Here is a 57,292-nt window from a genome sequence, read left to right on the forward strand (position 1 = left end):
TCACCGGCCCGGCACGGCCCCGACCCGGAACGTTGCACCGCGCACCGCCCGGCGTCACCGGTTCCGACCATCCTGTCGCCTACGCGGGGTGAACGGATTGGGCACCCGGAGTGAACGTCCGGCGAGGCGTAGGGCAAGATCCGTCCATGCGGAGTCTTGATCCACGTCACACCTGGGCCACCGGACTCGCCCGGACGATCGCCGAGGAACTCCGGGACGGCGTCGCCAGTGGAGCCGTCACCTGGGGCGAGGCCGACGAGCTGCTGAACCGGCTCCGCACGGTCATCGACCAGGCCCTCGACGTCACCCCGGCACCGCTGTAGCCCTCCGGTAGCCGCGGTCGACGTAGACCAGCGGCGAGCCGGACCGGCGCAGCCCGAGCACCTCCACGACCGCGGCCGCGACGAGCACCGACGCCCCGACCCCGGTGACCGACAGGACCCGGCAGCGCAGGGCGGTGCCCACGTCGGGCAGCCACGGCTCCCCCGTCGGGAGCGTCGTCCACCGGACCCCGCCGGCGAAGCGGTCACCGCCGGGGACGGCGAAGTGCGCGGCGAGCGCGGTGGCGGTGTCGTCGAGCAGGTGGACGACGAGCGTCGCGGACCCGTGCAGCGCGCGGGCCGGCCGCGAGGCCCGGTCCAGCGAGAACGACACCGCGGGCGGGTCGACCCCGACGGAGGCGACCGAGCTCGCGGTCATGCCGACCGGTCCGTCGGGACCGGCGGCGGTGAGGACGGCGACCCCGGCCGGATGCCCGCGGAAGGCCGCCCGCAGGCCCGCGGCGGGCCCGGGCCCGCCGCCCGGGTCCGGACCTCGGCGGAGCGGGGCGAACGGTGGTGCGTCGGCGGACATGCGTCCACCGTCGACCCTGAACCCGGCTTCAGGTCAAGGGTGACTCAGTTCTCGTCGCGCCCGGTGAGCGCGTGCTCCAGCTCGTCGGCCAGGTGCACGACCTGCCGGAAGGGGAACTCGAAGCCGTCGAGCGCGGCGGGTCCGAGCGGGACGGAGTGCCGGAACACCACGACCCCCTCCTCCGCGGCCAGCCCGCCGACGACCGACGGCCCGGCCAGCTCCAGCGCGCGGGCGAGGTCGACCTCGCCGAGGCGGGCGACCGGGGACTCGATCTGCACCCACTCCTGGTCCGGGTCGGCGACGGCGGCGGCCGCGTCGGTCACCTCGACCCCGGGCCGTCCGGCGCCCTCCGCGACCCGTTTCACGACCACGAGCTGGTCCCGCTCCGCGGTCGTCGGCAGCCGGAAGCGCAGCTCGTCGGCGCTCTGCCGGACGATCTCGTACCGGACCACGACGTAGGCCTTCAGGTCCTCCCAGGTCGCCACGCCCGTCTCCCCCCAGATCGCCGACACGCGGCACCGACCCTAGCGTGATCCGGACCGGGGCCGGCGCGCGCCGCCCGCGCGACGTGCACACCCGGGGCGGCCCGGGGGCGACGCCGGCTCAGCCCTCCAGGCCGGTGGTGATCAGCTGGTCCACCGGGGCGCGGTCGTCGGTCAGCACCGGCGCCCCGGCGGCGGACGCGGCGGTCCGGGCCGGGTCGAGCACCGCGCCCGGCTCGCCGGAGCGGGCGACCGCGGCGTCCAGCGCGGCCGGGTCGAGCGCCCGGTCCGACGCGACGACCACGACGTTCCCGCCGCCACCGGGCGTGAACTCGTCGGGCCGCGCGACGAGCATCGTCGTGGCGAACTGCGTGCGGACGGTCGCGGTCGCCGCGCGCACCAGGTCCAGCGGGTCCCGGTCGATCACGTTGAGGACGTAGAGCCCGCCCGGGCGCAGCACCCGCGTCACCTCGGCGAGGAACTCCGCGGTCGACAGGTGCCAGGGCACGGAGCGGGCACCGAACGCGTCGCCGACGACGAGGTCGGCGGAGTCGTCGGGCAGCGCGGCGAGGTTCACCCGGGCGTCGCCGGTGCGCACCGTGGTGCCGGGGACGTCACCGGCACCCAGCGAGCGCACGCCCAGGTCGATCACCCCGCGGTCCAGCTCCAGGACCGTGGACGCGCTGCCCGGGCGGGTCGCGGCGAGCCACCGCGGCATGGTGAGCGCGCCCCCGCCGACGTGCACGGCGTCGAGCGGCCGGCCGGGCGGGAACGCGGTGTCGACGGCGGCGGCGAAGCGCTTGGTGTACGCGAACTCCAGGTGCGCCGGGTCGCCGAGGCGGACGTAGGAGTGGCGCAGGTCGTCGAGCACCAGGTAGCGCCCGGCCGGGTCGCGCGGGTCGGGCTGCACCGAGGCGCAGTAGTAGGTGGTGTCGGCGTCGCATCGGCCGGGGACCGCGACGAGCGCGACCCCGAGCAGCATCGCCGCCGCGCCCCCGCGCGCGACGTCGGTGCGCCGCCGTCGCGGGGCGAGGACGAGCCCCAGAACCAGGCAGGCGGCCGCGGTGACGAGCAGGATCGCGCTCACCGGCAGCAGCGCGACCAGCACGAACCCGGTGAGGAACGTCCCGGCGAGCGAGCCGAGCGTGCCCGCCGCGGACAGCCCGCCGACGACCTCGCCGGAGGTGTCGAGCCCGGTCAGGCGCGCCTTCGTCACGGCCGGGGTGACCGCGGCGAGCGCGGTCACCGAGACCAGGGTGGACGCCGCGACGAGCAGCACGGCGGCGTACGGGCCCGCGCCGAGCAGCGGCCCCAGCAGCCGGACGACCGGGCGCACGGCCAGCGTCCCGAGCCCGCCGACCACCAGCATCAGGGCGGCGACGGCGACGGGGTCGCGCTCGTCGGCCCACCGGCCGCCGAGCGCGGCACCGGCCGCGATCCCGGCCAGCGCCACCCCGATCACCGCGGTGGTCGACTCCAGGGTGAGCCCGGTGTACGGCGCGACGAGCCGCGTCGCGAGGGTCTCGACGACGAGGATCGCCGCCCCGGAGACGACGACCGCGGTCCGGGCGAGGGCGAGGCGCACCCGGCCATGCTCTCAGGGCAGCCGGAGCACCAGCTTGCCGGTGTTCTCCCCGCGGAACAGCTTGAGCAGGACCTCGCCGAAGTCGGTCACGGGGCCGTCGACGACGTCCTCGCGCGCGGTGATCCGGCCCTGTGCCAGCCACCCCGACAGGGCCTGCGCGGCCTCGCCGGCACGGTGGGCGTAGTCGGGGAAGACGAAGCCCTCCATCTTCGAGCGCGTCGTCAGCAGCGAGAGGTAGTTCGCCGGGGCGTGGATGCCCTCGGTGGCGTTGTACTGGCTGATCGCGCCGCACAGCACGACGCGGGCGTGGGTGGCCAGGCGGGCCAGCGCGGCGTCGAGGATCTCGCCGCCGACGTTGTCGAAGTAGACGTCGATGCCGTCCGGGGTCAGCTCGCGCAGCCGCGCGGCGACGTCGGAGTTGCGGTAGTCGATCGCGGCGTCGAAGCCGAGCTCCTCGGTCAGCCAGGCGCACTTCTCCGGACCGCCGGCGATGCCGATGACCTTCCCGGCGCCCTTGATCTTCGCGAGCTGCCCGACGATGGAGCCGACGGCCCCGGCGGCGCCGGACACCACGACGGTGTCGCCCTCGGCCAGCTCGCCGACCTCGAGCAGCCCGAAGTACGCGGTGGCACCGGGCATCCCGAGCACGGCGAGGTAGCGCTCCGGCGGGACCGCGTCGGACGGCTGCACCTTCTGCAGCCCGCGGGCGTCGACCTCGGCGTGGGTCTGGACGCCCAGCAGCCCGGTGACGACGTCGCCGACCGCGAGGTCGGGGCTGTTCGACGCGACGACCTCGCCCAGCCCGAGTGCCCGCATGACGGCACCGACCTCGACCGGCGGCACGTAGGACTTGCCGGCGTTCATCCAGCCGCGCATCGCGGGGTCGAGCGAGAGGTGGCTGACCTTCACCACGACGCGGCCCTCGCCGGGCTCGCCGACGGGCTCGGTGGTGTGCTCCCAGACCTCGGGCCCCGGGGTTCCGGTGGGCCGCGCGGCGAGGCGGACCTGCTGGTTCGTGTTACTCATGGGTACCGGTCTACTCCCGTCACGCGCGCGACGCCTCATCACGGTCGTCACGCGCGTGACGGGAATGTCGTTCGGTCACCGAACGGAACTACCTCAGGCCCAGGTGGCGCGCGATCAGCATCTTCTGCACCTCGGAGGTGCCCTCGCCGATCTCGAGGATCTTGGCGTCGCGGTAGAACCGCCCGACCGGGTACTCGTTCATGAAGCCGTAGCCGCCGAAGACCTGGGTGGCGTCGCGCGCGTTGTCCATCGCGGCGTTCGACGCGACGAGCTTGGCGATCGCCGCCTCCTTCTTGAACGGCTTCCCCGCCACCAGCAGCCGGGCCGCGTGCTGCCAGGCCAGGCGGGCGGTGTGCGCGCGGGCCTCCATCTCGGCGATCGTGAACTGGATCGCCTGGTAGGAGCCGATGGTCCGCCCGAACGCCTCGCGCTCGCCCGCGTAGCGGACCGACTCGTCGACGCAGCCCTGCGCCAGCCCGACCGACAGCGCGGCGATGGCGACCCGGCCCTCGTCCAGGATGGACAGGAACTGGGCGTACCCGCGGCCCCGCTCGCCGAGCAGGTGGCTCTGCGGGACGCGGACGTCGTCGAAGAACAGCTCACGGGTGTCGGAGCAGTTCCAGCCGACCTTGGAGTACTTCCCGCCGACGGTGAACCCCGGCGTCCCGGCCGGGACGAGGATCGCGGAGATCTCCTTGCCGCCGTCGGGCTTCTCCCCGGTGACGGCGGTGACGGTGACGACCGAGGTGATGTCGGTGCCGGAGTTGGTGATGAAGCACTTCGACCCGTTGATCACCCACTCGCCGTTCTCCAGGCGCGCGGTGGTGCGGGTGCCGCCGGCGTCGGAGCCGCCGCCGGGCTCGGTGAGGCCGAACGCGCCCAGCGCGCGGCCCGCGGCGAGGTCGGGCAGCCAGCGGGCCTTCTGCTCGTCGGTGCCGAACCGGTGGATCGGCATGGCCCCCAGCCCGACGCCCGCCTCCACCGTGATGGCGACCGACGAGTCGACCCGGGCCAGCTCCTCCAGGGCCAGGCAGAGGGCGTAGTAGTCGCCGCCCTGGCCGCCGTACTCCTCGGGCAGGGGCAGGCCGAACAGGCCCATCTCGCCCATCTTCGCCGTGATGTCGTAGGGGAACTCCTCGCGGATGTAGAGGTCCCCGATCACCGGCGCGACCTCGGTGCGCGCGAACTCCTCGACCGCGGCGCGCAGCGCCTCGTACTCCTCGGCGCTGGTGGTGTCCTGTGCGACGGTCATGCCTGCTCCTCCGAAACGGGCTCGACCACGAGCAGCGCCGCGTCCTTCGCGACGGTCGCCCCGGCCCGGGCCCTCAGCTCGCGCACCGTCCCGTCGGTGGGCGCGGTGAGCACGTGTTCCATCTTCATCGCCTCGACGACGACCAGCTTCTGACCGGCGACGACGGTGTCGCCCTCGGCGACCTCGACGACGGTCACCGTCCCCGGCATCGGGGACACGACGGGCCCGCCCGCGCCGTCCGCGGCGGCGCGCGCGGCGTCGAGGGGCTCCTGCTCGCGGATGCCCCAGGCCCGGCCGTCGCGCCCGATCCAGACCGGTCCGCCGGTGGCCCCGGCGACGGCGTAGCGGCGGGTGCGCCCGTCCTGGGTGTGCTCCAGGACCCCCGGTGCGACGGCGACCGTGCGGCAGCGCGCGGGCGTGCCGTCGGGCGTCACGGAGGCGGGCACCGGAGCCGGCACGGTGCCCGCGCCGGACGTGGTGGGCAGCGCCAGGTCGAACCCGGCGGCGCGGCCCCGCGCCCGGACCTCGACGGCGCCGTCGGCGCCCCCGGTGAGCAGCCGGCTCACGGTCCAGGCGTGCTCGCCGACCCGCCAGCCGCCGGGCACGTCGAACGGGTCCACCACGGGACCGGCCGGTTCGCGGCGCAGCAGCCCGAGCCCGGCCACGGCACCGAGGACGTCCCCGGGCACGTCGTGGTCCACCAGCGCGGCGCCGCGCCGCGCGATCAGCCCGGTGTCGAGGTCGCCGGCGCGGACGTCGTCGTCGGCGAGCAGGGCGCGCAGGAACCCGACGTTGGTGTCGAGCCCCAGCAGCACGGTGTCGCGCAGCGCCGCGTCGAGCCGGCGCAGCGCCTCGCCGCGGGTCGCGCCGTAGGCGATCACCTTGGCGAGCATCGGGTCGTAGTCGGACCCGACGACGGTGCCGGTCTCGATCCCGGCGTCGACCCGCACGCCGGGCGGCGGGGTCCAGTCGAGCACCGTCCCGCCCGAGGGCAGGAACGTCAGCGCGTCCCCGGACACCGTGGTCGTCTCGGCGTAGACCCGGGCCTCGACCGCGTGCCCGGTGAGCACGACGTCGTCCTGGGTGACCGGCAGCGGCTCACCGGCGGCGACGCGCAGCTGCAGCTCGACCAGGTCCAGGCCGGTGACCTCCTCGGTGACCGGGTGCTCGACCTGCAGCCGGGTGTTCATCTCCAGGAAGAAGAACTCGTCGGGCCGGTCGGAGCTCACGATGAACTCGACGGTGCCCGCGCCGGTGTAGCCGACCGACCGCGCGGCCTCGCAGGCGGCGCGGCCCATCTGGTCGCGCTGCGCGGGGGTGAGCAGGGCGGACGGCGCCTCCTCGATGATCTTCTGGTGGCGGCGCTGCAGCGAGCACTCGCGCTCGCCGAGGTGCACGACGGTGCCGTGCGCGTCGGCCATCACCTGGATCTCGATGTGCCGCGGGGTCGTGACGAGGCGCTCGACGAGCAGGGTGTCGTCGCCGAAGGAGTTGCGGGCCTCGCGGCGCGCGCCGGCGATCGCGTCGGCGAGCTCGCCGGGGGCGTGCACCTCGCGCATGCCCTTGCCCCCGCCGCCCGCGCTGGGCTTGAGCAGCACGGGGTAGCCGATGTCGGCGACGACGGCGGCGAGGTCGTCGTCGGTCAGCCCGGCGCCGTCGGAGCCGGGCACGACGGGCACGCCCGCCTTGGCGACGGTCTGCTTGGCCCGGATCTTGTCGCCCATCGCGTCGATCGCCGAGGACGGCGGCCCGACGAAGGCGATCCCGGCCTGCTCGCAGGCCGCGGCGAAGGCGGTGTTCTCGGACAGGAAGCCGTAACCGGGGTGGATCGCCTGCGCGCCGGTGGCCCGGGCGGCGGCGATGACGGCGTCGATCGAGAGGTAGGACTCGGTCGCGGCGGCCGGTCCGATGCGGACGGCCTCGTCGGCGGCACGGACGTGCGGGGCGCCGGAGTCGGCGTCGGAGTACACGGCGACGCTGCGGATCCCCATGCTGCGCAGGGTGCGCATGACGCGGACGGCGATCTCGCCGCGGTTGGCGACCAGGACGGTGTCGAACACGGTGCTCACATCCGGAAGACGCCGAAGGCCGGGTCGGCCAGGGGCGCGTTGGCGGCGACGGACAGGGACAGCCCGAGGACGGTGCGGGTGTCGGCGGGGTCGATGACACCGTCGTCCCAGAGCCGGGCGGTGGAGTAGTAGGGGTGGCCCTGCGACTCGTACTGGGCGCGGATCGCGTCCGGGTCGGCGTCGCCCACGGTGCCCAGCACCGTCGCGGCCTGCTCGCCGCCCATCACGGAGATGCGGGCGTTGGGCCACATGAACAGGAACCGGGGCGAGTACGCCCGTCCGCACATGGCGTAGTTCCCGGCGCCGAACGAGCCGCCGATGACGACGGTCAGCTTCGGCACCCGGGTCGAGGCGACGGCGGTGACCATCTTCGCGCCGTTGCGGGCGATGCCGCCGGCCTCGTACTCGCGCCCGACCATGAACCCGGAGATGTTCTGCAGGAACACCAGCGGGATGCCGCGCTGGTCGCACAGCTCGACGAAGTGCGCGCCCTTCAGCGCGGACTCGGAGAACAGGATCCCGTTGTTGGCGACGATCCCGACCGGGTGGCCGTGGATGCGCGCGAACCCGGTGACCAGCGTGGTGCCGTACTCGGACTTGAACTCGGCGAACCGGGACCCGTCGACGATCCGCGCGATGACCTCGCGGACGTCGTAGGGGACCTTCGAGTCGACCGGCACCGCCGCGTAGAGCCCGGACGGGTCGACCTCGGGCTCCTCGGTCGGCGTGACGTCCCAGCCGCGGGGTGCGCGCGGGCCGAGCGTCGCGACGACGGCACGGACCCGCGCCAGGGCGTCGGCGTCGTCGGCGGCCAGGTGGTCGGTGACGCCGGAGACCTTCGCGTGCAGGTCCCCGCCGCCCAGCTCCTCGGCGGTGACGACCTCGCCGGTCGCGGCCTTCACCAGCGGCGGGCCGCCCAGGAAGATCGTGCCCTGGTTGCGGACGATCACGGCCTCGTCGCTCATGGCGGGCACGTACGCACCGCCCGCCGTGCACGAGCCGAGGACGGCGGCGATCTGCGGGATGCCCTGGCCGGACATCTGCGCCTGGTTGTAGAAGATCCGCCCGAAGTGCTCGCGGTCGGGGAACACGCTGTCCTGCTCGGGCAGGTAGGCGCCGCCGGAGTCGACGAGGTACACGCACGGCAGCCGGTTGTGCAGCGCCACCTCCTGCGCGCGCAGGTGCTTCTTGACCGTCATCGGGTAGTAGGTGCCGCCCTTGACCGTGGCGTCGTTGGCGACGACCACGACCTCGCGCCCGGCGACCCGGCCGACCCCGGTGATCATCCCGGCGCCGGGGGCCTGGTCGTCGTACATGCCGTGGGCCGCCATCGGCGACAGCTCCAGGAACGGCGACGACGGGTCGACCAGTGCGTCCACCCGGTCGCGGGGCAGCATCTTGCCGCGCTCGACGTGCCGGGCGCGCGACCGCTCCGGCCCCCCGAGCCGGGTCCGGCCCAGCTGCGCGGCCAGATCCGCGACGAGTGCGCGGTGCGCCTCGGCGTTCTCCGCGGCGCGCGGGTCGGCCGGGTCGACCGCGGTGCCGAGCCGCGGAGCCTCCCGAGCCACCTCGTGGACCGTCACCTGTGACCACCTCCTGTTAATGACCGTTAACAGGTTAGCGGTTGTTAACACGCCGCGTCCAGAGGCGGCACTCCGCCGACTAGGCTGGGGCCGTGCGCCTGCTACTGGTCGAGGACGAGAAGCCGCTCGCCGAGCTGGTCCGCCGCGGCCTGGCCGGGGAGGGACACGAGGTCGAGATCGCGCACGACGGCCCGGCCGGGCTGCAGCTCGCGCTGACCGGCCGGCACGACGTGCTGATCCTCGACATCATGCTGCCGGGTCTGTCCGGGTACCGGATCCTGCAGCACCTGCGCGAGCGCGGGGTGTGGACACCGGTGCTGATGCTGACGGCCAAGGACGGCGAGTACGACGAGGCCGACGCGTTCGACCTCGGCGCCGACGACTACCTGACCAAGCCGTTCTCCTTCGTCGTGCTGCAGGCACGGCTGCGCGCGCTGCTGCGCCGGGCCGGCGAGGCCGCGCCGACGGTGCTGCGGGTCGGTGACCTGAGCCTGGACCCGGGCACCCACCGGGTGCACCGCGGCGAGGTCGAGATCTCACTGACCCCGCGCGAGTTCGGCGTGCTCGAGCACCTGATGCAGAACACCGGGCAGGTCGTGACCAAGACCGACATCCTGCGCTCGGTCTGGGACGCCCACTACGACGGCGAGGTCAACGTCGTCGAGGTCTACGTCGGCTACCTGCGCCGCAAGATCGACGCGCCGTTCGGGACGCACAGCATCGAGACGCTGCGCGGCGTGGGCTACCGGATGTCCGAGCCCGCGCCCGCGCCGCCGCGCTGAGGCGGCTCAGCGACGGCGGTCGAACGGGCGCCGCGGCGACGGCGTGCGCGCGGGCCGGTCCTCACCGGCGCCCCGTGCGGCGACGGCGGTGCCCGCCCGCCCCGGCACGCCGGCGGTACCGCGCGGCGGGGTGACCGGCAGCGGCCGGGTGGCGTTCTCGTCGTACGGGCTGCCGACGGTGTTCGGCCGGATCGGCAGCGGGCCGGTCGGCGGGTCGAGCCTGCTGTGGGCGGGCGGTGCGGACACGTCGTCCTCCGGGTCGGGCGTGGCCGGCGGGGTCGCGACCGGCGCGCCGTCCGGTGCCCGACCGTCACTGCCGTGGGTGACACCCGGCTCACCGGGCGTGCGCATCATGCCATCCGCGCCGGGCCCGCCGCCCGCCGACGCGCCCGCCCGGGGCGCCGACACGGGGGCCGGGTGCGGGGTCCGGTACGGCGACGGCCGCCGGGGCGGCTCGGCCGGCCCGGCCCCCATCACCGGACGTGCGGGCTCGGGGCGCCCCGTGCCGGTCCGGCCGGCTCCGTCCGCGCCGGCACCGTCCGGCCGAGCACCGTCCGAACCCGCGCCGTCCGTACGCGCACCGTCCGACCGGGCGCGGTCCGCGTCGGCACCGGCGGCCCCGGCACCGGCGGTCCCGGCGCCCTCCGTGCGCGCCGCGCCGGCGGGGGCGGCCGCCCCGGCCGGGACGGCGGCGACCCGCGGGATCGGGCCGGACGGGCGGTCGTCGCACAGCTCGGCGGCGGCCTCCTCCGGGGTCCCGCCGGGGGCGGCGACCGCGTCGTCGGACTGCTCGTCCCGCTCGGGCAGCGGCGCCGCGGCCGCCGGGATCGTGACCCGGAACCGGGCCCCGCCCAGCTCGGGCGACGAGGTCGCCTCCACGGTGCCGCCGTGCGCCGCGACCAGCTCGGAGACGATCGACAGGCCGAGTCCGGAGCCGCCGTCGCCGCGCGAGCGGGCCTCGTCGAGACGCACGAACCGCTCGAAGACCCGTGCGCGGTCGGCCTCGGGGACGCCGTTGCCGTCGTCGTCGACGTCGACGACCGCCAGCCCGCCGTCGGCCCGGACCGACACCGCGACCGTCGAGGACGCGTGCCGGCGCGCGTTGTCGACCAGGTTGCGCAGCACCCGGACGAGCTGGCCGCGGTCACCGACCACCCGCACCGGCTGGGTCACGACCCGCACCGTGACCGCGTCGCCCGCGGCGGGGCGGACCCGCTCGGCGTCGGCGATCTCGTCGAGGTCGACCTCCTCGCGGCGCGGGGCCACGCCGCGCTCGTCGGCGCGGGCGAGGAAGAGCAGGTTCTCGACCAGCCCGGTGAGCCGGGAGGCCTCGCCGCGCAGGACGTCGACCGTCCCGCGGTCCGCGGAACCCTCCGGCATCCCCTGGCCGAGCAGCTCCAGACCGGTCGAGACGGTCGCCAGCGGGCTGCGCAGCTCGTGGCTGGCGTCGGCGACGAACCGGCGCTGGGTGGTCTGCGCGGACTCGATCCGGCCGAGCATCTGGTTCATCGTGCGGGCGAGCCGGCCGACCTCGTCCCGGGCGACGGGCTCGTCCACCCGCTGCGAGAGGTCCTTGTCCCCCATCCCGGCCACCTTGGTGCGCATGGTCTCGACCGGACGCAGGGCCCGGCCCGCGAAGAGGTAGGTGAACCCACCGGCGACGAGCACGAGCAGGGGGACGCCGAACACGACGAGCAGGGTGACGAGCCTGACCGCGCTGTGCAGCTGGTCGGTCGGCTGCGCGGTGTAGATCGTGATCGGCCGGTCGAAGACCCGCTCGCCCAGCCCGACGACCATCATGTTCTCGGTCTCGATCTCCCCGGCCCCCGGCCCGCCCGGGTCGCGGAACGTGACCGGCACGTCCATCACCGCGAACGACTCGTGCGGCGCCGCGAGCCGGGGCACGAGCTGCGCCTGACCGTCGAGCGGCTCGGAGGACGCGAACACCTCGATGTTGCGCCCGGCACCGTTCGAGCCGACGACGGAGTCGGGCGCGCCCGTGTTGTCGCTCCAGGCGGTGACCACCTGGACGAGGTCCGTCCGCCGGGCGGTGGTCACCACGGCGTTCTCCTTGGCCGGGTCGCCCCGGCGGTACTCCGCGAAGTTGGCCTCGATCCGCTCCGCGACCTGCTGCGCGTTGGCCAGCAGCGCTTCCTCGGTGTTCCGCTTGAGCTCGTGCTCGAGGATCATCACCAGGGCGATCCCGGCGACGACGAGGACCATCGCGACCGCCGTCGCGGCCGCGAGCGCGGACGCCGCGCGCACGCCCAGGCGCTCGCGCATCCGGCGGAATGTCCTCGTCACGCCCACGAGGGTATCGCCGCCGACCTGTGCGGATCCTGAGACGACCGCGCCGAGGCGGTGTTAACAATCGTTAACCACCGGCGGTAGGATCACCCGATGGCCGCCGCACACCCCTCCCCGCCGGGCGGCGCCGCCCGGACCGAGGCCCCGTCGCGCCGCGACCAGATTCTCACCGAGGCGGCCCGGCTGTTCGCCCGGCACGGCTTCCACGGGGTCAGCATCGCCGACCTCGGGGCCGCGGTCGGGGTCTCCGGGCCCGCGCTGTACCGGCACTTCCCGGGCAAGGAGGCACTGCTCGCGGAGCTGCTCATCGACATCTCCGAGCGGCTGCTCGACGGCGGCCGCGAGCGCGTCGGGCACGGGGACCCGCGGGCCGCGCTCGCCGCACTGGTGGACTTCCACGTCGCGTTCGCCACCCGCGAGCCGGAGCTCATCGTCGTGCAGGAGCGCGACCTCGCGAACCTCCCGGACGAGGCCCGCCGGACCGTGCGTCGGCTGCAGCGGACCTACGTCGAGCTGTGGGTGGACACGCTGCGCCGGGTGCACCCCGGCGTTGCACCCGCCGAGGCCCGCACGGTCGCGCACGGGGTCTTCGGCCTGCTCAACTCGACCCCGTACGCGCCGCGCGCGGACCAGGCGGCCGCCCGCGGGGCGGACGCCCGGGTCGCGGTCCTGCGCCGGATGGCGCTGGCCGCGCTGGACGCCGCCCCGGCCTGAGTCAGGCCGCGACCCGCTCGGGCTCGCGCGCCGCGACGGACGGCGCCGCGGCCCGGCCGGCCCGGCGGTCCTCCCGGCGCGCGACGACGAGCAGCCGCAGCCCGTTCAGGCACACCAGCACCGTCGACAGCTCGTGCCCGGCGACACCGACGACCAGCGGCAGCGTCCCCACCAGGTCCCAGGCGACCAGCACGACGATCACCGCGGAGGCGAACGCCAGGTTCGCCCGGGCGATCCGGCGCGCCCGGCGGGCCAGGGCGACCAGCGGGGCGAGCTGGCCCAGCGGGTCGCGGGTCAGCACGCCGTCGGCCGCCTCCAGCGACAGCGCGCCCGCGCCCTCCGAGACGACCAGCCCGACGTCGGCCGAGGCCAGCAGCGGTGCGTCGTTGATGCCGTCGCCGGCGGCGAGCACGCGCCGCCCGCGGGCCTGCTCGGCGCGCACGACCTCCACCTTGTCCGCGGGCAGCAGCCCGGCCCGGACCCGGCCGAGCCCGAGCCGGTCGGCGAGCACCCGGGCCGGGCGCTCGGCGTCGCCGGTGAGCACCTCCGGCTCGCCGCCGACGACCCCGCGCACGCCGGCGAGGGCGTCCGCGGCCCCGGGGCGCGGCTCGTCGGCGAGCCCGACCACCCCGGCCACCACCCCGTCGACCAGCACGACGACGGCCGTGCGGCCCGCGTCCTGCAGCTCCGCCACGCCGGGCACCGGTCCGGCACCGGCGAGCTCCGGGCGCCCGACGGTGACCTCGTGCCCGCCGACGACGGCCCGCACCCCCTCGCCCGGGATCGCCGCGAACCCCTGCGCGGCGGGCAGGTCGAGACCGCGCTCCAGCGCGTGCGCCCGCACGGCACGGCCGAGCACGTGCTCGCTGCCCGCCTCGGCCGCACCGGCCAGGGCCAGCAGCCCGTCGGCGTCGCGGCCGCCGAGCGGGGTCACCGACACCACCTGCGGGCGGCCGGTCGTCAGGGTCCCGGTCTTGTCGAGCACGACGGTGTCGACCTCGGCCAGCGCCTCCAGCACGGTGACGTCCTTGACCAGCGTCCCCCGCCGTCCCGCGACGGCCACCGCCGCGAGCAGCGGCGGCATGGTCGCCAGCACGATCGCGCACGGCGAGGCGACGATCATGAAGACGATCGCGCGCAGCAGGGTCTCCTCGAACGGGGCGCCGAGCAGCAGCGGCACCGCGAGCAGCAGCACCGTCGCCGCGACGACCAGGACCGAGTACCGCTGCTCGACGCGCTCGATGAACAGCTGGCGGTGCGCCTTGGTCTCCGCGGCCCGCTCGACCTGCGCCGCGACCCCCGCGACGACGGTGTCGGCGGCGTCGCGCGAGATCCGGACCCGCAGCACGCCGGTGCCGTTGACGGTGCCGGCCAGCACGGCGTCGCCGGGGCCGGTGCGGACCGGGACGGGCTCGCCGGTCAGCGCCGAGGTGTCGACCTCCGAGACGCCGTCGGCCACCGTGCCGTCGCCGGGGACGCGCTCGCCCGGCCGCACGACGACGGTCCGCCCGGCCACCAGACCGGCCGCCGGGACGGTGCGCTCGGTGCCGTCGTCCTCGACGACGGTGGCGGTCTCCGGCGCCAGGTCGAGCAGCGCGTCGATGCTGGCCCGGGTGCGGGCGGTCATCACCGACTCCAGCGCGCCCGACGTCGCGAAGATGACGATGAGCAGCCCGCCGTCGAACCACTGCCCGATCGCCGCGGCGGCGACGGCCGCCACGACCATCAGCAGGTCGACGTCGAGCTTGCGCTCCCCGAGCGCCCGCAGACCCTCGACCAGTGGCTCCCACCCGCCGAGCACGTAGCAGGCCACGTACAGCCCGACGACGACCGCCGGCGGCGCGCCGAGCAGGTCGGCACCCAGCGCGGCCAGGAACGCGAGCAGGGAGGCCCCGGCCCAGCGGACCTCGGGGAGGGACAGAGCGGATCGCATGCGCAGCACAGTACCTGCGCATACACGAAGGTGCGAAGTCAGCCATCCACGTACTGAGACGCTGGACCATCCGCGCAGTCGCGCAGGTATCGTGGTGGCGTGCACGAGTCCATTCCCGGCTTCGCGATGCCGCCCGAGGACGAGGTCCGCCGGGTGGCGGACGCGATGCGCATGCTGTCCGACCCGACCCGGGTGAAGATCCTCTGGGCGCTGCTGCAGGGCGAGTCGTCGGTCGCCTGCCTGGCCGAGCTCGTCGGCGCGGCCCCCACCGCGGTGAGCCAGCACCTGTCCAAGCTGAGGCTGTCCGGACTGGTCGAGAACCGTCGTGAGGGGACCTTCGTCTACTACACGGTCGAGGACCCTGCGGTGCGCGACGTGCTGCAGCGCATGCTCGGACGGAGCCCCGCGACGGCCGGATAGCCCCCCGCGGGACGGGGCGGTCCGGCCGCACCGGCGTGCGGACGGCCCCCGGCGCCGCAGGGCGCTGGTTCCGCTGCGAGCGGAATCCGGCGACCGCCGCCGCCGGGGCCCCTACGGTGCGACCATGAGCACCCCGGAGCCGCTGTGGCGGCACGCGCTGGGCCGCGAGCTGCGACGCCGCCGCCACGCCCGCCGCGAGACGCTGGCCGGCACCGCCGCCCGGGCGGGGGTCTCCCCCCAGTACCTGTCGGAGGTGGAGCGGGGCCGCAAGGAACCGTCCAGCGAGATGATCGCCGCCGTCGCCGGGGCGCTGGGGACCGGTCTCGCCGACCTGACCCGCGCGGTCGCCGACGATCTCGCCGCGCCGGCGCCGGGCCGTGCGCCGGTGGCGCGGGGCGCGGACCGCACGGCGTACGCGCTGGCCGCCTGAGCCCGCTCACCGGGCCTCGCGCGGACGCGGCGGCTGCGGGGCGAGGACGGTGTCGACCAGGCCGTCGTCGCGCGCCCCGGTCGCGGTGAACACCCGGTCGTGGTCGGTGTCGGCCCGCAGCCGCTCGACGCTCTGCCCGGTGTGCTCGGCCAGCACGTTCTCCATGTCGGCCCGGATCCGGACCAGCTCGTCGGCCTGCAGGATCAGGTCCGGGATCGTGCCGCGGCCCTGCGCGGCGGGCTGGTGCAGCACCACGCGGGCGTGCGGGAGCGCGGCGCGCCGCCCGGGCGTCCCGGCCGCGAGCAGCACCGCGCCCACCGAGACGGCCTGCCCGATGCAGGTCGTCGCGACCGGGCACCGGACGTGGCGCAGCGTGTCGTAGATGCCGAGCATCGCGCTCGGGTCCCCGCCGCCGCAGTTGACGTAGAGCTGCACCTCGCGGTCGGGGTCGTCGGCCTCCAGGAACAGCAGCTGCGCGATCAGGGCGTTCGCGACGCCCGCGTCGACCTCGGTGCCCAGGTAGACGACCCGCTCGGTGAGCAGGTGGGAGTAGACGTCGAGGATGCGTTCGCCGCCCGGGGTGCGGGCGATGACGTTGGGGATCGTGTACGAGGCCACCGCGCTCACCGCCCCGCGCCGAAGCCGGCCGGGACCGCGCCGCGCCGGGGCACGACCTGGTCGAAGCGGTCGACGACGGCGTCGACGAAGCCGTAGTCGAGCGCCTCGGCGGCGGAGTACCAGCGGTCGTGCAGCGAGTCGGTGAACACCCGCTCGACCGGCTGGCCGGTGTCGGCGGCGATCAGCCCGAGCACGGTGTCGCGGGTGTGGCGCAGGTCGTCGGCCTGCAGCTCGATGTCGACGGCGGTGCCGGCGATCCCCGCCGAGCCCTGGTGCATCAGGACCCGCGAGTGCGGCAGCGCCCGCCGCTTGCCCGGGGTGCCCGCCGACAGCAGGAACTGGCCGGCGCTGTAGGCGATGCCGAGCACGAGGGTCGAGACGTCGCACGGCACGAGCCGGAACAGGTCGCGCAGCGCCAGCATCGCGGGCACCGAGCCGCCCGGCGAGTGGATCCAGAAGGCGATGTCGCTGTCGGGGTCGCGGGTGGCCAGGGCGACGACCTGGGTCGCGAGCAGGGTGCCGTTGTCGTCGTCGAGCGGCCCGTCGAGCACCACGACGCGCTGGTCGTAGAGGTCACGGCGGGCCCGGTCGTCGAACCGGGGGGTGCGGGGTGAGTCGCTCATGGCCCCACCGTGGCCGCCGGTGCGGCCGGTCCGCGCGCGGTTCTGCTGCGGGCAGCTCCGCGCAGGGCGAACGCGCCCGCCGGGTCGGCGGCCCCGCCGGGTCAGACGGTGCCGCGACCGGTGCGGGAGGGGTCGGACAGATCGGCGAACACGTCGTCGCGGGCCCGCGGGTCGCCCGGCTCGTCGCCGTGGATCAGCCGCCGCAGCGCCTCGCGGGCCGTGGCCTGCGGGTCCGCCCCGGGGCCGGTGCCGGCCGTCGGGCCGGGACCGGCGTCGAGGTAGGGCCGCGGTCGCGACGGCGGCGGCGCGTCGACGGCCGCGGGTGCCGCCGGGGCCGGGCGCGGGGCCGGTGCGTGCGCCCCGGGCGGCGGGGCGACCGGGTCCGGCGACGGCCACGACGGCACCGGTGGCGTCCCCTCGGGGCTCCGGTGCCGCGCCGTCCCCGCCGCCGCGACCGGGTCCACGGGGACCGGGGCCGGGGCCTGCACCGCGACCGGGGCCGGGGCGGCAGCCGGGGACGGGACCCCCGGGTTCCCGGTCGCCGCGACGACGATCCGGTCCCCCGCCGGGGTCGTGCCGGCGTCCACCGGGGCCACGGCACCCGGACTCTCGGGCAGGTGCGCCAGCGCCGCGGCCAGGTCGTCCACCGGCAGCGGGCGGGTACGGGTCACCATCAGCGCGACCCGCCCGGTCAGCGGGACACCGGGCCAGCCCCGGGCGGCCAGCGCCAGCCGCTCGCCGACCCGGTCGCACAGCCCGGCCAGATGGCGCTCCGACGCACCCGGCACGACCAGCGCGAACCGGCGCGCCGACAGGCGCAGCGCGGCCTCGACCGGGCCGAGCGGCTGGGTCATCGCGGCCGCGACCTGGTGGGCGGCGAACCAGGCGGCGCGGTCGTCGTCGTGGACCACCGAGTCGTCGAGGCCGGGCAGGTCGAACAGCGCGAGGCCGACGGGCAGCGTCTCCGGGCCGGCGGGCCCGGCGAAGCGGTCCAGTGCCTCCGCGGTGGGCAGCCCGCTGGCGGGGTCGAGGGCGGCCGCGGTGCGCGCGGCCGCCGCGTGCCGGGCGTCGGCGAGCTGGGCCCGCAGCGCGCGGGTCCCGGCCCGGGCCGAGAGCAGGCGGTCGATCATGTGGTTGAGCGAGGTCGTCGCCCACGCCTCGCCGGTCGTGCCGGCCGAGGCCGCCGGGTCCCCGCCGGTGGCCATCGAGGCGGCCAGCAGCCCGTCGACGGTGCGGCGGACGGCGTCGGGCAGCCGGTCCCCCAGCGCGAACCGGAGCCGGGCGAGCTCGGTGCCGGCCTGGGCGCGGGAGTAGCCCCAGCGCCCGAGGAACACCCGTCCCGCCTCGCCCTGCTCGCGCGGGTCGCGCTCGTGCTGGTCGGTCGCCACCAGGAACGCGCCGGCCTCCGGCCCGACGGCCACCACGCTCCACTCCTGCGCCAGCGGCTCGTCCGGATCGAGGAGGACCGGGTGCACCCCCTCGGGCACGTCGTGCGCCGCGCCCTCGGCGAAGGCGACGACGACGTGCAGGCCCGCCCGGGCCATCCGCGCGTAGACCTCGCGCTCGCGGTCGAAGAACCGCAGCCGCTGGAACAGCGCGACGACGACCGTCGGGTCGGTCCGCGGGCCGGACATCACCGCCCGCTCGATCGAGTGCGACAGGTGCACCAGCAACCGCTTCGACGACGGCTCGGGGCGCGCGCCGGACGCCCGTTCCCAGGCCTCGCGGCGGCCCTCGGACAGCCCGTCGACGTAGGCCTGCTCGGACGCCACCCGGACGGCGTGCGCGAGCGGTCCCTCGGTCATGGTCGGCCTCCCCGGCTCGGCGGTCGGCGCACCGGCCGGTCGCGCGGGCCGGTACGCCGTGTGCCGACCCAACAACCGTCCGTGGCCTGCGGCAACCGGGGGACGGGGTCCTCCGGCGGGACCGCACCCGCCTGCGACCAGCGGCGATGCACCCCCGGCGCGGGCGCGTGCCGGGCCGAGCGGGCCGGGGGGAACGACGAGCGGCGCGCGGCGCCCGCGACACCCCGACCGCGCCACCCGGACGGCCCAGCGGGGTCACCGGGCGTGTCCGTCACCCCGGCTCCCGGCCACCCGTCCGGTCCCGGCGGGCCTCAGCCGTCGAGCGCGGCGACCGCCTGGCGGGCGGCGACCGGGTCGGACGCGCCGCAGGCCGCGACCGCCCGCTCCCGGCACTGGGCCACCGTCAGCGAGGCCAGGTTCGCGCCGACCGCGGCGAGCGCGCCGGACCCCATCGACAGGCTCGCGACGCCGAGCCCGACCAGCACCGGCGCGAGCGCCGGGTCCGCCGCGGCCTCGCCGCACACGCCGACGGGCACACCGGTACGCGCCGAGGCCTCGCCGAGCAGCCCGATCAGCCGCAGCAGCGCCGGCTGCCACGGGTCGTTCAGCGCGGCGACCGGGCCGGACTGGCGGTCCGCGGCGAACAGGTACTGGGCGAGGTCGTTGGTGCCGACCGAGACGAAGTCGACCTCGGCCATGATCTCGTCGGCGGTGAGCACCGCGGCCGGGATCTCGATCATGACGCCGGCCTGCGTGATGCCGTGCGCGCGGCAGCGCTGCACGAACCAGCGGGCCTCCTCGGCGGTGGCGACCATCGGGGCCATGACCTTGAGCTCGACGCCGGTCTCCTTCGCCGCCGCGGCCAGGGCCGCGAGCTGGCGGTCCAGCACGCCGTCGCCGTTGCCGGGCACGCGGGCGATGCGCAGGCCGCGCACGCCCAGCGCCGGGTTGGGCTCGCCGTCCAGGGACAGGAACGGCAGCGGCTTGTCGGCGCCGGCGTCCAGGGTGCGGGCGGTGACCGGCCGGCCGGCGAACGCCGCGAGGACCGCGGTGTAGACCTCGCGCTGGGCGTTCTCGGTCGGCTCCTCGGCCGCGGAGAGGAACGCGAGCTCCGTGCGGAACAGGCCGACGCCCTCGGCGCGGGCGTCCGCGGCCTTCGTCGCGCCCGGGCCGTCGCCGACGTTGGCCAGCACCGGGACGACCCGCCCGTCGGCGGTGCGGCCGACGCCGTCCCACTCGGCGGTCACCGACGCGGCCGCGGCGAAGGCGGTGGCCTCGTCGAGCGTGTCGACCTCGCGGACCTCGCCGGTGCCACCGTCGACGGTGAGCGCGGCACCCTCGGCCAGCGTCGTCGCGCCGGCGCAGCCGACGACCGCGGGGATGCCCAGCGAGCGGGCCAGGATCGCGGTGTGGCTGGTCGGGCCGCCCTGCTCGGTGACCAGCGCCAGCGCGACGCCCGGCTGCAGGCCCGCGGTGTCGGCCGGGGCCAGGTCGGTCGCGACGAGCACGGCCGGCGCGTCGAGGTCGGCGACGCCCGGCGCGGGCAGGCCGAGCAGCTCGGCGACGATGCGGTCGCGCACGTCGTGGATGTCGCGGGCGCGCTCGGCCATGTAGCCGCCCATCGAGGACAGCATCTCGGCGAAGGAGTTCGCGGCCTCCCACACCGCGCGCGCCGCGGGGCGGCCCTGCCCGGTGACGAGGTTCTCCGCGTTCTCCAGCAGCGCCGGGTCGCCGACCATCGACACGGTCGCCTCCAGCACCTCCTTCGCGTCGCCGGAGACGGTCGCGGCGCGCGCGGTCAGGCGCTGCGAGACCAGCTCGACGGCCGGCGCGATGCGGGCGGCCTCCGCGGCGGCGTCGGCCGGGGCCGGACCGGCGGCCGGCTCACCCGGCGGCTCGGCGACGCGGACGACGCGACCGCCCGCGCGGCCGGGGCTCGCGGGGATTCCGTTCAACGTGCTGGGCATGTGTGGCTCCCGGGGTTACTTCGACGTGACCCGTTGACAAACACAGTAAAACCCACATACTCAGACACAAGCAAGCATCGAAGCGGGAGCGAACAAAGATGTACGCAGCGGAGCGTCAGCAGTGGCTGCTCGACCGGACCCGGGACCGGGGCCGGGTCGACGTGGCCGCTGTCGCCGAGGAGCTCGATGTCACCCCCGAGACCATCCGACGGGACCTCGGGACCCTGGAGCGCCAGGGTCTGGTCCGCCGGGTGCACGGCGGGGCGATCGCGTCGGACCTGCTGAACTTCGAACCGGGCGTGGGCCAGCGCGACACCCAGTCCGGCGCGGAGAAGGAGCGGATCGCCAAGGCCGCGCTCGCCGAGCTGGGCAACGCGGCGACCGTCCTGCTCGACGCCGGCACCACGACCTCCCGGCTGGCGACCGCGCTCCCCCGCGAGCGCGACGTCACCGTCGTCACCAACTCGCTGCCGATCGCGACCTCGCTGGCCGGGCGCCCGAACGTGGTGCTGCGGCTGCTCGGCGGCCGGGTCCGCGGGACGACCCTGGCCACCGTCGACGACTGGGGGAAGGACGCGCTCGAGGGGCTCACCGTCGACGTCGCCTTCCTCGGGACCAACGGCTTCTCCGTCGCCCGCGGTCTCACCACGCCCGACCCGGACGAGGGCGCGACCAAGCGGGCCATGCTCCGCTGCGCCCGCCGCACCGTCGTCCTGGCCGACGCGAGCAAGTTCGGCTCCGACCAGTTCGTGCGCTTCGGCACGCTGGCCGAGGTCGACACGCTGATCACCGACACCGGCCTCGACGCGGCGGACGCCGCCGCGATCGAGGCCGCCGGACCCAAGGTGGTACGCGCATGACCCCCCGCCCCGTGCCCGCGCGACCCATGTTCGTGACGGTCACGCCCAACCCCAGCCTCGACCGGACCATCCAGCTGCCGCACCTGGTGCGCGGCGAGGTGCACCGCGCCGAGTCGGTCCGGCTCGACCCGGGCGGCAAGGGTGTCAACGTCGCCCGTGCACTGGCCTCGGCCGGGCACCGCGCCGTCGCCCTGATGCCGTCGGGCGCCACCCCGGGCGAGCGGCTGGCCGCCCTGCTGGAGCCGACCGACGTCACGACGGTCACGGTGCCGGTCGCCGAGGCGACCCGGGTGAACATCACCCTGGTCGAGCCGGACGGCGTCACCACCAAGATCAACGAGCAGGGGCCGCGGCTGTCGGCCGACGAGGTCGCCGCGCTGATGGACCGGGCGTGCGCCCTGTCCGCCGGCGCCACCTGGCTGGTCGGCTGCGGGTCGCTGCCGTCCGGCGTCGACCCCGGCTTCTACGCCGAGATGATCCGCCGCAGCCGGCGCGCCGGGCTGCGGATCGCCGTGGACACCTCGGACCTGCCGCTGCACCACGCGGTGGCCGCGGCCCCCGACCTCGTGAAGCCCAACCACGCCGAGCTGGCCGAGCTCGTCGGGCGCCCCCTGGGCAGCCTCGGCGACGTGCTGCCGGCCGCCCGCGAGCTGCGCGCCCGCGGGATCGGCGCGGTCCTGGTCAGCCTGGGCGCCGGTGGCGCCCTGCTGGTCGACCGGTCCGGCGAGTACCACGCACGGACCCCTCCGATCACCGTGCTCAGCACGGTGGGCGCCGGCGACTCCACCCTGGCCGGGTTCCTGGCCGCGGGCGGGGAAGGACCGGACGCCCTGCGCCACGCCGTCGCCTACGGCGCCGCCGCCTGCCGACTGCCCGGCTCCGCCGCGCCGGGCCCGGCCGACATCCGTATCGACGACGTCGAACTGGCACCCACGCCGGACGTCACCCTCGCCCTCACCGGAGATGCCGCATGACTGCCCTGATCACCGCTGATCTGGTCGACCTCGACGTGCCGTCGGCCGACCGCAGGACCGCCGTCGCCGCGCTCGCCGAGCGCCTGGTGAAGGCCGGTCGGGTCACCGATCTCGACGCCTTCCTCGCCGACATCGAGGCCCGCGAGGCGCAGATGCCGACCGGCCTGGAGGGCGGCATCGGCATCCCGCACTGCCGCTCCGCGGCCGTCACCGAGCCGACGCTGGCCTTCGGCCGCGCGCCGGGAGGTGTCGACTTCGGCGCCGAGGACGGGCCCGCCGACCTCATCTTCATGATCGCCGCCCCCGAGGGCGGCAACACCGACCACATGACGGTGCTGGCCGCGCTGGCCCGCCGCCTGGTCCGTGCCTCCTTCAAGAACGAGCTCCGCAACGCCACCGACCCGGCCGCCGTCGCGACCTTCATCCAGCAGGAGGTGGGAGCATGAAGCTCCTCGCCGTCACCGCGTGCCCCACGGGCATCGCCCACACCTACATGGCCGCCGAGGCCCTCGAGGTCGCCGCAGAGGAGGCGGGCCACGAGATCGTCGTCGAGACCCAGGGCTCGGCCGGCTCGACGCCGTTCACCCAGGCCCAGCTCGACGAGGCCGACGCGATCATCCTCGCCGCCGACGTCGAGGTCCGGGACAGGGAGCGCTTCGCGCACCTGCCCACCGTGACCTCGCCGGTCAAGAAGGCCATCGGCGGGGCACCGGGCCTGATCGAGCAGGCCGTCGCCAAGGCAGCCGAGCAGCCGAAGGGCTCCGCCGCCGCGGCCGTCCCGGCGCAGCGCGGCGAGTCCGACATGGCGGTCAAGAACTTCGGCTCCGGCTTCGGGTCGCGGCTGCGCGGCTGGCTGATGACCGGCGTCTCCTACGTCATCCCGTTCGTCGCGGCCGGCGGTCTGCTGATCGCGCTGGGCTTCGCGCTCGGCGGCTACCAGATCACCGAGGCCCCCGACGTCGTCTCCTTCAACGACGACGGCGTCGCCTCGGTCGTGTTCGACCCGGGCGCCCTGCAGTCCTGGGCCGCACTGTTCTTCCAGGTCGGCGGTCTGGCCTTCGGCTTCCTCGTCCCGGTCCTGGCCGGCTTCATCGCCTACGCGATCGCCGACCGCCCGGCCCTGGTGCCCGGTTTCGTCGGCGGCATGATCGCCGTCCAGACCCACGCCGGGTTCCTCGGCGGCCTGGTCGCCGGTCTGCTCGCCGGTGCGGTCATCTACGGCCTCAAGCTGTGGCAGCCGCCGCGCGCCCTGGCCGGGATCATGCCGGTGCTGGTGCTGCCGCTGATCGGCACCGCCGTGGTCGGCGCGATCATGTTCCTGGTCGTCGGCACACCGCTGGCGGCCGCGACCACCGGCCTGACCGACTGGCTCAACGGCCTGTCGGGCACCAACGCGATCCTGCTCGGCGCCCTGCTCGGCCTGATGATGGCCTTCGACATGGGCGGCCCGGTCAACAAGGCCGCGTACGCCTTCGCCGTCGCCGGGCTGTCCACCGGGTCGGAGACCGCGCTGATGATCATGGCCGCGGTGATGGCCGCCGGCATGACCCCGCCGCTGGCGCTGGCGCTGGCCACCGCCGTCCGCAAGAACCTGTTCACCAAGGTCGAGCAGGAGAACGGGCGTGCCGCCTGGCTGCTGGGCGCCTCCTTCATCACCGAGGGCGCGATCCCGTTCGCCGCGGCCGACCCGCTGCGGGTCATCCCGTCGATCATGGCCGGTTCCGCGGTCGCCGGGTCGCTGTCGATGGCCTTCGGCTCCACCCTGCGGGCCCCGCACGGCGGCATCTTCGTGGTCCCGCTGATCGGCAACCCGTTCGCCTACCTGCTCGCGATCGTCGCGGGCACCCTGGTCTCGGCGGTGCTGGTCGTGGCCCTGAAGTCGGCCCGCCGCACGCCGGCCGAGGCCACGCCCGCCCCCGCCACCGCCCCGGCAGCCGCCGCGCCGGTCGCCGGCTGACCCACCCCCCGAGAGGAGCACCGCCATGGCCGAGCGCCGTGTGAAGGTCGGTTCGTCGGTCGGGCTGCACGCCCGCCCCGCCAACCTGTTCGTGACCGCCGCGAAGGAGCAGGGGGTGAAGGTGCGGATCGGGACCGCCGACGGCGAGCGCGGCCCGGTCGACGCCGCCTCGATCCTGTCGGTGATGGGGCTGGGTGTGCGCTCCGGCGAGGAGGTCGTACTGACCTCCTCCGACGACGAGCAGGGCGAGGCCGCCGTCGCCGTCCTGGCCGAGCTGCTGGAGCAGGACCTCGACGCGACCTGACCCCGCGCACGACCCCGACGCCCCGCCGCGCCTCCCGCGCGGCGGGGCGTCCGGCCGTCCGCACCCCGATCCCGCGGCTCAGTCCCGCAGGACGGTCACCCCGCGGGCGGGCAGGGTCCCGGCCGGGCCGGCGAGCACCTCCGCCGCGCCGAGCGGCCCCAGGTCGACGGGGGCGTCGGTGCGGTTGACCAGGAACCGGAACCCGTCGCGACGGACCAGCTCGACCCGCCCGGCCAGCTCACCGGGCAGCTCCGGCGCGACGCCGGCCGCGGCGAGCAGCCGGCGCAGCAGCGGCGCGCGGTCGGCGAGCCTGGTCGGCACGTAGGTCGCCGAGCCGTCCCCGACCGGGCGCCGGGTCAGCGCGGGCAGCCCGGCGAGGTCGGCGGCGCCGGGGTCGGTGCCGCCGCCCGTCCAGCGGGCGAGCACCTCCACCGCCGGGTCCACGACCTGCACGGCCTCGCTCCACAGCTCGCCGGTCGAGCCGTCGTCGAGGGTCACGGTGGCGCCGGGGTCGAGCGGGGCGAACTCCTCGACCCGCACGCCCAGCAGCTCGCGCAGCGCGCCCGGGTAGCCGCCGAGGACGGCGTGCGCGTCGTCGTCGACGGTGCCGGAGAAGTAGGTGGTGACCAGGTGCCCGCCGCCGCCGACCCAGGCGCTGAGCGCGGCCGCCCGCTCCGGGCCGACGACGTGCAGCACCGGCGCGACGACCACCTCGTAGCCGGACAGGTCGGCGTCGGCCGGGACGACGTCGGCGCGCACCCCGCAGTCGAGGAACGCCCGGTACCAGCCCAGCGCCTCGGCCTTGTAGCGCAGCTCGGTGGTGGGGGTGAACGGCTGCTCCGAGGCCCACCACGACGGCCAGTCCCACAGGACCGCGGCCCGGGCCGGCACCCGTCGCGCCCCGGCCACCGGTGCGAGGTCGCGCAGCGTCGCGCCGAGCGCGGTGACGTCGCGGAACAGCGCCGAGTCCGGCCCGGCGTGCGGCACCATCGCCGAGTGGAACTTCTCCGCGCCCGCCGCGGACTGGCGCCACTGGAAGAAGCACAGCGCGTCGGCGCCGTGGGCGAGGTGGGTGAGGGTGTCGCGGGCGAGCTCACCGGGCCGCTTCGCGCGGTTGACCGGCTGCCAGTTCACCGCCGACGTCGAGTGCTCCATGAGCCACCACGGGTGCCCGCCGGCGAGGTTGCCGGTGAGGTTCGCCGAGAAGGACAGCTCGTCGCGGGCCTGCGGCCCGGGGAACACGTAGTGGTCGTTGGCGACGATGTCGACCTCGCCCGCCCAGCTCGCGTAGTCCATCCCGCTCGTCTCGCCCATCACCATGAAGTTGGTGGTGACCGGCACGTCCGGGGTGAGCTCGCGCAGCAGGTCGCGCTCGGCGCGCAGGTGGTCGAGCAGCGCGTCGGAGGAGAACCGGGCGAAGTCGAGCAGCTGGGTGGGGTTCGGGTGGGTGCCCGGCCCGACCCGGGCCGGGGTGCCGATCTCCTCCCAGTCGCCGTAGTGCTGCGACCAGAACGCGGTGCCCCAGGCGTGGTTGAGCCGGTCGAGGTCGCCGTAGCGCCCGCGCAGCCAGACCCGGAACGCGGCGCGCGCGTCGTCGGAGTGGTCGTGGACGTGGTGGCAGCCCAGCTCGTTGGAGACGTGCCAGGCGGCCAGCGCGGGGTGGTCGCCGAAGCGGCGGGCCAGGGTCTCGACCAGGGCGAGCGCGTGCCGCCGGAACACCGGCGAGGTCGGCCGGTAGTGCTGGCGCCCGCCCGGGGAGATCGTCCGCCCGTCGGCGTCGACCGGGAGGATCTCGGGGTGGAGCCGGTGCAGCCACGGCGGGGGCGACGCCGTCGCCGTCGCCAGGTCGGCCGCGATCCCGTTCTCGTGCAGCAGGTCGAGCACGTCGCCCAGCCAGCCGGTGTCCCAGCGGTCCGGCGCGGGCTGCAGCAGGGCCCAGGAGAAGACGCCGACCGTCGCGACGGTGACCCCGGCCTCGCGCATCAGCGCGACGTCCTGCGCCCAGACCGCGCGCGGCCACTGCTCGGGGTTCCAGTCGGCCCCGAACTCCAGGCGGGGACGGGTGGCGCCCGGGGTGGGGCGCAGCCAGCGAGTCATCGGATGCCCTCTCGGCTCGGGATGTCGGCGGTGCCAGTGTGCCCCACGGATGTTCGGAGTAGTGCGGGTGTGTGTGAGTCTGTGCGGACCGTGGGGCGTGTTTCCCCGGGGTAACGGTCGGCCGTCAGCGATGGCACCGGCCCGAGCGGGCGGGCGGGGGACGATGCCGGTCGATCCCGTTCCCGACGACGCGAGCGGCCCGTCCCACAGCCGCGCCACCGCGCGGAGAACCGGAGCGCCGACCGTGACCCCCTCGGAGACCACCGCACTCGCCCCCGACTCGCTGACCGCGCACTCGGGCGTCGTCAGCGAGACCGAGCAGAAGGCGCTGCGGGCCGACATCCGGCGGCTGTCGACGATGCTCGGCGCGACGCTGTCCGACGAGGCGGGCCCCGAGGTCCTGGAGCTGGTGGAGCAGGTCCGGCGGGCGGCCCGCGACTCCGCGCGCGGCGAGGCGGGCCCGGACGTCGTCGCGGCCCTGCTCGACGGCATCGACACCGGCACCGCGGTGCTGCTGGCCCGGGCGTTCTCGCAGTACTTCCAGCTCGCGAACGTGGCCGAGCAGCTGCACCGCTCCCGCGAGCTGCGCGAGCTCCGCCCGGCCGACGCCCGCCCGCTGCGCACCGTCCTGCGCCGGCTGGCGACCGAGGCCGACCCGGACGAGGTCGCCGACGTGCTCGCCCGCGCCGAGCTGCGCCCGGTGTTCACCGCGCACCCGACCGAGTCCACCCGGCAGTCGGTGCTCGGCATCCTGCGCCGGGTCGTCGACGCGCTGGACGCGGGCGCCCCCGACGAGGAGCTCGCCGCGCTGGTCGACCTGCTCTGGCAGACCGACGACATCCGCCCCGGCAAGCCGATGGTGATCGACGAGGCCCGCAACATCGCCTGGTTCGCGGCCCGGCTCGGCGAGCGCACGGTCCCCGACCTGCTCGGCGAGTTCGCCCGGGAGGCCGCCGACGCCGGCCTGACGATCCCCGACGACGCCCGCCCGCTCGTCCTGGGCTCCTGGGTCGGCGGCGACCGCGACGGCAACCCCAACGTCACCCCGTCGGTCACCCGCGAGGTCCTGGAGCTCAACGCCGACCGGGCCATCCGCATCCAGGCCGCGCTGGTCGAGAAGCTGATCTTCGAGCTGTCGGTGTCCACCCGGGTCATGGGCGTCTCGGAGGAGCTGCGCGGCTCGCTGGCCCGCGACCGGCGCGCGCTGCCCGCGGTGCACGACCGGTTCATCCGGCTCAACGCGCACGAGCCGTACCGGCTCAAGCTCAGCTACGTCGCGGCCCGGCTGGAGAACACCCGGGCCCGGATCGCGTCCGGGGCGGCGCACGAGCCGGGCGTCGACTACCTCGGCTCGGCCGGCTACCTGGACGACCTGCTGGTCGTCGACCGGTCGCTGCGCGGCCACCACGGCACCCGCATCGCCGGCGGCACCCTGGCCAGGGCGATCCGCTCGGCCCGCTCGGTGGGCCTGCACCTGGTCGAGCTGGACGTGCGCGAGCACTCCGAGAAGCACCACGCCGCCCTCGGCGCGATCTTCGACGAGCTCGGCGAGCTGGAGAGGCCCTACGCCGAGCTGACCCGCGACGAGCGCCGGGAGCTGCTCTCGCGCGAGCTGCGCGGCAAGCGGCCGCTGTTCCGGCGCCACTACGGCGTCCCGGAGGCCGCCGCACCGGTGCTGGAGCTGTTCGACACCGTGCACGCGCTGCAGCACGAGTTCGGGCCCGAGGTCATCCGGACCTACATCATCTCGATGGCCCGCGACGTCGACGACCTGCTCGCCGTCGCGGTGCTGGCCCGCGAGTCCTACATGGTCGAGCTCGGCGACGAGCCGCGCTCCTCGATCGACCTGGTGCCGCTGTTCGAGACCGTCGAGGAGCTCTCCCGCGCCGGGGAGCTGCTGGAGGGCCTGCTCGCCGACCCCGGGTACCGGCAGCAGGTCCGCAACCGCGGTGACCTGCAGGAGATCATGCTGGGCTACTCCGACTCCAACAAGGGCGCCGGGATCACGGCCTCGCAGTGGCAGATCCACCGGGCCCAGCGCCAGCTGCGCGACGTCGCCGCCGAGCACGGGGTACGGCTGCGGCTGTTCCACGGCCGCGGCGGCTCCGTCGGGCGCGGCGGCGGCCCGGCCGGTGAGGCGATCGCGTCGGCACCGTTCGGGTCGGTCGACGCCACGATGAAGCTCACCGAGCAGGGCGAGGTCATCTCCGACAAGTACTCGCTGCCCAGCCTGGCCCACGACAACCTGGAGATCCTGCTCGCGTCGATGCTGGACGCGTCGCTGCTGCACCAGGCCTCGCGCTGGCCCGCCGACACCCTGGAGCGCTGGGACGAGGTCATGGACTGCGTGTCCGGCGCGGCCACCGAGACCTACCGGGCGCTGGTCGGCGACCCGGGTCTGCCGCTGTTCTTCACCGCGGCGACGCCGGTGGAGGAGCTGGGCCGGCTCAACGTGGGGTCGCGGCCGTCGAAGCGGCCGGGGCAGGGCGAGCCGACCCTGGACGACCTGCGGGCGATCCCGTGGGTGTTCGGCTGGACGCAGACCCGGATGGTCGTCCCCGGCTGGTACGGCCTCGGGTCGGGCCTGCGGGCCGCCCGCGAGGCCGGCTACGCCGACGAGCTCGCCGGGATGCGGGAGTGGGCGTTCTTCCGGAACCTGATCGGCAACGTCGAGATGACCCTGGCCAAGACCGACCTGCGGATCGCGTCGAACTACGTCGCGACGCTCGTCGACCCCGAGCAGCAGGGCCTGTTCGAGCGGATCCGCGCCGAGCACGAGCTGACCCGGCGCGAGCTGCTCGCGGTCACCGGGGAGGACCGGCTGCTCGCCCGGCACCCCGTGCTGCGCGGGACCCTCGAGGTGCGCGACACCTATCTCGAGCCGCTGCACCACCTGCAGGTCGAGCTGCTGGCGCAGCGGCGGGCGGCGGGCGACGAGCCGGATCCGGACCTGGAGCGGGCGCTGCTGCTGACGATCAACGGCATCGCGGCCGGGATGAAGAACACCGGCTGAGGCGGGTACGTTCCGGACATGTCCGACAGACCGAACACCCCGGGCCCGTCCCGGACCACCACCCGGCAGGTGACGGCCTGGCTGCTGGTCGCGGCGCTGGTCGCCGTCCCGCTGAGCTACCTGGTCGGGGTGGCCGGGCTCCGGGTCGTGACCGTGCTCGTCGTGGTGGCGGCGGTCCTCGGCGGGCTCGGGTTCTGGCTGCACCGGCGCACCCGCTGACGCGCCACGGGCGCCGGGCTGCTGGACTGCCGGGGTGCAGTACCGCCACGCGCCCGCCGCGAACCACGCGGCCCTCGACGCGGTGCTCGCCTCGGCGCCGGGCCGCCCGACGCTGCCGGTACGGCTGACCGTCGAGCTGGCCGGGCGCGGCCGGGAGCACCTGGGCCGGACGGGTGCGCTCACGGTCTGGGACCCCTGCTGCGGCGCCGGCGTGACACCGGCGGTGCTCGGCCTGCTGGTCCCCGGGCTGGCCCGCCTGACCGGCACCGACGCCGACCCGGCCCCGCTCGGTCTGGCCCGCCGCAACCTCGGGCTGCTCGACCCCGGCGGGCTCGCCGACCGCGCCGCGGAGCTCGACGCGCTGGCGGCCCGGCACGGCAAGCCCGGCTACGCCGGGGCCGCGGCCGCCGCGCGCACGCTGGTCCCCGCGAGCACCCCGTCCTGGACGGTCGCGGTCGCCGACGCCCGCGACACCGCGGCCGTCCGCACCGCGCTGGGCGACGCCGAGCCGGACCTCGTGCTGGCCGACCTCCCGCACGGCCGCGCGACGACCTGGGCCGACGCCCCGGGAGCGGGCGCCGACCCGGCACCGGAGCACGGGTTCCTCCGCGGCGTCGCCGCGGTGCTGCGGCCCGGCGCCGTCGTCGTCGCGGTCGGGCGGGGCCGGACGGTCGGGCTGCCGCCGGGCGTCCGCCCGCTCGAACGCCTCCGCGCGGGGCACCGGGCCGCCGTCCTGGTCCGGGCCGGGGCGCTGCAGGACCGCTGACCCCGCGACCGGGGAGTCACCGGGACGTCACCGGGTACGGGGGGGCGCCCTCAGGTGGTGGGGAGGCGGGCGTAGGCGTCGAGCAGCTGGTCGCGTGCGGTGACCAGGTACCCGGCGAGCTCGTCGGCGGCGTCGGCGCGACGGCCGTCGGCGAGCAGGGCCGCGATCTCCCCGTTGCGCGCGAGGTAGGGCTCGTGGAACTCCCGGACCCCGGGCATCCGCTGGAACACCAGGCGCATCTCGGCCAGCAGCCGTCCCATCTCCCGGTCCAGCCGCGGGCTGCCCGCCAGCGCGACGACGGCGCGGTGGAAGTGCTGGTTGGCGTCCGCGACCCCGGTCCAGTCGCCGGTCACGGCGGCACGGCGGCCGTACTCGAACGCGTCACGGACCGCGGCCAGCGCCACGGGGTCGGCGGCGCGCGGCCCGTGCCGCACCGCCCCGGGCTCGATCACCAGGCGGGCGGAGTAGACGTCGCGGATGTCGTCGGCGCCCGGGCGGGCGACGAACACGCCCCGGTTCGGGATCCGCACCAGCACCCGCTCCGCGACCAGCTGCGACAGCGCTTCGCGCACCGTGTTGCGCGAGACCTGCAGGGCCTCGCCGAGCGCCTGCTCGGGCAGCCGGGCGCCGACCCGCAGGCGGGCCTCGGCGACCTCGACGCGGATCCGGTCGGCGACCCGCTCCGCCGCCGGGACCACCACGGTGTTGGACGCGGCGAGGGAGGCCAGCGCGTCGCGGACACCGCCGGAGGCGGGGCTGTCGTCGGTCATGACATCTGATCCTAACGAGAATCGTGGAGTCTGGGGATTGCCGGATCGTTGAACAATCCTTCACACTCTCCCGACCAGCGATCGCACTCGAGCCCGAGGAGACGGCGATGAGCGAGCCGACGACCAGCCAGGAGGGGACGAGCCGCGGCGCCGTCACCCGCAGCGCGCTGTTGGGCGCGATGTTCCTGATGGCGACCAGCGCCATCGGGCCCGGGTTCATCACCCAGACCACCCAGTTCACCGCGCAGCTCGGTGCGGCGTTCGCGTTCGCGATCCTGGTGTCGATCCTCGTCGACGTCGCGATCCAGATGAACGTCTGGCGCGTCGTCGGGGTCTCCGGGATGCGTGCCCACACCCTGGCCAACCGGGTCGCGCCGGGCGCGGGCTGGCTGCTGACCGCGCTGGTCGTCGTCGGCGGCCTGGTGTTCAACGTCGGCAACGTCGCGGGCGCGGGCCTCGGGCTCGACGCGATGCTCGGGCTGTCCGCGCCGGTCGGCGGCGCGATCTCCGCGGCGCTGGCGGTCGCGATCTTCCTGATCCGGCGGGCGGGCGCGGCGCTGGACCGCATCGTCGTCGTGCTCGGCGTGCTGATGATCGGGCTCACCGGCTACGTCGCCGTCGTCTCCGGGCCGCCGGTCGGCGAGGCCCTGCGCCAGACCGTGCTGCCCGACCGCGTCGACTGGCTGGTCATCACCACGCTGATCGGCGGCACCGTCGGCGGCTACATCACCTACGCCGGCGCGCACCGCATGCTCGACTCCGGGCTGTCCGGCCCCGAGAACGCCGGACGGGTCGCGCGCAGCTCCGTGCAGGGCATCCTGGTCACCGCCGTCATGCGGGTGCTGCTGTTCCTGGCGATCCTCGGCGTGGTCGCGGGCGGGGTGGACCTGGCCGGGTCGGCGAACCCGACCGCCACCGCGTTCGGCGCCGCCGCCGGCGAGATCGGGGTGCGGCTGTTCGGGCTGATCCTCTGGGCCGCCGCGATCACCTCGGTGATCGGCGCCGCGTACACCTCGGTGTCGTTCCTGACCGCGAAGGACACCGCGCCGCGCACGGTCAACCTGCTGACCGTCGGCTTCATCGTGGTCAGCACCGCGGTGTTCCTGCTCGCCGGCGCCGCCCCGGTCACGCTGCTGATCTTCGCCGGGGCCTTCAACGGGCTGATCCTGCCGATCGGGTTCACCATCCTGCTGTGGGTGGCCTGGCGCCGCCGCGACCTGCTGGGCGGCTACCGCTACCCGCGCTGGCTGCTCGGGATCGGCGTCGCCGGCTGGCTGGTCACGCTGTTCATCGGGTACCAGTTCGTCGCCGAGAACGTGGGGAAGCTGCTGTGAGCGCGACCGTCGACCTCAACGCCGACCTCGGCGAGTCCTACGGCCAGTGGACCCTCGGCGACGACGACGCCATGCTCGGCCTGGTCACCTCGGCCAACGTGGCGTGCGGATTCCACGCGGGCGACCCCTCCACGCTGCGCGCCACGACCACCGGCGCGGCCGCCGCGGGCGTCGTCGTCGGCGCCCAGGTGTCCTACCCCGACCTGCGGGGCTTCGGCCGCCGCTTCCTCGACGTCGAGCCCACCGCGCTGACCGACGACGTCGTCTACCAGATCGGGGCGCTGGAGGCGCTCTGCCGCGTGGCCGGGACCCGGGTGCGCTACGTCAAGCCGCACGGGGCCCTCTACAACGCGACGCGCACCCACACCGCGCAGGCCCGCGCCGTCGTCGAGGCGGTGCGCGCCTACGACCCGTCGCTGCCCGTGCTCGGGCTGCCCGGCTCGGCGCTGCTGGCCGAGGCCGAGCGGGCCGGGCTGCGCGCCGTCGGCGAGTTCTTCGTCGACCGCGGCTACACCCCCGAGGGCGGGCTCGTGCCCCGCCGGGAGCCCGGCGCCCTGCTCGACGACGCCGGCGCCGCCGCCGAGCGGCTCGTCCGCATGATCGGCGACGGCGTCGTGCGGGCGGTGGACGGCACCGACGTCGCGGTGCGGGCCGAGTCCGCCTGCGTGCACGGCGACTCCCCCGGCGCCGTCGCGATGGCGCAGCGGGTCCGCGACGAGCTGGCCCGCGCCGGTGTCGGCGTCGCCCCCTTCGTCGCCGCACCCGCCGGGACGGCGTCGTGACCACCGGGACGGGGACCGACCTGCTGCTCCCGAGCGAGGCCCGCGCACGGTTCCGGGCCGGGCTGTCGACGCCGACCTCGGGCTGGTGCGCGGGCTGGACCCAGGCGAACCTGATCTCCGTCCCGCGGGCGCACGCCTGGGACGTCCTGCTCTTCGCCCAGCGCAACCCGCAGCCGTGCCCGGTGCTGGAGGTCCTGGAGCCCGGTGAGGTGTCCGGCGAGCTCGTGGCCGGCGACATCCGCACCGATCTGCCCGGCTACCGCGTCCACCGCGACGGCGAGCTGGTCGACCGGCCGACCGACGTCACCGCGTACTGGCGCGACGACCTGGTCTCCTTCCTCATCGGCTGCAGCTTCACCTTCGAGAACGCGCTGCTCGCCGCCGGTGTCCCGGTCCGCCACCTGGCCCTGGGCCGGAACGTGCCGATGTACCGCACGACCCGGCGCTGCCGCGACGCCGGCCGGCTGTCCGGCCCGCTCGTGGTGTCGATGCGCCCGGTGCCGGCCGCGCTGGTGGACACCGCGGTCGCGACGACCGCGCGGTACCCGGCGGTGCACGGCGCCCCGGTGCACGTCGGCGACCCGGCCGCGCTGGGCATCGCCGACCTCGACGCCCCGGACCACGGCGACGCCGTCCCGGTCGCCGAGGGCGAGGTGCCGGTGTTCTGGGCGTGCGGGGTGACCCCGCAGGCCGCGGTGCTGGAGTCGCGGCTGCCGTTCGCGATCACGCACGAGCCGGGCCAGATGCTGGTGACCGACGCCCGCGACACCGAGTACCTGGTCTGAGACATGATCGGGGCATGACGAACGACCCGCACGCCTGGCTCGAGGACGTCACCGGTGAGAAGCAGCTGGACTGGGTGTCACAGCGCAACGACCGGACCACCGCGCGGCTGACGGCGGCACCGCTGTTCGCCGAGCTGGAGGCCGGTGTCCGGGAGGTCCTCGACTCACGCGACCGGATCCCGTTCGTCACCGCCCGCGGCGGGCACTACTACAACTTCTGGACCGACGCCGAGCACCCGCGCGGCCTGTGGCGGCGCACGACCCCGGAGTCCTACCGCAGCGCGGACACCGAGTGGGAGGTGCTGCTCGACGTCGACGCGCTCAACGCCGCGGAGGGCGAGAACTGGGTCTGGCACGGCGCCCGGTTCCTGCGCCCCGACCTCGACCGCGCCCTGGTGGACCTGTCCCGCGGCGGCGCCGACGCCGACGTCACCCGCGAGTTCGACCTGCCGACCCGCAGCTTCGTCGAGGGCGGTTTCGCCCGCCCCGAGGCGAAGGGCGGCATGAGCTGGATCGACCGCGACACCGTCTACGTCGCGACCGACCTCGGCGAGGGCACCATGACCACGTCGGGCTACCCGCGCACCGTGCGCCGGCTGCGCCGCGGCGAGCCGCTGGAGTCCGCGGAGCTCGTGTACGCCGGCGAGGAGACCGACCTGTCGGTGTCGGCGTTCCGCGACCACACCCCCGGCTTCGAGCGCGACTTCCTGCGCCGGGCGCTGGCGTTCTACGCCGACGAGCTCCACCTCATCGGCGAGGACGGGTCGTTCACCAGGATCGACGTGCCCGACTCGGCCATGACCGACGTGCACCGCGAGTGGCTGACCGTGGAGCTGCGCGAGGACTGGGGCGAGTTCCGGGCCGGGTCGCTGCTGGGGGCCCGCTTCGACGACGTGCTGGCCGGCACCCCGGACTGGGAGGTCCTGTTCTCCCCCACCGACTCCTCGTCGCTGGCCGGGTACACCTGGACACGCCACCACCTGGTGCTCGACGTGCTGGAACACGTCGTCGACCGGCTCGTCGTGCTCACCCCCGGCCCGGACGGCTGGACGCGCGGCACGTTCCCCGGGGCACCGGAGTTCGGCAGCGTCTCCGTCTCGGCCGTCGACGCCGACGAGAGCGACGACGTCTGGCTGATCGTGACCGACTACCTCACGCCGTCGACGCTGTCGATCGCCACGGTCGGCCCGGACGGCACCGCACCGCAGCCCCTGCGCAGCGCGCCCGCCTTCTTCGACGCCGACCGGCACGTCATCGAGCAGCACTTCGTGACCAGCGACGACGGCACCCGCGTCCCGTACTTCCTGGTCCGGCCGGCCGACCTGGCGTTCGACGGCACCGCCCCCACCCTGCTCTACGGCTACGGCGGCTTCGAGATCCCCATGACGCCGGGCTACTCCGGCGGCATCGGCCGGTCCTGGCTGGAGCGCGGCGGCGTCTACGCGGTGGCGAACCTGCGCGGCGGCGGCGAGTACGGGCCGCGCTGGCACCGGGCCGCGCTGCGCGAGAAGCGGCCCCGCGCCTACGAGGACATGGCCGCCGTCGCCCGCGATCTGGTCGGGCGCGGCATCACCTCGGCCGCGCACCTGGCCGTGCAGGGCGGCAGCAACGGCGGGCTGATGGCCGGGAACATGCTGGTCCGCTACCCGGAGCTGTTCGGCGCGGTGGTCATCCAGGTGCCGCTGCTGGACATGAAGCGGTACTCGCACCTGCTGGCCGGGGCATCGTGGGTCGCCGAGTACGGCGACCCCGACACCGAGGACTGGGAGTTCATCCGGGGCTTCTCGCCGTACCACCTGATCGACGCCGACGCCGGCTACCCGCCGGTGATCGTGCTGACCTCCACCCGCGACGACCGGGTGCACCCCGGCCACGCCCGCAAGTTCACCGCGGCGCTGGAGGAGGCCGGCCACGACGTCACCTACTACGAGAACATCGAGGGCGGGCACGGCGGCGCCGCGGACAACGCGCAGGCCGCGCGCATGTCGGCGCTGGCGTACGCGTTCCTGTGGGAGAGGCTCGGCTAGCCTCGGCGGGCGTGAGCGACGTCGTGATCCGGGTCCGGGGCGAGCACGAGACCGAGGTGCCCGCCGAGCGCGGCACCGCGCACGTCGTGGTGCACGCGCAGGGCCCCGAGCCGGGCCCGGTGCGCGACCGCGTGCAGGCCGCGGCGACGGCGGCGCTGGCCGGGGTGCGCCCGCAGCTCGACCCGGACGCCGGCCCGGTCCGGCGCCTGGTCGTCGACCAGGTCCGCACCTCGGTCCGCCAGCCCGTCCACAAGGGACGCCCGCGGCCGCCGGTGCACCACGCGTCGGTGTCGCTGTCGGTGGAGTTCGACGACGTCGCCCGGCTCGGCTCCTGGCTGTCGGAGCTGGGCGGGATCGACGGCGCCGAGGTCCGCGGCATCACCTGGGACCTCGCCGACGGGCACCGCCGCGAGGTGGAGCGCGCCGCCCGCCAGGACGCGGTGCGCCGGGCCCGCGAGCGCGCCCAGGACTACGCCGACGCCCTCGACCTGGGGCCCGTCGCGGCGCGGTCGGTCGCCGACGTCGGCCTGCTCGGCGGCCGTGCCGCCCCGATGGCGGCCCGCGCGTTCGCCGCCGCACCGGCCGGGGACGCCGAGGGCGACCTGGGCGACCTGCTCGCCCCGGACGACGTCACCGTCCGGGCCGAGGTGGAGGCCGAGTTCGTCGTCGCCCGCTGAGGCTCAGCCCTCGCGGGCGGCGATGTCGCCGTGCTCGGTGCGCAGCTCGCGCTTGAGGATCTTGCCGCTGGGGTTCTTCGGCAGCGACCCGGCGAACACGACGTACTTCGGCCGCTTGTAGCCGGCGAGCTTCTCGCGGGCGTGCGCGTCGACCTGCTCGCGGGTCAGCGTCACGCCGTCCTTCGGGACGACGACCGCGGTCACCGCCTCGATCCAGTGCGGGTGGCTCACCCCGAACACGGCGACCTCGGCGACGCCCTCGAGCAGGTAGAGGGCCTCCTCGACCTCGCGGGACGCGACGTTCTCCCCGCCGGTCTTGATCATGTCCTTCTTGCGGTCGACGACCGACAGGTGCCCCTCGGCCGTCATGACGCCCAGGTCGCCGGAGTGGAACCAGCCGCCCCGGAACGCCTCGGCGGTCTTCTCCTCGTTGCGGTAGTACCCGAGCGTGACGTGCGGACCGCGGTGCACGATCTCGCCGACCTCGCCGGGCGGGACCTGCTCGTCGTTCTCGTCGACGACGCGGGTCTCCATGTTCAGCGACGCGCGCCCGGCCGACCCGGCGTGCGACAGCTGCTGCTCCGGGCGCAGCAGGGTCGCCAGCGGCGAGGTCTCGGTCTGGCCGTAGAAGTTCCACAGCCGCACGTCCGGCAGCCGCCGGGTGAGCTCCTGCAGGATCTCCACCGGCATCGCGGCCGCGCCGTAGTAGCCCTTGCGCAGGCTGGACAGGTCGGTGGTGTCGAAGTCGGGGTGGCGCAGCAGCGCGATCCACACCGTCGGCGGGCAGAACAGCTTGGTGACCTTCTCCCGCGCGATCGTCGCGAGGATCTCGGCGGGGGCGGGCGCGGGCAGGATGATGCTGGTGGCGCCGAGGTAGACGTCGACGGAGAAGAAGCAGTCCAGCTGCGCGCAGTGGTACATCGGCAGCGAGTGGAGCTCGACGTCGTCGTGCTCCATGCCGCCGTCGACGACGCAGGACACGTACTGGGTGATCAGCGAGCGGCTGGGCAGCATGACGCCCTTGGGGCGCGACTCGGTGCCCGAGGTGTACATGAGCCGCAGCGGGTCGTCGTCGGCGACGTGGACGTCGCGCTCGCCGGGGTCGCCGTCGCCGCCGATCCAGGAGTCCAGGTCCACCCAGTCGCCGGTGACGGGCGGCCCCGACAGCCCGATCCGGGCGAGCACCGTCGCCGGCTCGGCCGACTGCGCGAGCGCCTTCTCCCCGGTCGCGAGGAGCGCGTCCTCGACGACGAAGGCCCGCGCCCCGGAATGGTCGAGGATGAACGCGATCTCCTCGGCGTTGAGCATGAAGTTGACCGGCACGAGCACGACGCCGAGGCGCGCGGTCGCGAAGACCAGCACACCGAACTGGTGGCAGTTGTGCGACAGCAGCGCCAGCCGGTCGCCCTTGACCAGGCCCGCCCCGGCGAGCGCGGCCGCGCACCGGTTCACCGCGGCGTCGAACTCGGCGAAGGTCCAGCGCACGTCCCCGTCGACGACGGCGGTCTTGTCCGGGTGGCGGATCGCCGTGCGGTGCAGCAGGTCACCGAGCGCGTGCCGGCGGGCACGACCGATCGCCGCGGTGGTCTGCTCGCTGAACTCCGAAGCGCCGTTGCTCATGCGCGCATCCTGCCCGAGCCCGTCCGGACAGTCACGCGCGTCCGGATCCGGCCGCGAGCCCGGCGAGGGTGCGCAGCTGGCGGCGCATCATCACCAGGTCGCCCCAGGCCGTCGCGGTCGCGAGCAGGCGCCGCAGCCGGGTGTCGGCGGCCATGTCGAGCCGGGCGACGAGCCTGCTGCGCCCGGGCCCGTCCGGCAGCACCCGGTAGGTGCAGGCGTACGGGCCGGTGACGCGGTTGCCGCCGGCCGCGGTGATCTCGACGCCGTCGACCACCCCGGTGATCCGGAAGATGAGCAGGAACCGCTCACCGGGCACGGGCGGGGCGAGCCCGAGCAGCCGGCGCGGGCTGCGCCGTCCGAGGTTGTCGACGAGGTCGTAGCTGTAGGGCGCGACGCGCAGCTGCCCGAGCCACGGCCACACCGCGGGCGCCCCGGCGGCGACGTCGACCGCCCGCACCATCCGGCGGGACGGGGCGGGCACGTGCGCGCCGCACGGGTACGCCGCGGCCACCTCGTCGGGACGGGCGTTCCACACCCAGGGCAGCCGCACGCGGCCATCGTCGGCCACGGGACCGCGGCCCGCCCGCTCAGCCGTCGGAGGCGGCGTGCCCCGCCGTCGCGGCGCCGGTGTCCGACGGCTCCCCGACCGGGACGCACACCCCGGTCGGCTCGTCGCGCCCGCGCAGCGTGACCGGGTCCCCGTGCTCCCAGCGGCGCGCCTCGGGCCCCGCCGCGTCGACGGCGCGGGCGGCCGCCACGACCCGCCCGGGCACCGACTTCGCCAGCTCGGTGAGCCGGGCGGCCTCGTTCACCGGGTCGCCGATCACCGTGTACTCGTAGCGGCGCGGGTCGCCGATGTTGCCGGCGACGGCGTCGCCGGCGGAGACGCCGATGCCCGCCTCGATCTCGGGCATCTCCTCCGCGAGCCGCGCGCCGAGGCAGCGGGCGGCGGCCAGCGCGGCGCCGGGGGCGTCGTCGAGACCGAGCGGGGCGCCGAAGACGGCCAGCGCCGCGTCGCCCTCGAACTTGTTGATCCAGCCCCCGGACTGCTCGACGCACTCGACGACGACCCCGAAGAAGCGGTTCAGCACCGCCACGACCTCCTCCGGCGGGCGGCGGGCGGCCATGGTCGTCGAGCCGACGAGGTCGACGAACAGCACGGCGACCGGCCGGACCTCGCCGCCGAGCCGGATCTCGTCCCCGCGGGCGGACGCGGCCTCGGCGACGTCGCGCCCGACGTGGCGGCCGAACAGGTCACGGATCCGCTCCCGCTCCCGCAGGCCCTCCACCATGCTGTTCGTCCCCGCCTGCAGCTGCCCGAGCTCGGTGTTGTCGTACACGGGCACGCGCACGTCGAGCTCGCCGTCCTGCACCCGGGCCAGCGCGCGGCGCACCGTGAGCACCGGGTCGGCGATGGCGCGCGCCGCGCCGATGGTGGTGAGCAGGCCGGCCCCGATCGCGGTGCCGCCCAGCGCCAGCATGGTCACGCCGAGCTGGGTGGGCGACGCGTCGCCGAACACCAGGGCGACCAGCCCGGCCAGCATCAGCCCGGAGATCGGGACGGCGGTGCCCAGCGCCCAGAACCCGACCGAGCGCAGCATCACGCCGGTCACCAGCCGGCGTCGCCTCGGCGGGCGCCCGGACAGCACGCGCGCCGCCGCGCGCCGCAGCATCCGTTCGACCAGCAGGTAGGACAGCGCCGACGTCGTCACGCCGCCGATCAGCACGGTGGCGGTGACGGAGAAGCCCAGCCGGCCGGAGTAGCGCAGGTTGAGGAAGCAGAACAGGACCGCCGCGAGCACCCACAGCAGCGCGACCATGGACGAGATCCGGGCGGGCGCGCGGAGCACCAGCCGTCGTTCCTCCTCCTCCGGGTGGCGCGAGGAGCGCCCGACCGTCAGCCGCCGACGGCCGAACAGGATCCCGACCGGGACCGCGACCAGCAGGTAGCCGCCCAGCACGGCCAGGTTGACCAGCCGGATCTCGACGGCGTCGAGCAGCCGCTCGCGCGGCAGGACGAACGCCGCGATCACCAGCACGACGGCGGCGCCCCCGATGTTCGCGGCGGCGACGACGAGGGCGAGCAGCGCGCGGACAGGCAGGCCCACGACCGGGCGGCCGCGACGGGCGGGTCGGCGATCGGTCACGACCGCGGATCCTAGGCCGGACGGGTGATCCGCGCGGGTGGAGACCCGATCTCCACCCGGGGTCGGCCCGCGGGTGGATCCGCCGCGGGGGCCGCCGGGGGACCGTCGACGGGTCCGATCCGCCACGTCCGGAGGCCCGCATGAGCACCACGACGACACCGCACGCGCCGCGTCCGACGGCCGCCGCCCCGGCCCGGCGGACCGTGGTGCGCGACATCGTCCTGTCCCTGCTGGTCGACGCGGCGCTGCCGTACCTGGTCTATCTGGTGCTGACCGCCCGCGGCATGTCCGACGTCGCCGCACTCGCCTGGTCGGCGCTCCCGCCGGCGCTGCACGTCGCGGTGCAGGCGGTCCGGCACCGGCGGGTGGAACCGGTCGGGGTCGTCGTCCTGGTCACCGTCGCGGCCGGGCTGGCGACCTCGCTGCTCACCGGGGACGCGCGTCTCGCCGTCGCCCGCGACGCGGTCCAGAGCATCGGGTTCGCGCTGCTGCTGGGCGGGTCGCTGCTGCTCGGGCGACGGCCGCTGGTGTTCCACGTGTGCCGCTTCTTCGGCCGCGCGCAGCGCCCGGACCTCCCGGAGCTGATGGAGCGCCAGTGGGCCGCGAACCCGGTGTTCCGGCGGACCCTGCGCCGGGCGACGGCCGTGGCCGCGCTGGCGATGGTGGCCGAGGCGGCGCTGCGGGTCACGCTCGCCTACACCCTGGCCCCGGTGGTGGCCCTGCCGATCCTGTCGGTGCAGTCGGTCGTGGTGTGGACGGCGCTGTCGGCGCTGCTGGTGGTCGCCGTCAGGCGGGCGGTGCGGGCGGGGGCGTGAGCTCGGGCAGCGCGCGCAGCCGTTCCAGGTCCGCGGCGACGGCGGCGGCGTCGGCCTCGAACGCGGCGTCCGGCGCCCCGGGGGTGCGCCGGACGCCGAACACCACCTCGGCACCGTCGGGGTGCGGCACGACCCGCATCGGGTTGTGGAACCGCCGCCCGTCGGCGGTCAGCACCTCGTGGTCGAGCACGCCCCACGGGTTCTCCGCGGCGAACCGGATCTCGATCTCGCCCAGCGGGCCGCCGGGGACGAGCCAGCAGCCGTCGCGCTCGACGACGCGGTCCCCGACCCCGGCCGCCCACCGGGGCAGGTTCCGCGGGTCGCGGGCGACGGCGTAGACCGTCGCCGGCGGGGCCGCGACCACCACCGACACCCAGCGGGTCCCGCTCACGCCCGCAGCCCCGCCAGCCGCTCGGCGGCGCGTTCCAGCACGTCGTCGCGCTTGCAGAAGGCGAAGCGGACGTAGGGCCGGTACGCCTGCGCCCCCGCCGCGGAGGGGCAGAACACCGACACCGGCACCGCGGCGACCCCGCACAGCTCCGGGAGCCGCCAGGCGAGGTCGACGCCGTCCTCGACGCCGAGCGGGCGCGGGTCGGCGACGACGAAGTAGGTGCCGCGCGGGGTGAGCACGTCGAACCCGGCCGCGCGCAGGCCCTCGCTCAGCAGACCGCGCTTGCGGGTGAGGTCGGCGGTGAGCCCGGCGTAGTAGTCGTCGCCCAGCGCGAGCGCGGAGGCCACGGCGGGCTGCAGCGGCGCGCCGCCGTGGAAGGTGAGGAACTGCTTGACCGCACGCGGCGCGGCGACGAGCTCCGGCGGGCCGTGCACCCAGCCGACCTTCCAGCCCGTCACCGAGAACGTCTTGCCGGCCGAGGAGATGGTGAGGGTGCGGTCGGCGAGGCCGGGCAGGCTCGCCATCGGGACGTGCTCGGCGTCGTCGAACACCATGTGCTCGTAGACCTCGTCGGTGACGACGACCGCGTCGTGCGCGGTCGCGAGCTCCCCGATCCGGGTCAGCTGCGCCCGGGTGAGGACGGCGCCGGTCGGGTTGTGCGGGGTGTTGACCAGCACCACCCTCGTGCGGTCGGAGAACGCGGCGGCCAGCTCGTCGTCGTCGAACCCGAAGGCGGGCGGGTGCAGCGCGACGGTGCGCAGCGTCGCCCCGGCCAGCGCGACGGACGCGGCGTAGGAGTCGTAGGCGGGCTCGAACGCGACGACCTCGTCGCCGGGCCCGCAGAGCCCGAGCAGGGTGGCGGCGATCGCCTCGGTCGCCCCCGTGGTGACGACGACGTCGGCCGGGTCGACCGTCCGTCCGTACCAGCGGCGCTGGTGCTCGGCGACGGCCTCGCGCAGCGCGGGGACACCCGGACCGGGCGGGTACTGGTTCAGGCCGCGCTCGGTGATGTTGGCGGCGGCGTCGGTCAGCAGGGTGGCGGGCCCGTCGGTGTCGGGGAAGCCCTGGCCGAGGTTGATCGCCCCGGTCTCGACCGCCAGGCGGGAGATCTCGGTGAAGATCGTCGAGGTGAACGGGCGCATGCGCTCGACCAGCATGGCCCGACCCTACGGAACGCCCCGGTGTGCGGGGGGCGCAGTTCCTGATCGAGGCGCTGCGCTGCCCCGTGCCGGCCCGCGCGTGCGGTGGGTTCCACCGCCGGCCGGGCGAGCTACCGGTGTGCGAGGGGGATCAGTCGAGCCCGCGGACGATGTGCGTCTCGTCGTCGTGCTCGTCGATCTCGGTGCGGGTGTCGGTGTCCATGACTGCCTCCTGGAAACGGCGGATGACGAATGGTGGACGTAGTAGAGGACGTCCGTCATCGCAAAAACGTTGCTGTACCGGCCTGTGGACCGATCCAGAACCACCCGACCGGGTGAGTGGGACCTCCCCACCCGGTCGGGTCGTCGTGGTGCACGTCCCCGGTCTACCCGCCGATCCGGCCGACGAGGTGGACCTTTTCCACGTCCTTGGCGCTGCGCAGGGCCAGCCCCCACGCGCCGTCGGCGCCGTGCGACGTGACGAGCTCGGCGCGCGCCGGCAGCAGCACGGGCTTGCGGAACACGACGTCGTAGGTGCAGGCGTCGGGCACCCGCCCCTCCAGTGCCGCGGCCGCGTGCGCCGCGGTCCACATGCCGTGCGCGATGGCGCGGGGGAAGCCCATCGCCCGCGCCGTCAGCGGGTGCAGGTGGATCGGGTTGACGTCGCCGGACACCGCCGCGTAGCGCCGCCCGATGTCACCGGGGACCCGCCACAGCGCGCCCGCCGGACCGGTCGGCACCGGGGGCTCGGGGATGTCCGGCCCGGCCGCGCCCTCGGGGGCCCTCGCCCCGCGGGCGAGGTAGGTGCTGCGCCCGGACCACACCGTCTCCCCGCCGGCGGAGACCTCGCCGATCAGGTCGACCTGCGCGCCCTTGGGGTGAGGGGTGAACCGGTCGGCCCACACCCGCACGTCGAGCGTCTCGCTCGGAGCGACCGCCCGGTGCACGGTGATCCGGTTGGCGACGTGCACCAGCCCGGGCAGCGGCAGCGGGAACGACCGGCCGGCCATGAGCACGACCTGCAGCGGGAACGTGAGCATGTGCGGGTAGGTCACCGGCAGCGCGGTGCCGACGCGGAACCCGCAGACGCGGGCGTAGTCGGCCAGGTGCGCCGGGTCGACCGTCACGCCGCGGCGGACCAGCTCGGTCGCGGGCAGCGACCGGCCGGTGCCGCCGGGCAGCGCGGCCCGGGCCGCCGCCGAGGCGTAGTACGGCCCCAGCGACGGCGGCCCGGCCAGCTCGGTGACCGTCCGCTGTGCGACGGCGGTCATCAGGCCCCCAGCATCGACTGGCCGCAGACGCGCACGACCTGGCCGTTGAGCCCGCCGGACTCGGCGCGCCCGAACCACCCGATCGCCTCGGCGACGTCCACCGGGAGCCCGCCCTGCTTGAGCGAGTTGATCCGGCGGCCGCCCTCGCGGGTGGCGACGGGCATCTTCGCCGTCATGTCGGTCTCGATGAACCCGGGCGCGACGGCGTTGATCGTCGCCCCGCGCTCGGCGAAGCGCGGGGCCAGCGCGCGGACCATCCCGATCACGCCGGCCTTGGAGGCGGCGTAGTTGGTCTGGCCGCGGTTGCCCGCGATGCCCGACTGCGACGACACGCAGACCACGCGGCCCGCCTCGTGCAGCGGGGAGCCCTTCGCCAGCAGCGCCTCGTTGATCGTCAGCTGGGCGCCCAGGTTGACGGCGAGGACGGAGTCCCAGCGGTCGGAGGTCATGTTCGCGAGCAGCTTGTCGCGGGTGATGCCCGCGTTGTGCACCACGACGTCGACGCCGCCGTGGCGGTCGGCCAGGTGGCCGAGCAGCCGGTCGGCCGCGTCGGGGGCGGTGATGTCGAGCTGCAGCGCGACGCCGCCGGTGCGGTTCGCGGTGCGGGCCAGCCCCTCCCCGGCCGCCGGGATGTCGACGGCGACGATGCTCGCGCCGTCGCGGGCCAGGGTGTCGGCGATGGCCGCGCCGATGCCCCGGGCCGCCCCGGTGACGACGGCGACCCGCCCGGCCAGCGGCTGCTCCTCGGCGCGCGGGTCGTCGACCTCGCCCGGCTCGCGCGGGGTGCCCACCGGCGCGGACACGTGCGCGACCTGCCCGTCGACGTAGGCCGAGCGGGCCGAGAGGAAGAACCGGACCGAGGAGTCGATCGCGGCCGGGGTGACGTCGGCGGCGACGACGAGCAGGTTCGCCGTCGCGCCGAACCGCAGCTCCTTGCCGATCGAGCGGACGAGACCGTCGAGCGACTGGGCGACCGCGGCCGCCTCCGCACCGGACGCCTCGCCCGGCTCGGCGCCGATGAGCAGCACCCGGCCCGAGGGGCCGAGCCGCTTCACCGCGGGGGTGAGGAGCTGCTGGGCGGCGGCGAGGTCGGCCAGCGTCGTCGCCCCGGACAGGTCGAGGACGACGCCGTGCAGCTTCTCCTCGCCCGCCGCGGCGAGCGCGGGCACGCCGTGGCTCTCGACGAACGCGGTGACGGCCTTCGCGAAGCGGCCCTCCCCCACCGACGCGACGAGGACGGGTCCCGCCAGCAGCGGGTCGCCCGGCCGGTGCCGGCGCAGGGTCGGCACCGTGGGCAGTCCCAGCTGCTTGGCGATTCCGGTGTTGGACAGGGTGGCCAGGAGATCGCTCATGCCTTCTTCGCCTCCAGGATCGCGACGACGCCCTGGCCGCCGGCGGCGCAGATCGAGATCAGGCCGCGCTGGTCCTTCTTCTCGGTGTCGGCCTTCTCCCGCAGCAGCTTCGCGAGGGTGGCGACGATCCGCCCGCCGGTCGCGGCGAACGGGTGCCCCGCGGCGAGCGAGGAGCCGGCGACGTTGAGCTTCGTGTCGTCGACGGCGCCCAGCGGCGCGTCGAGGCCCAGGCGCTCCTTGCAGAAGCGCGGGTCCTCCCAGGCCTTGCGCTGCACGCACACGACCGAGGCGAACGCCTCGTGGATCTCGTACAGGTCGAAGTCCTGCAGGGACAGGCCGTTGCGCTCGAGCATCCGCGGGACGGCGAACACCGGCGCGGTGAGCAGCCCGTCCGGGCCGTGCACGTAGTCCACGGCCGAGGTCTCGGCGTCGACGACGTGGGCCAGCACCGGCAGCTTGTGCTCGGCGGCCCACTCGTCGGAGCCGAGCAGGACCAGGGCGGCACCGTCGGTCAGCGGGGTCGAGTTGCCCGCGGTCATGGTGGCGTCCGGGCCCTTGCCGAACACCGGCTTGAGCTTCGCGAGCTTCTCGACCGAGGAGTCGGCGCGCAGGTTGTCGTCCCGGGTCAGCCTCAGGTACGGCGTGACCAGGTCGTCGAAGAAGCCGCGGTCGTAGGCGGCGGCCAGGTTGTGGTGGCTGCGCGCGGTCAGCTCGTCCTGCTCGGTGCGGCCGATGCCCCACTCCAGCGCGGTGCGCGCCGCGTGCCCACCCATCGACAGGCCGGTGCGCGGCTCGGAGTTCTCCGGGATGTCCGGGACGATCTGGCCCGGCCGCAGCTGCCCGACCAGCTTGAGCCGGTCCACCGCCGTCTTCGCGGCGTTGAGCTTGACCAGCACGCGGCGCAGGTCGTCGTTGAGCGCGATCGGCGCGTCGGACGCGGTGTCCACGCCGCCGGCCACGCCGGACTCGATCTGGCCGAGCGCGATCTTGTTGGCGACGGCGATGGTCGCCTCGAGGCCGGTGCCGCAGGCCTGCTGCACGTCGTAGGCCGCGGTGGCCGGGTCCAGCCGGGAGCCGAGGACGGCCTCGCGGGTCAGGTTGAAGTCGCGCGAGTGCTTGAGCACGGCGCCGGCCACGACCTCGCCCAGCCGCTCGCCGGCCAGCCCGAAGCGGGCCACCAGACCGTCGAGCGTGGTGGTGAGCATGTCGAGGTTGGAGGCGCTCGCGTAGGCACCGTTGGCCCGCGCGAACGGGATGCGGTTGCCGCCGATGACGGCGGCGCGCCGGGTGCTGGCTGGCATGGGGGTCGTCCCTCCTACGGATCGGTCCCGCCCCACCCGATCGGGGTGGCCGCGCTGCGCGCGGCCCCCGGCGGGCGGAGCATCGGTTCGTGGTGCTCGTCGCGACCACGGGGTAGCCGGTACTCAAGGTACACGGTACTATGGGTTTCGTGAAGGTCGGACGGGACAAGCGCGACAGCCGCTGGGACGCCCACCGCGAGCAGCGGCGGGTCGCCCTGGTCGGCTCGGCCATCGGGGCCATCCGCCGCGAGGGCGCGGGTATCGGCATGGACGAGATCGCCGCGTCGGCCGGCACCAGCAAGACCGTGATCTACCGGCACTTCGGGGACCGGGCCGGCCTCTACACCGCGATCTGCGAGTCGGTGGCCGGGGTCCTGCTCGCCGAGGTCCGGCGGGCCACCGCCGAGGCGTTGTCGGACTCCGGGCGCGGCCCGCGCTCCGCGGTCGCCGCCGGCATCGACGCCTACCTCCGGCTGATCGAGATCGACCCGGAGCTCTACCGGTTCGTCGTCCGCCGCCCGCTGCTCACCCAGGGCGCCGGCCGGCGCGCCCCGGCCACCACCGACGGCGGGCACGACCCGGTCAACGACCTGGTGACCGTGATCGGCGACGAGGTGGCGGCCGTGATCGGCGGCACCCTGACGACTACCGGCGAGGGCCCCGGCCACACCGACGACCACACGGACGACGCCGACCGGCGGGCCGCGGCCCGCATCTGGGGCCACGCGGTCGTCGGACTCGTCCGCGGCGCGGCCGACGACTGGCTCGCCCGCCCCGACGGCACCCCGCGGGAGCGGATCGCCGCCCATCTCACCGACCTGGCCTGGTCCGGACTCTCCGGCCTGGCATCGCACGTGCAGGAGGTTCCGCAGTGAACGCCCAGACCCGCACCCTGCCCACCCCCGACCGCATCCCGGCGGAGACCCTCCGCACGGTCGTCGACGGCCGGTGGGCCCGCGTCCGACAGGAGACCCGCGAGCAGCTCGCGGCCAACGCCGACATGCGCGCCGACCCCGACCTCTCCTCCGCGGACTACCGCGCCCGCATCACCGACTCGCTGAAGTTCCTGACCTCCTCGGGCCGCCCGCACACCGGGTTCGACCCGGCCGTCGGCGGCGAGGGCGACGTCGGCGGCGTCGTCACCGCGTTCGCCATGCTCGCCTACGGCGACCTGTCGCTGCTGGTCAAGGCCGGGGTCCAGTGGGGCCTGTTCGGCGGGGCGGTGCAGGTGCTCGGCACCGAGCGCCACCACGAGCAGTACCTGCGGAAGATCATCGACGGCGAGCTGCTCGGCTGCTTCGCGATGACCGAGTCCGGCCACGGCTCGGACGTGCAGCACCTGCACACCACCGCGACCTACGACGCCGCGGCGGGCGAGTTCGTCGTCCACACCCCCTACCCGCAGGCCCGCAAGGAGTACATCGGCAACGCCGCGCGCGACGGCCGGATGGCGGTCGTGTTCGCCCAGCTGATCACCGGCGACGAGCGGCCCGGGGTGCACGCCTTCCTGGTGCCCCTGCGCGACAACGACGGCCGGCCGCTGCCGGGCGTGCAGATCGGCGACGACGGCCGCAAGGCCGGGCTCAACGGCGTCGACAACGGACGGCTGGCCTTCGACCACGTCCGCATCCCGCGCGAGAACCTGCTCAACCGCTTCGCCGACGTCGCCGAGGACGGCACGTACTCGTCGGCGATCGAGAACGAGACCGCCCGGTTCTTCACCATGCTCGGCACGCTGGTCCGCGGCCGGATCTCGGTCGCGGGCGGCGCCGGCGGGGCCGCGCAGAAGGCCCTGGCCCTGGCCGTGCGCTTCGGCGAGCGGCGCCGCCAGTTCGCGAACCCGGCGACCGGCGAGGAGATCGCCGTCCTGGACTACCTGGCCCACCAGCAGAAGCTGCTGCCCGCGCTGGCGACCACGTTCGCCCTGCACTTCACCCAGGACGACCTGGTGAAGCGCATGCACGACGTCCAGGCCCCGGGTGCGGGCCCGGTCGGGGCCCGCGAGCAGCGCACCCTGGAGCAGTCCGCCGCCGGGATCAAGGCGATCGCGACCTGGCACGCCACGCACACCATCCAGACCTGCCGGGAGGCCTGCGGCGGCGCCGGCTACCTGGAGGAGAACCTGCTGCCCGCGCTCAAGGCGGACACCGACGTGTTCACGACCTTCGAGGGCGACAACACGGTGCTGCTGCAGCTGCTGGCCAAGGAGCTGCTGTCCGACTACGGCCGCACGATCAAGAAGGGCAACCCGCTCGAGATCGCGCCGCTGCTGGGCCGTCAGCTCGCCGGGGTGCTCGCCGAGCGGACCGGGGCCGCGTCGCTGACCCGGCGCCTCCCGTTCCGCGGGATCGACCTGACCGACCGCAGGCGCCGTCGCGAGCTGCTGGCCGTGCGTCGCGAGGACACCCTCGCCGCCACGATCCGCAGCCTCGCGCCCGCGATGCGCCGGGGCGCCGACGAGTTCGCCGTGTTCAACTCCGCGCAGGACCTGCTGCTGGTCGCCGCGCGGGCGCACGTCGACACGCTCGTCGAGCGGTCCTTCGCCGACAAGCTGGCGACCGTCGACGACCCGGCGGTGCGCGGCCTGCTGGAGCGGGTGTACGACCTGCACGTGCTGAGCGTGATCGACCGCGAGCGGGCCTGGTACCTGGAGACCGGGCGGCTCACCGCGGCCGAGTCGCGATCGATCCGGCCGGTGGTCAACGGGCTGTGCACCGAGCTGCGTCCGTACGCGCGCACGCTGGTCGACGCCTTCGGCGTCCCGGAGGAGTGGCTGGCCTGCCCGATGCTCGACGACGAGGCCTGGGCGCCCGCGCCGGGCCGTCCGGCCCAGCCGCTGGCCGACCAGGTCGAGGCGGGCTGACCGCAGCGGTGGCCGCCGGGCTCCGGTCCGGCGGCCACCGCCGTCCCGAAACCTGGACATCTAATATCCGGGATGTGTAGTGTCCGGGTCATGCGGATGGGGCAGGGAGTCGAGTGGGCACTGCACTGCTGCCTGAACCTGGCCTGGGTCGGCGCGCCGGTGCCCGGGGCCCGGCTGGCCGGCCACTACGACCTGCCCGCCGCGTACCTGAACAAGCAGCTGCAGGCGCTGGTCCGGGCCGGGATCTGCGACTCGGTCCCCGGGCCGCGCGGCGGCTTCCGGCTGGCCCGCGAGCCCGGCGCGGTGTCGCTGCTCGACGTCGTCGTCGCGCTGGAGGGGCCGGAGGAGGCGTTCCGCTGCACGTCGATCCTCGGCGCCGCCCCGGGCGGCGACCCCGCCGCCGACTACTCCGGCAGCTGCGCGATCTCGCTGTCCATGCGCTCGGCCGAGCTGGCCTGGCGCCGTGAGCTGGCCGCGCGCTCGCTGGCCGACGTCGCCGCCGACGTCGTCCGCCACGCCCCGGACGCGCCGCAGCGCGTGCGGGCCGCACTCGCACCGTGACCGACACGAGGGAGAACGCCGTGGAACCGCGCATCACCCGCCCCTACGCCCACGTCCCGGAGAGCTACCGCGCGCTGGCCGCGCTGGAGGCCTCCACCCGCGACGACGACGCCCTCCCGCACGCCGTGCAGGAGCTGGTCCGGCTGCGGGCCTCCCAGCTCAACGGCTGCGGGTTCTGCGTCGACATGCACTCCCACGACGCGCTGGCCGCGGGCGAGCGCACCGAGCGGCTGTTCGCCGTCGCCGCGTGGCGGGAGGCGCCGTGGTTCACCCGCCAGGAGCGGGCCGCGCTGGCGCTGACCGAGGAGGTCACCCGGCTCGCCGACCGGCCCGACGCCGTGCCGGACGCCGTCTGGGACGAGGCCGCCGCCGTCTTCGACGAGCCGGCGCTGACCCTGCTGGTCGTCACGATCGCGACGATCAACGCCTGGAACCGCATCAGCGTCGCCACCCGGCAGGTCGCGGGCAGCCACCGGCGGGCCACGACCCCGGCCTGATCACACTCGGGTGGCGCCGGCGTCGCGGCGGGCGCACCGTTGTGATCGGGTGGGACCGACCGTCCCGATGCAGCAGCAGGACAGCAGTGAGGTGTGCCGTGAGCGTTTCCCCGATCCATCCTCCGGTCGACGACGAGGAGCCGGAGCTCCGCGTCACCGGACGGAAGACCGCGGCCGCGGGGGCCACCGCGGTGGCGGTGTCGATGAAGCGCTCGCTCGCCGAGCAGGGCGTGGTGAAGACCGCGAAGAACCTGCTGTCGATGAACCAGGTCGACGGGTTCGACTGCATGAGCTGCGCGTGGCCGGACCCGGCCCCGGGCGAGCGGCACACCGCGGAGTTCTGCGAGAACGGCGCGAAGGCGGTGTCCTGGGAGGGCGACCGCCGGCGCGTCACCCCGGAGTTCTTCGCCGAGCACTCGATCGACGACCTGCGCGGGCGCAGCGCGCACTGGCTGGAGAGCCAGGGGCGGCTGACCCACCCGATGGTCCGCCGCGCCGGCGGCACGCACTACGAGCCGATCTCGTGGGACGACGCGTTCGGCCTGGTCGGTGAGCACCTGCGGGGGCTCGCGAGCCCCGACGAGGCGGTGTTCTACACCTCGGGCCGCGCCTCCAACGAGGCCGCGTTCGTCTACCAGCTGTTCGCCCGCGCCTACGGCACCAACAACCTGCCCGACTGCTCGAACATGTGCCACGAGTCGACCTCGGTCGGGCTCGCGGAGGCCATCGGTGTCGGCAAGGGCTCGGTCTCGCTGCAGGACATGCACGACACCGACCTGATCGTGATCTCCGGGCAGAACCCGGGCACCAACCACCCGCGGATGCTGTCCGCGCTGGAGATCGCGAAGAAGAACGGGGCACGGATCCTCGCGGTCAACCCGCTGCCCGAGGCCGGCCTGTTCAAGTTCGACAACCCGCAGACCCCGCGCGGCATGGCCGGCCTCGGCACCCACCTGGCCGACGAGTTCCTGCAGATCCGCAGCGACGGCGACCTCGCGCTCTGGCAGGCGTTCGGGCACCTGCTGCTCGCCGCCGAGGACCGCGCCCCCGGCACCGTGCTCGACCGCGACTTCATCGAGCGCCACACCGACGGCTTCGAGGCCTACGCCGCGCACGTCAAGGACCTCGACCGCGACGCCGTCGTCGCCGCGACCGGGCTCGAGTGGGGCGCCATCGAGCGCGCCGCGGAGATGCTCGCGACCTCGGAGCGGATCGTGAACTGCTGGGCGATGGGCATCACCCAGCACCGCAACGCCGTCGCGACCATCAAGGAGATGGTCAACGTCACCCTGCTCCAGGGCATGATCGGCAAGCCGGGCGCGGGCCTGTGCCCGGTCCGCGGCCACTCCAACGTGCAGGGCGACCGCACGATGGGCATCTGGGAGAAGGTCGCCGACAGCTTCCTCGACTCGATCCGCGACGAGTTCGGCTTCGAGCCGCCGCGCGAGCACGGCTACGACTCCATCGCCTCGGTCCAGGCGATGGCCGAGGGCCGCGCGTCGGTCTTCGTCGGCCTCGGCGGCAACTTCTCGCAGGCCATGTCCGACACCGGCGTCACCGAGCCCGCGCTGGAGCGGTGCGCGCTCACCGTGCAGATCTCGACGAAGCTGAACCGCTCGCACCTGGTCGCGGGCACCGACGCGCTCATCCTGCCCGCGCTCGGGCGCACCGAGAAGGACCTGACCGGCGGCCGGGTGCAGCGGATCACCGTCGAGGACTCGATGTCGGCGGTGCACGCCTCGCACGGCCGCTCCGAGCCGGCGAGCGAGCACCTGCGCTCCGAGGTCGACATCCTGTGCGGCATCGCCCGGGCCACGCTCGGCGCGGACCACCTCGTCCCCTGGGGCGACTTCGCCGCCGACTACGACCGCATCCGCGACCGGATCGGCCGCGTCGTGCCCGGCTGCGAGGCCTACACCGAGAAGGTCGCCCGCTCCGGCGGGTTCACCCTGGCCCACCCGCCGCGCGACAGCCGGACCTTCCCGACCGACTCCGGCAAGGCGGAGTTCACGGTCAGCCCGCTGCAGGTCGCGACGCTGCCCGAGGGGCGGCTCGTGCTGCAGAGCCTGCGCAGCCACGACCAGTTCAACACCACGATCTACGGCCTGGACGACCGCTACCGCGGCATCCACTCCGGCCGCCGGGTCGTGTTCATCTCCCCCGCCGACCTGCGCGAGCTCGGGTTCGCCGACGGCGACCGGGTGAACCTGGTCGGCGAGTGGACCGACGGCGTGGAGCGGCGCGCGGACGACTTCCGGCTGGTGTCCTACTCGACGCCGAAGGGCTGCATCGCCGCGTACTACCCGGAGACCAACCCGCTGATCCCGCTCGACTCCTTCGCCGAGGCGTCGCGCTGCCCGACGTCGAAGTGGGTCGTCGTGCGGCTGGAGCCCGCCACGGCGTGACCGTGGTCACCCGGCCGATGAGGCCGGGCCGGAATCGTCGTCACCCCTCGTGAGGTTGCACCGTTCGGCCACACGAGGGGGGACACACCGGTGACCACCACTGCCGTCGCGGCTCCGAGCCGGGTGCGGATCGCACTGATCCTGGGCGCGCTGATCGCGCTCGGACCGCTGACCATCGACACCTACCTGCCCGCGCTGCCCGACGTCGGACGCGACCTGGGCGCGTCCGAGCCGGTCGTGCAGCTGACCCTGACCGGGACGCTGGCCGGGCTCGCGCTCGGCCAGGTCCTGATCGGCCCGCTTTCCGACGCGTGGGGCCGCCGCCTGCCGCTGCTCGCGGGCACCGCCGTGCACGTGCTCGCCTCGGCTCTCGTCGCGCTCGCGCCGAGCATCGAGGTGCTCGCGGTGCTGCGGGTGCTGCAGGGCGTCGGGGCCTCGGCCGGGGCGGTGATCGGCCTCGCCGTGGTGCGGGACCTGTTCACCGGGCGCGCCGCGGCGACCATGCTCTCGCGGCTCATCCTGGTCATGGGCGCCTTCCCGGTGCTCGCCCCGACCCTCGGCGCGGCCCTGCTGAACTGGGTGTCCTGGCGCGGGGTGTTCCTGTTCCTGGCCGGCTACGGCGTGGTCATGCTGGCCGTGGTGACGGCCGGCCTGCCCGAGACGCTGCCGCCGTCGCGACGCCGGTCGGCCCGGTTCGGGCCGACGCTGCGGACCTACGGCGGGCTGCTGCGCGACCGGACCTTCGTCGGGCTCGTGCTCGTCGCCGGGCTCGCGATGGGCGCGCTGTTCAGCTACGTCTCCGGTGCCGCGTACGTCTACCAGCAGCAGTTCGGGATGGACCAGCAGACGTTCGGGATCGCCTTCGGCGCGGGCGCGATCTGGCTGGTCGTCGGCACCCAGCTCAACCCGGTGCTGCTGCGCCGGTTCGAGCCGCGGCAGGTCATGACCGTCGCCGTCGCGGCCGGGGTGGCGGTCGGCGCGGTGCTCGCGCTGCTCACCGTCACCGGCACCGGCGGGCTGCCCGCCGTGCTCGCCGGGGTGTGGTCGCTGCTGCTGGCGTGCGGGTTCGTCCTGCCCAACGCCCCGGCGCTCGCGCTGGCCCGGCACGGCGAGTCCGCCGGGACGGCGTCGGCGCTGCTCGGGTCGCTGCAGTTCGGCCTCGGTGCCGCCACCTCCCCGGTGGTGGGGCTGCTCGGCAACGACGCGGCCGGGATGGGCCTGGCCATGTTCGGCGCGATCGCGCTCGCCGGGATCGCACTGGTCGCCGTCGTCCGGCCGCGGACGCTGCCCGACGTCAACGACGATCCCGCCATCGCTTGACCTGAACTCAGCTTCACCTCCTAGCGTCCCGGGCATGGATGCGACCATCTGGACGGCCCTGCGCACCGCGAGCGAGGAACCGGGCGTGCGCCGCCGCCCGGCCGGGGAGACGGCCCGGCGGGTGCTGGCCTTCGCCCGCCCGCACCGGCGGCGGATCGCGGCGTTCCTCGCGGTGTCCACGGTGGCCGCCGTGCTGACCGTCGCGGTGCCGCTGCTGGCCGGGCGGGCCACCGACGCGGTGACGACCGGCGCCCCGCTGGGGCACCTGGCGCTGCTGGCGGCGGCGATGGCGGTCGTCGCGCTGACCGAGGCCGCCCTGTCGATGCTGACCCGCTGGTACTCCGCGCACCTCGGCGAGGGGCTGATCCTGCAGCTGCGGACCACGGTGTTCGACCACGTGCAGCGGATGCCGGTGGCGTTCTTCACCCGGACCCGGACCGGCGCGCTGGTCTCCCGGCTGAACTCCGACGTGCTGGGCGCGCAGCGGGCGTTCTCCGACACCCTCGCCGGTGTCGTGTCGAACACCGTCGTGCTGCTGCTGACGCTCGGCGCGATGCTGGTCATCTCGTGGCCGGTGACGCTGCTGGTGACGCTGCTGCTGCCGTTGTTCCTGGTCCCCGCCCGGCTGATGGGACGGCGCCTGGCCGCGCTGCAGCGCGCGGCGGCCGACCACAACGCCGCGATGAGCACCCGGATGACCGAGCGGTTCTCCGCACCCGGCGCCACCCTGGTCACCCTGTTCGGACGTCCGGAGCGCGAGTCGGCGGCGTTCGCCGAGCGCGCCGACCGGGTCCGGGCGATCGGGGTCCGCTCGGCGATGCTGCAGTGGACGTTCGTGACCGCGCTGACGCTGGCGTCGTCGCTGGCCGTGGCGGTCGTGTACGGCGTCGGGGGCGGGTTCGCGCTGGCCGGCACGCTGTCGGCGGGCGACGTCGTGTCGCTCGCGCTGCTGCTCACCCGCCTCTACCAGCCGCTGACGGCGCTGGCCGGGGCCCGGATGGAGCTCATGACCGTGCTCGTCAGCTTCGAGCGGGTGTTCGAGGTCCTCGACCTGGAACCGATGGTCGCCGACCCGCCGTCGCCGCGGGCGCTCCCGGCCGGCCCGGTCGGCGTCACGTTCGACCGGGTGTCGTTCGCCTACCCGACCGCCGAACAGGTGTCGCTGGCGTCGCTGGAGGAGGTGGCGGTGCTCGACACCCGCGGCGGCGAGCAGGTGCTGCACGAGGTGTCGTTCCACGCGGCGCCCGGCGCGGTCGTGGCGCTGGTCGGCTCCTCGGGCGCGGGGAAGTCGACGGTGGCGCAGCTGCTCGCCCGGCTCTACGACGCCGGCTCGGGCGCGGTCCGCATCGGCGGCGTCGACGTCCGGGAGCTGTCGCTGGACGCGGTGCACCGGGCGGTGGGGTTCGTGACCCAGGACGGTCACCTGCTGCACGACACCGTCGCGGAGAACCTGCGGATCGCGGCGCCCGGGGCGAGCGACGCGCAGCTGTGGGACGCCCTGCGCCGGGCCCGGCTCGACGGGCTGGTCGCCTCCCTGCCCGACGGGCTCGGCACCGTCGTCGGGGAGCGCGGGTACCGGCTGTCGGGCGGGGAGCGCCAGCGGATGACGATCGCGCGGGTATTGCTGGCCCGGCCGCGGATCGTCGTGCTCGACGAGGCCACCGCCAGCCTGGACACGACCTCGGAGGCGGCCGTGCAGGCGGCGCTGGCCGAGGCGCTGGAGGGACGGACGGCGGTCGTCATCGCGCACCGGCTGTCCACGGTCCGCGACGCCGACGAGATCCTCGTGCTCGAGCACGGCCGGATCGTCGAGCGCGGCGACCACGACTCCCTGCTCGCCCGCGACGGCCGCTACGCCGAGCTGTGGGCCGCCCCGCGGCTCGTGGGCCCGGCCGCGGTCCCCGGCACCGCGCCGCACGCGGGAGCGGCGCGGCCGCCTACCGGAAGTCCTCCGGTGACACCTCGTCGATGAACTCGCGGAACTGCCGCATCTGCTGCTCCGGCGGGGCCTCGGGCGCCCCGGCCGCGGCGGCGCGGGCCTGGGCGGCGGCGCCGGTGGTGTCGTCGCCGTCGGGCGGCAGGACGTCGTCGACGGCCTGGCCGACCTCGTCGAGGACGTGCTCGGCCATGCCGATCGGCAGCCGCTCGCGCACGGCGAGTGCGAGCGCGTCGGACGGGCGGACGGCGAGGCGGGTGTCGCCGTCGAAGACGAGCTCGGCGGTGTAGACGCCGTCCACGAGGTCGGAGATCTCGACCCGCTCCAGGCTCCTGCCGAGCACCTCGACGACCGGGAGCAGCACGTCCTGGGTCAGCAGGACGGTGCCGGGGGCGTCGGCGTCGGCGTCGGTGCGGGGGCCGGCCGCGATGACCTCGGCCTGTTGCGGGCGCAGGAAGACCGGCACGCACCGGTCCCCGTCGGCCTCGCCGAGCAGCAGGACCGGCTGCCGCGAGCGGGCGTGCACGATCAGGCGCAGGACGTGCATCGTCCGGGTCATCGACCCAGTGTCCCCCGCCGCACCGGGTGACGGAAGTCTCATAACGAGACGGCGTCAGCCCCTGGCGAGCCACGGCATGGTCGTCGCCGCCACGGTGAGGAA

At 75.3% G+C, this 57,292-nt stretch carries 51 protein-coding genes (1 of these 51 running past the window's edge); 26 read left to right on the plus strand and 25 right to left on the minus strand.

Going from position 1 to position 57,292, the window contains the following annotated elements:
• Positions 1-146 precede the first annotated feature (146 nt).
• Positions 147-323, plus strand: coding sequence for a hypothetical protein (locus WJX68_RS11585; RefSeq protein WP_340289460.1), 177 nt, complete (start codon positions 147-149; stop codon positions 321-323).
• Here the strand turns inward: WJX68_RS11585 and WJX68_RS11590 are convergent.
• The 7 genes from WJX68_RS11590 to WJX68_RS11620 all read right to left on the minus strand — a co-directional run bounded on the left by WJX68_RS11590 (position 304) and on the right by WJX68_RS11620 (position 8,849).
• Positions 304-852 (minus strand): flavin reductase family protein, encoded by a 549-nt coding sequence (locus WJX68_RS11590; protein ID WP_340289463.1) that lies wholly within the window; start codon positions 850-852, stop codon positions 304-306. The two genes, WJX68_RS11585 and WJX68_RS11590, sit on opposite strands and share 20 nt — an antisense overlap.
• A 44-nt stretch (positions 853-896) precedes the next feature.
• Positions 897-1,337 carry a hypothetical protein gene (locus WJX68_RS11595; protein ID WP_340289466.1) on the minus strand — a complete coding sequence of 147 codons (441 nt, stop codon included), beginning with the start codon at positions 1,335-1,337 and terminating at the stop codon, positions 897-899.
• Positions 1,338-1,455: 118 nt separating this feature from the next.
• Positions 1,456-2,919: a fused MFS/spermidine synthase gene (locus WJX68_RS11600; RefSeq protein ID WP_340289469.1), complete on the minus strand. Its 1,464-nt coding sequence runs from the start codon at positions 2,917-2,919 to the stop codon at positions 1,456-1,458.
• A gap of 12 nt (positions 2,920-2,931) precedes the next feature.
• Entirely contained in the window at positions 2,932-3,945 is a 1,014-nt protein-coding gene (locus WJX68_RS11605) for an NADP-dependent oxidoreductase (RefSeq protein WP_340289472.1), read from the minus strand.
• Between the two features lie 88 nt (positions 3,946-4,033).
• A complete protein-coding gene (locus tag WJX68_RS11610; RefSeq protein ID WP_340289475.1) occupies positions 4,034-5,197 on the minus strand; it encodes an acyl-CoA dehydrogenase family protein in 1,164 nt (387 codons plus the stop codon).
• Positions 5,194-7,257 carry an acetyl/propionyl/methylcrotonyl-CoA carboxylase subunit alpha gene (locus WJX68_RS11615; protein WP_340289478.1) on the minus strand — a complete coding sequence of 688 codons (2,064 nt, stop codon included), beginning with the start codon at positions 7,255-7,257 and terminating at the stop codon, positions 5,194-5,196. Before WJX68_RS11615 ends, WJX68_RS11610 begins: the two co-directional genes overlap by 4 nt.
• A 5-nt stretch (positions 7,258-7,262) precedes the next feature.
• A complete protein-coding gene (locus WJX68_RS11620; protein WP_340289481.1) occupies positions 7,263-8,849 on the minus strand; it encodes a carboxyl transferase domain-containing protein in 1,587 nt (528 codons plus the stop codon).
• A gap of 92 nt (positions 8,850-8,941) precedes the next feature.
• Here WJX68_RS11620 and WJX68_RS11625 point away from each other — a divergent pair, with 92 nt between their 5' ends.
• Positions 8,942-9,631, plus strand: a complete 690-nt coding sequence (locus tag WJX68_RS11625; RefSeq protein WP_340289484.1) for a response regulator transcription factor — start codon at positions 8,942-8,944, stop codon at positions 9,629-9,631.
• A 6-nt stretch (positions 9,632-9,637) separates the two neighbouring features.
• Here the strand turns inward: WJX68_RS11625 and WJX68_RS11630 are convergent, their stop codons facing one another.
• On the minus strand, positions 9,638-11,935 hold the full coding sequence (locus WJX68_RS11630) for a HAMP domain-containing sensor histidine kinase (RefSeq protein WP_340289487.1): 2,298 nt from the start codon (positions 11,933-11,935) through the stop codon (positions 9,638-9,640).
• Positions 11,936-12,031: 96 nt separating this feature from the next.
• Between WJX68_RS11630 and WJX68_RS11635 the strand changes: the two genes are divergently transcribed.
• The gene (locus WJX68_RS11635; protein ID WP_340289490.1) at positions 12,032-12,652 is read left to right on the plus strand and encodes an SACE_7040 family transcriptional regulator; all 621 of its coding nucleotides are present in this window, start codon (positions 12,032-12,034) and stop codon (positions 12,650-12,652) included.
• Between the two features lies 1 nt (position 12,653).
• Here WJX68_RS11635 and WJX68_RS11640 read toward each other — a convergent pair whose 3' ends face one another.
• Complete coding sequence (locus tag WJX68_RS11640) at positions 12,654-14,585, minus strand: heavy metal translocating P-type ATPase (RefSeq protein WP_340289493.1); 1,932 nt, start codon at positions 14,583-14,585, stop codon at positions 12,654-12,656.
• 99 nt (positions 14,586-14,684) lie between these two features.
• Between WJX68_RS11640 and WJX68_RS11645 the strand changes: the two genes are divergently transcribed.
• The gene (locus WJX68_RS11645; protein ID WP_340289496.1) at positions 14,685-15,005 is read left to right on the plus strand and encodes an ArsR/SmtB family transcription factor; all 321 of its coding nucleotides are present in this window, start codon (positions 14,685-14,687) and stop codon (positions 15,003-15,005) included.
• Between the two features lie 124 nt (positions 15,006-15,129).
• Positions 15,130-15,435, plus strand: coding sequence for a helix-turn-helix domain-containing protein (locus tag WJX68_RS11650; RefSeq protein ID WP_340289499.1), 306 nt, complete (start codon positions 15,130-15,132; stop codon positions 15,433-15,435).
• A 6-nt stretch (positions 15,436-15,441) separates the two neighbouring features.
• On the opposite strand, the gene WJX68_RS11655 is transcribed toward WJX68_RS11650, so the two are convergent.
• From WJX68_RS11655 to ptsP, 4 genes are all read right to left on the minus strand, one after another.
• On the minus strand, positions 15,442-16,053 hold the full coding sequence (locus WJX68_RS11655) for a ClpP family protease (RefSeq protein ID WP_340289502.1): 612 nt from the start codon (positions 16,051-16,053) through the stop codon (positions 15,442-15,444).
• 5 nt (positions 16,054-16,058) lie between these two features.
• Positions 16,059-16,676, minus strand: coding sequence for a ClpP family protease (locus WJX68_RS11660; protein WP_340289505.1), 618 nt, complete (start codon positions 16,674-16,676; stop codon positions 16,059-16,061).
• A 101-nt stretch (positions 16,677-16,777) separates the two neighbouring features.
• On the minus strand, positions 16,778-18,481 hold the full coding sequence (locus tag WJX68_RS11665; protein WP_340289508.1) for a DICT sensory domain-containing protein: 1,704 nt from the start codon (positions 18,479-18,481) through the stop codon (positions 16,778-16,780).
• A gap of 311 nt (positions 18,482-18,792) precedes the next feature.
• Positions 18,793-20,448 carry a phosphoenolpyruvate--protein phosphotransferase gene (ptsP, locus tag WJX68_RS11670; RefSeq protein WP_340289511.1) on the minus strand — a complete coding sequence of 552 codons (1,656 nt, stop codon included), beginning with the start codon at positions 20,446-20,448 and terminating at the stop codon, positions 18,793-18,795.
• 98 nt (positions 20,449-20,546) lie between these two features.
• Here ptsP and WJX68_RS11675 point away from each other — a divergent pair, with 98 nt between their 5' ends.
• From WJX68_RS11675 to WJX68_RS11695, 5 genes are read left to right on the plus strand one after another with little or no spacing between them, the layout of a single operon-like run.
• On the plus strand, positions 20,547-21,308 hold the full coding sequence (locus WJX68_RS11675; protein ID WP_340289514.1) for a DeoR/GlpR family DNA-binding transcription regulator: 762 nt from the start codon (positions 20,547-20,549) through the stop codon (positions 21,306-21,308).
• A 26-nt stretch (positions 21,309-21,334) separates the two neighbouring features.
• Complete coding sequence (gene pfkB / locus WJX68_RS11680) at positions 21,335-22,282, plus strand: 1-phosphofructokinase (RefSeq protein WP_340289934.1); 948 nt, start codon at positions 21,335-21,337, stop codon at positions 22,280-22,282.
• Positions 22,279-22,728: a PTS sugar transporter subunit IIA gene (locus WJX68_RS11685; RefSeq protein WP_340289517.1), complete on the plus strand. Its 450-nt coding sequence runs from the start codon at positions 22,279-22,281 to the stop codon at positions 22,726-22,728. The genes pfkB and WJX68_RS11685 overlap by 4 nt, the downstream gene beginning before the upstream one ends.
• Positions 22,725-24,239: a PTS fructose transporter subunit IIC gene (locus WJX68_RS11690; protein ID WP_340289519.1), complete on the plus strand. Its 1,515-nt coding sequence runs from the start codon at positions 22,725-22,727 to the stop codon at positions 24,237-24,239. The genes WJX68_RS11685 and WJX68_RS11690 overlap by 4 nt, the downstream gene beginning before the upstream one ends.
• Positions 24,240-24,264: 25 nt before the next feature.
• Positions 24,265-24,543: an HPr family phosphocarrier protein gene (locus WJX68_RS11695; protein ID WP_340289522.1), complete on the plus strand. Its 279-nt coding sequence runs from the start codon at positions 24,265-24,267 to the stop codon at positions 24,541-24,543.
• A gap of 78 nt (positions 24,544-24,621) precedes the next feature.
• Here WJX68_RS11695 and WJX68_RS11700 read toward each other — a convergent pair whose 3' ends face one another.
• On the minus strand, positions 24,622-26,640 hold the full coding sequence (locus tag WJX68_RS11700) for a beta-galactosidase (protein ID WP_340289525.1): 2,019 nt from the start codon (positions 26,638-26,640) through the stop codon (positions 24,622-24,624).
• Between the two features lie 244 nt (positions 26,641-26,884).
• Here WJX68_RS11700 and ppc point away from each other — a divergent pair, with 244 nt between their 5' ends.
• From ppc to WJX68_RS11715, 3 genes are read left to right on the plus strand one after another with little or no spacing between them, the layout of a single operon-like run.
• Complete coding sequence (ppc, locus tag WJX68_RS11705) at positions 26,885-29,653, plus strand: phosphoenolpyruvate carboxylase (protein WP_340289528.1); 2,769 nt, start codon at positions 26,885-26,887, stop codon at positions 29,651-29,653.
• An 18-nt stretch (positions 29,654-29,671) separates the two neighbouring features.
• Positions 29,672-29,872 carry a hypothetical protein gene (locus WJX68_RS11710; RefSeq protein WP_340289530.1) on the plus strand — a complete coding sequence of 67 codons (201 nt, stop codon included), beginning with the start codon at positions 29,672-29,674 and terminating at the stop codon, positions 29,870-29,872.
• A gap of 34 nt (positions 29,873-29,906) precedes the next feature.
• Positions 29,907-30,638: an rRNA methyltransferase gene (locus tag WJX68_RS11715; RefSeq protein WP_340289532.1), complete on the plus strand. Its 732-nt coding sequence runs from the start codon at positions 29,907-29,909 to the stop codon at positions 30,636-30,638.
• A gap of 50 nt (positions 30,639-30,688) precedes the next feature.
• Here WJX68_RS11715 and WJX68_RS11720 read toward each other — a convergent pair whose 3' ends face one another.
• Positions 30,689-31,408 (minus strand): GntR family transcriptional regulator, encoded by a 720-nt coding sequence (locus tag WJX68_RS11720; protein WP_340289535.1) that lies wholly within the window; start codon positions 31,406-31,408, stop codon positions 30,689-30,691.
• Between the two features lie 107 nt (positions 31,409-31,515).
• On the opposite strand from WJX68_RS11720, the gene WJX68_RS11725 reads away from it, so the two are divergent.
• From WJX68_RS11725 to WJX68_RS11745, 5 genes are read left to right on the plus strand one after another with little or no spacing between them, the layout of a single operon-like run.
• The gene (locus WJX68_RS11725) at positions 31,516-32,742 is read left to right on the plus strand and encodes an NRAMP family divalent metal transporter (RefSeq protein WP_340289538.1); all 1,227 of its coding nucleotides are present in this window, start codon (positions 31,516-31,518) and stop codon (positions 32,740-32,742) included.
• A complete protein-coding gene (locus WJX68_RS11730) occupies positions 32,739-33,524 on the plus strand; it encodes a LamB/YcsF family protein (protein ID WP_340289541.1) in 786 nt (261 codons plus the stop codon). Before WJX68_RS11725 ends, WJX68_RS11730 begins: the two co-directional genes overlap by 4 nt.
• A 23-nt stretch (positions 33,525-33,547) precedes the next feature.
• Positions 33,548-34,309 (plus strand): putative hydro-lyase, encoded by a 762-nt coding sequence (locus WJX68_RS11735; RefSeq protein WP_340289937.1) that lies wholly within the window; start codon positions 33,548-33,550, stop codon positions 34,307-34,309.
• Positions 34,306-36,336, plus strand: a complete 2,031-nt coding sequence (locus WJX68_RS11740) for a prolyl oligopeptidase family serine peptidase (protein ID WP_340289940.1) — start codon at positions 34,306-34,308, stop codon at positions 36,334-36,336. Before WJX68_RS11735 ends, WJX68_RS11740 begins: the two co-directional genes overlap by 4 nt.
• 11 nt (positions 36,337-36,347) lie before the next feature.
• Positions 36,348-37,013: an SIMPL domain-containing protein gene (locus WJX68_RS11745; RefSeq protein WP_340289544.1), complete on the plus strand. Its 666-nt coding sequence runs from the start codon at positions 36,348-36,350 to the stop codon at positions 37,011-37,013.
• A gap of 3 nt (positions 37,014-37,016) precedes the next feature.
• On the opposite strand, the gene WJX68_RS11750 is transcribed toward WJX68_RS11745, so the two are convergent.
• The 3 genes from WJX68_RS11750 to WJX68_RS11760 are packed head-to-tail and all read right to left on the minus strand — an operon-like array spanning position 37,017 to position 40,780.
• Positions 37,017-38,633 (minus strand): acyl-CoA synthetase, encoded by a 1,617-nt coding sequence (locus WJX68_RS11750; RefSeq protein WP_340289547.1) that lies wholly within the window; start codon positions 38,631-38,633, stop codon positions 37,017-37,019.
• 31 nt (positions 38,634-38,664) lie between these two features.
• Positions 38,665-39,183, minus strand: coding sequence for a polyketide cyclase (locus WJX68_RS11755; RefSeq protein ID WP_340289549.1), 519 nt, complete (start codon positions 39,181-39,183; stop codon positions 38,665-38,667).
• Positions 39,184-39,220: 37 nt separating this feature from the next.
• A complete protein-coding gene (locus WJX68_RS11760) occupies positions 39,221-40,780 on the minus strand; it encodes an adenylate/guanylate cyclase domain-containing protein (protein WP_340289552.1) in 1,560 nt (519 codons plus the stop codon).
• Positions 40,781-40,920: 140 nt separating this feature from the next.
• Here WJX68_RS11760 and WJX68_RS11765 point away from each other — a divergent pair, with 140 nt between their 5' ends.
• On the plus strand, positions 40,921-41,595 hold the full coding sequence (locus WJX68_RS11765) for a VC0807 family protein (RefSeq protein WP_340289555.1): 675 nt from the start codon (positions 40,921-40,923) through the stop codon (positions 41,593-41,595).
• On the opposite strand, the gene WJX68_RS11770 is transcribed toward WJX68_RS11765, so the two are convergent.
• The 5 genes from WJX68_RS11770 to WJX68_RS11790 all read right to left on the minus strand — a co-directional run bounded on the left by WJX68_RS11770 (position 41,567) and on the right by WJX68_RS11790 (position 47,049).
• The gene (locus WJX68_RS11770) at positions 41,567-41,986 is read right to left on the minus strand and encodes an SRPBCC family protein (protein WP_340289558.1); all 420 of its coding nucleotides are present in this window, start codon (positions 41,984-41,986) and stop codon (positions 41,567-41,569) included. The two genes, WJX68_RS11765 and WJX68_RS11770, sit on opposite strands and share 29 nt — an antisense overlap.
• Positions 41,983-43,143, minus strand: coding sequence for a pyridoxal phosphate-dependent aminotransferase (locus WJX68_RS11775; RefSeq protein WP_340289561.1), 1,161 nt, complete (start codon positions 43,141-43,143; stop codon positions 41,983-41,985). The genes WJX68_RS11770 and WJX68_RS11775 overlap by 4 nt, the downstream gene beginning before the upstream one ends.
• Before the next feature lie 368 nt (positions 43,144-43,511).
• Positions 43,512-44,396, minus strand: coding sequence for a MaoC family dehydratase (locus tag WJX68_RS11780; RefSeq protein ID WP_340289564.1), 885 nt, complete (start codon positions 44,394-44,396; stop codon positions 43,512-43,514).
• The gene (locus tag WJX68_RS11785) at positions 44,396-45,748 is read right to left on the minus strand and encodes a 3-oxoacyl-ACP reductase (RefSeq protein ID WP_340289567.1); all 1,353 of its coding nucleotides are present in this window, start codon (positions 45,746-45,748) and stop codon (positions 44,396-44,398) included. The genes WJX68_RS11780 and WJX68_RS11785 overlap by 1 nt, the downstream gene beginning before the upstream one ends.
• Positions 45,745-47,049, minus strand: coding sequence for an acetyl-CoA C-acetyltransferase (locus WJX68_RS11790; protein WP_340289570.1), 1,305 nt, complete (start codon positions 47,047-47,049; stop codon positions 45,745-45,747). The genes WJX68_RS11785 and WJX68_RS11790 overlap by 4 nt, the downstream gene beginning before the upstream one ends.
• 140 nt (positions 47,050-47,189) lie before the next feature.
• Between WJX68_RS11790 and WJX68_RS11795 the strand changes: the two genes are divergently transcribed.
• The 7 genes from WJX68_RS11795 to WJX68_RS11825 all read left to right on the plus strand — a co-directional run bounded on the left by WJX68_RS11795 (position 47,190) and on the right by WJX68_RS11825 (position 56,667).
• Positions 47,190-47,924, plus strand: coding sequence for a TetR family transcriptional regulator (locus WJX68_RS11795; protein ID WP_340289573.1), 735 nt, complete (start codon positions 47,190-47,192; stop codon positions 47,922-47,924).
• Positions 47,921-49,912: an acyl-CoA dehydrogenase family protein gene (locus WJX68_RS11800; RefSeq protein ID WP_422785694.1), complete on the plus strand. Its 1,992-nt coding sequence runs from the start codon at positions 47,921-47,923 to the stop codon at positions 49,910-49,912. The genes WJX68_RS11795 and WJX68_RS11800 overlap by 4 nt, the downstream gene beginning before the upstream one ends.
• Before the next feature lie 90 nt (positions 49,913-50,002).
• Entirely contained in the window at positions 50,003-50,473 is a 471-nt protein-coding gene (locus WJX68_RS11805; protein WP_340289576.1) for an RrF2 family transcriptional regulator, read from the plus strand.
• Positions 50,474-50,493: 20 nt separating this feature from the next.
• A complete protein-coding gene (locus tag WJX68_RS11810; RefSeq protein WP_340289947.1) occupies positions 50,494-50,970 on the plus strand; it encodes a carboxymuconolactone decarboxylase family protein in 477 nt (158 codons plus the stop codon).
• Between the two features lie 98 nt (positions 50,971-51,068).
• The gene (locus WJX68_RS11815) at positions 51,069-53,375 is read left to right on the plus strand and encodes an FdhF/YdeP family oxidoreductase (RefSeq protein WP_340289579.1); all 2,307 of its coding nucleotides are present in this window, start codon (positions 51,069-51,071) and stop codon (positions 53,373-53,375) included.
• A 90-nt stretch (positions 53,376-53,465) separates the two neighbouring features.
• Positions 53,466-54,695: a multidrug effflux MFS transporter gene (locus WJX68_RS11820; RefSeq protein WP_340289582.1), complete on the plus strand. Its 1,230-nt coding sequence runs from the start codon at positions 53,466-53,468 to the stop codon at positions 54,693-54,695.
• A 34-nt stretch (positions 54,696-54,729) separates the two neighbouring features.
• Positions 54,730-56,667, plus strand: a complete 1,938-nt coding sequence (locus tag WJX68_RS11825; RefSeq protein ID WP_340289585.1) for an ABC transporter ATP-binding protein — start codon at positions 54,730-54,732, stop codon at positions 56,665-56,667.
• Here WJX68_RS11825 and WJX68_RS11830 read toward each other — a convergent pair.
• Positions 56,633-57,190 (minus strand): bifunctional nuclease family protein, encoded by a 558-nt coding sequence (locus WJX68_RS11830; RefSeq protein WP_340289588.1) that lies wholly within the window; start codon positions 57,188-57,190, stop codon positions 56,633-56,635. The two genes, WJX68_RS11825 and WJX68_RS11830, sit on opposite strands and share 35 nt — an antisense overlap.
• Positions 57,191-57,244: 54 nt before the next feature.
• Positions 57,245-57,292, minus strand: partial view of an SDR family oxidoreductase gene (locus WJX68_RS11835; protein ID WP_340289591.1) — the 3' portion only. It continues 696 nt past the right edge of the window; the window shows 48 of its 744 coding nt (coding positions 697-744); its start codon lies off the right edge, out of view; it ends in the stop codon at positions 57,245-57,247.

It is taken from the genome of Pseudonocardia spirodelae (genome assembly GCF_037727765.1).
Taxonomy (GTDB): Bacteria; Actinomycetota; Actinomycetes; order Mycobacteriales; family Pseudonocardiaceae; genus Pseudonocardia; species Pseudonocardia spirodelae.

Coding starts and splice junctions, on each gene's coding strand:
- WJX68_RS11585 (WP_340289460.1), top strand. CDS start 147: ATGCGGAGTCTTGATCCACGTCACACCTGGGCCACCGGACTCGCCCGG.
- WJX68_RS11590 (WP_340289463.1), bottom strand. CDS start 852: ATGTCCGCCGACGCACCACCGTTCGCCCCGCTCCGCCGAGGTCCGGAC.
- WJX68_RS11605 (WP_340289472.1), bottom strand. CDS start 3,945: ATGAGTAACACGAACCAGCAGGTCCGCCTCGCCGCGCGGCCCACCGGA.
- WJX68_RS11610 (WP_340289475.1), bottom strand. CDS start 5,197: ATGACCGTCGCACAGGACACCACCAGCGCCGAGGAGTACGAGGCGCTG.
- WJX68_RS11635 (WP_340289490.1), top strand. CDS start 12,032: ATGGCCGCCGCACACCCCTCCCCGCCGGGCGGCGCCGCCCGGACCGAG.
- WJX68_RS11640 (WP_340289493.1), bottom strand. CDS start 14,585: ATGCGATCCGCTCTGTCCCTCCCCGAGGTCCGCTGGGCCGGGGCCTCC.
- WJX68_RS11650 (WP_340289499.1), top strand. CDS start 15,130: ATGAGCACCCCGGAGCCGCTGTGGCGGCACGCGCTGGGCCGCGAGCTG.
- WJX68_RS11660 (WP_340289505.1), bottom strand. CDS start 16,676: ATGAGCGACTCACCCCGCACCCCCCGGTTCGACGACCGGGCCCGCCGT.
- WJX68_RS11665 (WP_340289508.1), bottom strand. CDS start 18,481: ATGACCGAGGGACCGCTCGCGCACGCCGTCCGGGTGGCGTCCGAGCAG.
- ptsP (WP_340289511.1), bottom strand. CDS start 20,448: ATGCCCAGCACGTTGAACGGAATCCCCGCGAGCCCCGGCCGCGCGGGC.
- WJX68_RS11675 (WP_340289514.1), top strand. CDS start 20,547: ATGTACGCAGCGGAGCGTCAGCAGTGGCTGCTCGACCGGACCCGGGAC.
- pfkB (WP_340289934.1), top strand. CDS start 21,335: ATGTTCGTGACGGTCACGCCCAACCCCAGCCTCGACCGGACCATCCAG.
- WJX68_RS11685 (WP_340289517.1), top strand. CDS start 22,279: ATGACTGCCCTGATCACCGCTGATCTGGTCGACCTCGACGTGCCGTCG.
- WJX68_RS11690 (WP_340289519.1), top strand. CDS start 22,725: ATGAAGCTCCTCGCCGTCACCGCGTGCCCCACGGGCATCGCCCACACC.
- WJX68_RS11695 (WP_340289522.1), top strand. CDS start 24,265: ATGGCCGAGCGCCGTGTGAAGGTCGGTTCGTCGGTCGGGCTGCACGCC.
- WJX68_RS11700 (WP_340289525.1), bottom strand. CDS start 26,640: ATGACTCGCTGGCTGCGCCCCACCCCGGGCGCCACCCGTCCCCGCCTG.
- WJX68_RS11710 (WP_340289530.1), top strand. CDS start 29,672: ATGTCCGACAGACCGAACACCCCGGGCCCGTCCCGGACCACCACCCGG.
- WJX68_RS11720 (WP_340289535.1), bottom strand. CDS start 31,408: ATGACCGACGACAGCCCCGCCTCCGGCGGTGTCCGCGACGCGCTGGCC.
- WJX68_RS11725 (WP_340289538.1), top strand. CDS start 31,516: ATGAGCGAGCCGACGACCAGCCAGGAGGGGACGAGCCGCGGCGCCGTC.
- WJX68_RS11750 (WP_340289547.1), bottom strand. CDS start 38,633: ATGAGCAACGGCGCTTCGGAGTTCAGCGAGCAGACCACCGCGGCGATC.
- WJX68_RS11765 (WP_340289555.1), top strand. CDS start 40,921: ATGAGCACCACGACGACACCGCACGCGCCGCGTCCGACGGCCGCCGCC.
- WJX68_RS11775 (WP_340289561.1), bottom strand. CDS start 43,143: ATGCTGGTCGAGCGCATGCGCCCGTTCACCTCGACGATCTTCACCGAG.
- WJX68_RS11780 (WP_340289564.1), bottom strand. CDS start 44,396: ATGACCGCCGTCGCACAGCGGACGGTCACCGAGCTGGCCGGGCCGCCG.
- WJX68_RS11785 (WP_340289567.1), bottom strand. CDS start 45,748: ATGAGCGATCTCCTGGCCACCCTGTCCAACACCGGAATCGCCAAGCAG.
- WJX68_RS11790 (WP_340289570.1), bottom strand. CDS start 47,049: ATGCCAGCCAGCACCCGGCGCGCCGCCGTCATCGGCGGCAACCGCATC.
- WJX68_RS11795 (WP_340289573.1), top strand. CDS start 47,190: ATGGGTTTCGTGAAGGTCGGACGGGACAAGCGCGACAGCCGCTGGGAC.
- WJX68_RS11805 (WP_340289576.1), top strand. CDS start 50,003: ATGCGGATGGGGCAGGGAGTCGAGTGGGCACTGCACTGCTGCCTGAAC.
- WJX68_RS11825 (WP_340289585.1), top strand. CDS start 54,730: ATGGATGCGACCATCTGGACGGCCCTGCGCACCGCGAGCGAGGAACCG.
- WJX68_RS11830 (WP_340289588.1), bottom strand. CDS start 57,190: ATGACCCGGACGATGCACGTCCTGCGCCTGATCGTGCACGCCCGCTCG.